This is a genomic window from Allobacillus saliphilus (assembly GCF_018138385.1).
GTDB lineage: Bacteria > Bacillota > Bacilli > Bacillales > Alkalibacillaceae > Allobacillus > Allobacillus saliphilus.
The window spans coordinates 57,672-115,342 of the sequence record NZ_JAGSIE010000010.1; the positions used below are offsets into that span (position 1 = coordinate 57,672).

A 57,671-nucleotide genomic window follows, 5' to 3' on the forward strand; every position below is an offset into this window, starting at 1 on the left:
GACCTGTCAACTTGTCATTTTCATCAACTTTAATCCACGCTAATCCTTTCGCTCCATAGATCTTAACAAATTCAGTTAATTGGTCGATGTCTTTTCGTGAAAATTGGTCAGCCTGATTTTCTACATTCAATGCACTCACTTGACCGCCATTTTCTACCGTTTGTTTAAACACATTAAAATTTGAAGTAGCAGCAAATGCATTAATTTGTTTTAGCTCCATACCGAAGCGTGTATCCGGTTTATCCGAACCATATCGTTCCATTGCTTCTTGATAGCTCATTCGAGGGAATGGGTTGGCGATGTCTTTACCCTTAACCTCTTTCACGACAAAACGAAGCATTTCTTCAGTCATTTTCATGATCTCTTCTTGATTCATGAAGGACGTTTCAATATCAATTTGTGTAAATTCAGGCTGACGGTCCGCACGCAAATCTTCATCACGGAAACAACGGGTAATCTGATAATACTTTTCAAATCCCGATACCATCAGCAACTGCTTAAAGAGCTGTGGTGACTGCGGCAATGCATAGAATTCACCTTCATGAACACGACTAGGAACTAAATAGTCCCTTGCGCCTTCCGGTGTACTTTTCGTTAAGACTGGCGTCTCCATCTCCAAAAAGTTTTGTCGATTTAAATATTGGCGGATAGCCTGAGCGATCTCATGACGTAAAATAAATGTTTCTTGCATGGATTTACGTCTTAAATCTAAGTAACGGTACTTTAACCGAATTTCTTCTGAAACATCGATATGTTCCTCAATCGGAATCGGTAGTCCTTTCGATTTGCTAATAATCGTTAGTTCGTTAGCTACAATTTCAAGTTCTCCTGTTTTCATCGATGGATTGATTGTACCTTCATCTCGGCGCTTCACTAAGCCCGTTACCTCGATGACATATTCACTTCGAATTTTTTCAGCTTGCTCTAAAGCTTCCTTCGATTCAGGGCTAAATACGACTTGTACGATTCCTGAGCGATCACGTAAATCAATAAAAATTAATCCGCCGAGGTCACGGCGTCGTTGAACCCATCCTTTTAATAATACAGTCTGATTCTCTTGGTCCAGCGTGAGCATACCGCTATGTGAACGTTCGAGCATCTTATTTCCCTCCTATATATGTTGCAATCTCGTTGAGTGGAACGGTCGTTTGTTCCCCAGTTGCTAGTTCTTTTACTTGTGCTTTACCTTCATTCATTTCATTTTCACCTAGGATGACGACAAATTTTGCATTTGCCCGCTCAGCAGCCTTAAACTGTGCTTTCATTTTTTTATTCAAATAATCTCGGTCAGCCCGAATACCTTGTTGACGTAATTGATGAGTGAGCTCAGTTGCCGTGAAAGTCACCTCTTCGCCTATCGAAACGATATAACAATCAATTCCTGCATTTGTTTCAAGCGATAGCTTTTCAGCTTCCAGTGCCATGAGTAATCGTTCAATACTTAAGGCAAACCCGATTCCAGATGTTTCAGGACCACCCAGATCTTCAATTAAACCGTTGTAACGGCCTCCACCAGAAAGTGTTGTAATGGAACCGAATCCATCCGCTTCACTCATGATTTCGAAGGCGGTTTGTGTATAATAATCCAACCCTCGCACTAATTTCTCATCTACCGTATAGGAAATCCCCATTGCATCCAAATGTTTTTTGACGGATTCGAAGTAGTTGCTCGAATACTCATTGAGGTAATCCAAAATAGATGGAGCTGTCTTCATCGCTGGGTGATCTTGATCGACTTTACAATCCAGTAAACGAAGTGGGTTCTTCTCTAATCTCACCTGGCAATCTTGGCATAGCTCCTCTTGATGTGGTTGAAAATGATCGATTAATGCTTTTCGATGATTTTGACGACTTTCATAGTCACCTAAACTATTGATGACTAACTTCAGTGATTTCAGTCCAAAAGCTTCGTAGCACTCCATCGCAAACGCTAAAACTTCTGCATCAATTGCAGGATTGTCACTGCCAATCGCTTCTATACCAAACTGAGTGAATTGGCGTGTGCGTCCTTGCTGAGGCCGTTCATATCTGAACATTGGACCAATATAATACAATTTAGTAGGTTGTTCTGGTAAACCATGCATTTTATGTTGTACATAAGATCTTGCTACTGAGGCTGTACCTTCAGGTCGTAGTGTTAAACTTCTACCACCTCTGTCTTCAAATGTGTACATCTCTTTTTGTACGATGTCTGTTGTATCCCCGACACCTCGCTGAAATAGTTCAGTCCGTTCAAACATTGGTGTTCGTATTTCTCTATAATGATATTTTTCAGATAATCTTCTTAACGTATTTTCAATGACTTGCCATTTTTCCGTTGCTTCTGGCAATAGATCTTCCGTACCTCTAGGTATATGGATCAACGTCAATTCCTCCTTCAATTTTATGTAATTCTTTTGAAAATAAAAAAATCCCTATCAATCCACATTTCAATTGATAGGGACGAGTTTACCCGTGTTGCCACCCTGATTAAAGCAACCTAAGAAAGTTGCTTTCACTTCATTTCAATAACGCCTTTAGCGGCCTAAACCTACTTTTATTTCGGTAAGGCACCTCCAGAATGTCTTTCACAAAGGACATATGAGCCTGCTTTCAGCCATTGGCAAACTCTCTCTGGAATATGTGTTTCTTTGCTACTTTTTCCTTCATAGGTATTCATTATTATTCAATTAATTTAAATTATCATAGCTATATTTAATTAGCTTGTCAAGATTTATCGTCTGTATCGATAATTAAGGTGACTGGACCATCGTTGACCAATGATACTTCCATATGTTCACCAAATCTTCCCTCTTCAACTTCTATACCTAATTGTCTAATTTGTTCATTAAAATGCTCATATAATTCGAGTGCTTGGTCAGGCTTAGCTGCTTGCATAAAGTTAGGTCTTCTGCCTTTCCTCGTATCTCCATATAAGGTGAATTGAGAAATTGACAACAGTTTACCTTGAACATCTTTAAGCGATAGGTTCATCTTTTCCTGATCATCTTCAAAAATTCGCAAGTTAACAATTTTTTCTGCTAAATAGTCGGCATCTTTCTTTGTGTCCTTCGTCGATACGCCGAGTAATACGACGAGTCCATCTTGGATGTCTCCAGTTCGCTCTCCATTAACATCGACAGCACCGCTTGTTACTCGTTGAATCACAGCTCGCATTGTTCTTACCCCTTTACCCAACAAAATTCATTAGTGTATTAGCCGCTGAACTGCAAAAACATCTCTAATTTTTTTAATGCGCTCAACAATGCTTCGTAAGTGTTCTAAATTATGAATTAAAATCGTTAGATTAATCGTTGCAATTTTATTTTTATCCGATTTGCCATTCACGTGCGTTATAGATGTATTCGTTTCATTAACAGCTTGTAAAATCTCATTTAAAAATCCGCTTCGATCATAGCCTGTGATTTCTAAATCTACATGATAACTCTGTTGACGCTGGCTATTTCGTTCCCACTCCACATCGATCAATCGCGTTTCATCTTCATTGGAAACGTTTGGGCAATCTGCACGGTGTACTGAAACACCTCTTCCTTTCGTAATAAAACCGACAATTTCATCACCCGGAACGGGATTACAACATTTCGATAGACGAATAAGCAAATTATCGAGACCGCGTACAATCACGCCAGATGTTGAAGCTCTACGTTTTCTCGGAGATACTTCATTTTGAAGGTTTTCAAGCGTCTGTTCAAGATTCACTTGTTTTTCTTTTTGTCGAATTTTTTCTGTCACACGATTGGCAACTTGAAGAGCAGTAACACCTTGATAACCGACGGCTGCATACAAGTCGTCTTCATGTTGAAAATGAAATCTATCTAAAGCCAACTGGATGTTTTCTTCCGTCAGTACCTCTTTTGGTTGGAGATCCATATTTTTAATCTCTTTTTCAACCATTTCTCGGCCACGTTGCACATTTTCTTCTTTTCGTTGTCTTTTGAAAAATTGTTTAATTTTGTTTTTCGCTTGCGTTGTCTGTGTTATTTTCAACCAATCTTCGGAAGGGCCATACGAATGCTTAGATGTCATAATTTCGATAATGTCGCCTGTTTTTAATTGATAATCAAGCGGAACGATTTTTCCGTTCACTTTAGCACCGACCGTTTTGTTACCGACCTCCGTATGGATTCGATAAGCGAAATCTAATGGTACAGAACCACTTGGAAGTTCGATGACATCTCCTTTTGGCGTAAAAATATAGACCATATCAGAGAAGAAATCGAACTTCAATGATTCCATAAATTCTTCTGCGTCTCTCGTTTCGCTTTGCCATTCCAAAATTTCTCGGAACCAGGCTAGTTGTTTCGACATATCTTTCGGGGAATCGTTCTCTGACTTGCCTTCTTTATATGCCCAATGTGCCGCAATTCCATACTCAGCAATCTCGTGCATTTCAGAAGTTCTAATTTGGACTTCCAGCGGATCACCTTCTGGACCGATTACCGTCGTATGAAGCGACTGATATAGATTTGGTTTTGGCATAGCAATATAATCTTTAAATCGTCCAGGCATTGGCTTCCATAACGTATGGATGATACCTAATACAGCATAGCACTCTTTAATATTTCTCACGATGATTCGTACGGCCAATAAATCATAAATTTCGTTAAAGTCTTTCTTTTGAATCGCCATTTTCCGGTAAATACTATATAAGTGTTTTGGTCTACCGGATATTTCAGCTTTTATATTAATGTCATCTAATTGCTCATTAATTTCTCTAATAACCGTATCAATGTATTGCTCGCGTTCACTACGTTTTTGTTTCATCAATTGAACGATTCGATAATATTGTTGAGGGTTCATATATCGAAGAGCAGTATCTTCGAGTTCCCACTTAATAGTTGAAATTCCGAGTCGATGTGCAAGTGGAGCAAAGATTTCTAATGTTTCATTCGCTATTCTTCGCTGCTTTTCTTCTGGTAGAAAGGATAGTGTACGCATGTTATGTAGTCTGTCTGCAAGCTTAATTAAAATCACGCGAATATCCTTTGCCATAGCAATAAACATTTTTCGGTGATTTTCAGCTTGTTGTTCTTCTTTGGATTTATATTTAATTTTCCCTAGTTTCGTAACTCCATCAACTAATTGAGCCACTTCTTCACTGAAAGCTTCTTTTAAATCTTCATAAGATATCTCAGTGTCTTCGATGACATCATGGAGAAACCCACCTGCAATTGTTGCCGGATCCATTCGTAAATCAATTAAAATATCCGCTACTTGAATCGGATGTAAAATATATTCTTGACCGGATTTTCTAATTTGACCTTCATGTGCTTTGGCTGCATATTGATAGGCATGCTGAAGAAAAGCCACGTGTTCTTCATTCATATAATGACTGGCTCTTTCTAACACTTGTTCGATTGTCCGTATACTGTGTTTAGACATATACAACCACCTAGCTGCTTCCTTTTCTTTTTTTCCATTATTCATAAACAAATGACATATGTAAAGAGAAACACATCTTTTTCACGGTTAATCATGCTGTGATCATGCAATTCTTGCATGCATAATCACATTTTTTTCTTTCACTCGAAAATGTTCTTTTTTGAGGAATAAATTAAAAAAAGACTTGGCTGACTCTTCGGAATGAAGAGCCAGCCTGTCAACTTATTCATATGTCATTAATGGTAAGATATCATAGCCTTTTAATTTGTCACGACCATTTAAATAGGCTAGCTCAATTAAAAATGCACAGCCTACAACTTCTCCACCTAATTCTTCGACCAATTGAATCGTTGCATCAACTGTACCACCAGTGGCCAACAGATCATCTACCACTAATACTTTTTGACCCGGTTTAATCGCATCCCTATGAATTGTCAGTACGTCTTTTCCATATTCTAACCCATAATCTACCTTAACAGTTTCTCTAGGAAGCTTTCCTTCTTTTCTGACGGGCGCAAACCCAATTTCAAGTGCGTAAGAAACTGGACAGCCAACAATAAAACCTCTAGCCTCAGGACCGACTACGAGTTCGGCACCTACCTTTTTAGCATACTCGACGATTTCATCTACTGCTGATTTGAATGCTTTGCCATCATCCATCAATGTCGTAATATCTTTAAATTGAATTCCTTCTTTTGGCCAGTCTTCTACGATTGTTATATGTTTTTTATAATCCATGTAAGACTACTCCTTCCTTCCCTTGGCGACCGCGTCTCATGGAAATCCACTCTTTTAGTTCATTGTAGTTTGAGTAATATAGCGTTTTTTCCATTTTAATTCGGTTTAACCGTTGTTGATAAGTGATTGATTCACTTAATTGTTTAGGCTCTATTTGATCAATATAAAAAATGTCACCATCTATTATTTTAACAAAATCTAAATCAAAAAACACTTGGATGATAAAATCTAAATCGTCTTCGCTCATTTTTTTCGCTTCGGCAAGCAAATAACGTTGTTGCTGTTGTATGATTTGATGTTTTTTTATCGTTTTAAATAGGTCTTTGAATACTTCTCTTGATGGAAATCGTTCAAAGTAGGATGACCGTTCAATTTGATAGCATGCATATAGTGTGTGAAAAGAAAGACGTCCCAATACGTTTTCCAATTCCTCTAAACGATTCGGTAAATCATGAATCAATAAGTGCTTATGTTCTTGCAATTGGTTTAATTCATCCACGCTTTCAGCATGAACAGTTAAATACTCTGATTCCTCTGGTTTGTTTTCTGGTTGAAAATAAATAGCTGTTAACTCATCTGGAGAAATGGTCGGCGGTAAAGTAAATCTTTTTCCCCGGAAGTCAAAGAGCTGCCATTCATTGCATCGCAAATCTTTTAACAATACTTGTAGCTTTCGATTCCCATTCCATTCGTTAATTTGTACTTCACCAGCTAGATCAATCTTGCTTCCCATAGATAACCGATCAACGACATCCCCAATTTGGAAACCTACAGCTTCGAGCTGTTTACCACCAGCAATTCCTGTTAACTTTAAATGATTGCTTTTTGCGCCAATTTTACGTAATTCCTTTATTTCGACATTGTTGATTTGAAATACTGGCCGGTTATTATCCATCCCAAATGGCGCTAACATCTCAACTAATTCAGGAAAGTCCATATCGACTTCTTCCCAATTAATCTCTTCTTCTATTTGAAGTGTCGGGTGGAAATCAGCTGGTGTTAACTCACTGGCGGCTTTCCGGTTTAATTCATGCCTCAATTCTTCAATGTCCTCAGTTCGAACAGTCATGCCTGCAGCTTGAGGGTGACCACCAAAATGAACAAATAAATGTTTCAGTTCCATACCATGTTTAAAAATATCAAAAGCTGGAATACTTCGAGCGCTTCCTTTAGCAACTTGCTGTGTATCGTCGATGCTTAACATAAGTGTTGGCCTGTTGTATTTATTAATGATTCGCGAAGCAACTATGCCTAATACGCCAGGATTCCAATCTTTTTTTGCAATGATAAAAACATGGTCATCTAAATAGTTTGCTTCAATCATTTCATTTGCTTCTTCGAATATTTGCTGGACTAGTTTTTGTCTTTCTTTATTGATTTGGTCAATTTCCAATGCCATCTCAGCAGCCAAGACTGCATCATCTTCCAGTAATAAATCGACTGCCAAGCCTGCATCTTGCAATCGCCCGACAGCATTTAAACGCGGACCTATGACAAACCCTATGTTTTCAGTCGTCATATGTCCTTTTAATTTTCCGATATTTTTTAAAGCCATCAATCCAGGCATCTTCGTGTAGGTTAATGCTTTTAACCCCTCTTTGACAATCACTCTGTTTTCACCAATCATCGGTACGAGGTCTGCTACCGTACCGATGGAAGCCAAAGCTAAATAATCATCTTGTAATTCCCCAGTTAATGCGTGTGCCAATTTTAAGGCTACACCTGCACCAGCTAAATGATTAAACGGATAATCTGCCGATAACTTTGGATGAATCATCGCAACGGATTCAGGCAACTCATCTTGTTCTTCGTGGTGGTCTGTAATAATTAAATCCATCCCAAGTTCCCTTGCAAGTTTAGCTTCTTTTGGAGCGGCAATTCCGTTATCGACCGTAATGATCAAACCGACTCCATGAGCTTTTATTGCTTGAAAGGCTAGCTCATTCGGTCCATACCCCTCTGTAAAACGATTTGGGATATAGTAATCTACATCGGCTCCCATCTTTCTTAAAACAGAAACCATAATGGCAGTTGAAGTTACCCCATCTGCATCGTAGTCGCCGTATATCATCACTTTTTCTTGCGTTTGAATTGCTTTATGAATTCGGTTCACAGCAGCATCCATTTCATCAAACAAAAACGGATCGTGCAATTGTTTTTTTGTAGGATAAAGAAAAGACTCTGCCTCTTCTTTACTATGTATCTTTCTCTTTGCCAACATGCGATTGACAATCGGAGATGAATGAATATTTGTTGGTTCATCAATCAGCTGATTATTTACCAACCAATTCATTTTGCTCTCAAGCATAATAAAAACACCCCTAACGAATCTATTATACTAGAGGTCGTTAGGGGTGGCAATAAAGATTAACTCCAATCACTCTTCTGATCACTATTTGAATTTTCTTCGTCTTGTAGATTAACTTCTTGGTCACCTTCATCGCTAATGGCATGATTTCCGTCTGTTAATTCTCCCTGTTGCTTAAGTTCCTCATTCTCTTTTTTCAGCTGTTTCATTTCTCTTTTTAACTGATAAAATTTAGCATACGTTACGCTCGCAACAGCCAAGCAACCGAGTAAAGCAGATAATAGAATAACAAGTATTAAAGGTGCGTCTGTTTGTACGAATAAAAAGTCTACCTGTACTGAGTCAACGTTAATAACAGCAAAAATCGCAATTAGCAAAGCAAATAATAGCGTGAATATAATCCATGTTTGTTGTTTCATCAAAGCCCCTCCTTATCACTTTTTGTATATTGTTCTTTATTTACCCGGTATACCCGGGAGTTATTCTTTTGTCGTAAAGTGTCAGCCGATAAAAAGATCCGAACGAAGTCAATGTTCGTTCGGATCTCTAGCTGTTTAGTTTATACTTGCGGGCCACCAGATGGCTTTTTCTTCTTTTGAACAATTGGATTGGATTCGATACTTCTTCCTCTCCACACTAACCATAGTTGAGCTGCCAAGAACAAGGATGAATACGTTCCCGCAATCAAACCAACGATTAAAGCAAAGGAGAAATAAGTAATGGCTTGAGCACCAAATACAAACAGCATGACAGCTGCAAAGACAACCGTAATCACTGTATTGAAGCTACGAGTCAACGTCTGCATCAAGCTTTTGTTAACCACTTCTGCTAATTGCTTGAATGTCTTCACTCGTTTTTCGAGACTCAAGTTTTCTCTAATCCGATCAAACGTAACGATCGTATCATTGATTGAATAACCTACAATCGTGAGTATCGCTGCAATGATTGTAATGTCGAATTCAAATTGGAAAATGCTGAACAATGCCAAAATGAAAAATGCATCGTGCAATAACGCAATGATTGCGGTTATGGCGAATATCAATTCAAATCGTATCGCGACATAAATGACAATACCAATTGAAGCGATTAAAACGGCATATACAGCATTTTTCGCCAGTTCCTGTCCTACTTGAGGGGAAACGGTACTGACACTCGGTTGGCTTCCATATAGTTCTTCGAAATGATTATTGACGGTTGCAATTTCTTCTTGCGTCAGCACTTTATCAAAGCGAACCATCGCCATTTCTTCGTTATCGCCAGCTAAGACTAGTTGTTTAGGTTCATGTCCAAGTTCTTCAAACTCTGAACGCACCTCTTCAACGGTCAACTGGTTATCTGACATCACTTGAACTCTTGAACCACTTTCAAAATCGACACCTAAGTTCAAACGCATTGTTGTTAAAAATATAGCTCCAACAATCACTAGCAAAATTGATGTACTGAAATAAATCTTGCGGTGTTTTACAAAATCAAATGTCTTACCTAAGAAAGTCGGTTTAACTTCTTCACCTTTATTGATGTCCATAATTTCATTCGGATTGACACCTAACCATTTCGGTTTGTTATTCAATGCTTTGCTTTTAATCCATAGGTTCATTAGTAGTCTTGTACCATAAACCGCTGTAATAAAGCTTAGTAATATACTGATAATTAACATCGTTGCGAAGCCTTTGACCGAACTTGTTCCGAAAATAAATAAAACAATCGCAGCTAAAATTGTAGTAATATTAGCATCCAAAATCGTTGTAAATGAACGTTTATTACCAGCCCTTGCTGCTGATGTAACTGTTTTTCCTGCCCTTAATTCTTCCTTCAACCGTTCATACGTAATAATATTCGCGTCTACAGCCATACCAACACCTAATACGAGGGCTGCAATACCAGGAAGAGTCAATACACCATTAATCAAGTTAAAGACTAATAAAATTAAGTAAATATAAGCACTAAGTGAAATAACAGCAATGACACCTAGGAAACGATAAACAATAATCATAAAAACAAATATTAAAATAACCCCTAGAATTCCAGCAAATACGGTTTTGTCGAAAGCTTGTTCCCCAAACTGAGCGCCGACAGCGACAGAATAAACTTCTGTTAATTCAGCAGGTAATGAACCCGCATTCAACATATCCGCTAAATTTTTAGCTTCCTCAACCGTAAAGGATCCGTCGATTTGAACATTTGTTCCAGGAATCGGCTTACTTACACTTGGTGCTGAAATAAATTTTGGATCTTCCTTCCCATATTCTTCAGCAAAGGAGTCCCCTTCTTGATAATCTAGCCAAATGACAATTAAGTTTTGTGGATAAGGTACCTCTGCTGTTGGCGTACTCGGTAATTGAGATACCTCTCGAGTTAACTCTTCAAAATTAGCATAATCACTATTAGAGAAATTTCTTTTTGTCTCTAATGTGACAATCGGTTGGTTAAACTCGTTGAAATTCTGTTGCGCACTGCCTTCAACAAGCTCTGAACCACCAAAGTAAAACTCATCTTCTACACTTCGAAAAGACAGATTTGCAGTTGTAGAAAGTATTTCTCTCGCCTCGTTTTGATCACTGACTCCGGCAAGTTGAACGCGTATTCGATTTTCTCCCTCGATATCTATTACCGGTTCATTAACACCTAAGATATCCACCCTTTTATATAAGCTTTGTACAACAGCTTCCATCATTTTTTTATTTACTTCTTGGTCATCATCAGTCGGTTCAACTTCATAAAGAATCTCAAATCCACCTTGGAGGTCTAAACCTAGCGGAATATCTTTTGTAATTCCTTGTGTTGTTGTTCCTATTATTCCTCCTAAAAGTAAAACAATTAGAAAGAAGGCAATGATTCTGCCTTTTCTTTTCATATGTAAGACTCCTTCCTTGTTATCGTTGCTCCTATTCATCCATATCGTTAATGAATTTTAACCTTCTTCAGTTGCTACTTCTAGTGAGCCAATCTGGTAGAGCAAGTCATCCGTGTTTTCTTGCTTTTGTGCTTCGACAGTCAAATAGCTCATGTACGTGCTGCCGCTCAAATGCAATATATCTTGTATCGCTTGATGAAGCCTTAACCGTTTTTCTTTTTTCCAGACTTTTGCTAAAAGACATGCCCAGATTTCTTCTTCATTGACGCCGTCATAGCCTAATAATTTTAATTCATCTACTTTACTTTGTAAAACTTCTCTCGTCTCATTCCGCCATTCATCAACATGTCGAGTATAATGATCCAATCGTTCGACGCTCCTGTCTATTTTGAATTGTCATCTATAAAAAGCGATATAAAGACTTGTCATGACTTGTACCTATTCAAGCATATAAATTATTGTACCTAAAAATTATTCATTTGAGAAGGCAGGGCCCATAAGATGTCGAAACAAACATTTATTAAAGGTGCATTAATTTTAATTGTCGCCGGTATGATCAGTCGATTACTTGGCTTTGTCAATCGTATGATTATGGCCAGGTTACTAGGAGAAGAAGGCGTCGGAATCTATATGCTGACGGTTCCGGCATTATTGTTGATGATTACATTATCCCAAGTAGGTATTCCTGTTGCCGTTTCTAAATTAGTCTCTGAAGCGATTGCTATTAATGACCGCAGACGGATTAAAAAAATTTTATATAGTTCATTCACCATCACCGTGAGCCTAAGTATTATACTCACCATATTTTTTTCTATGTTCGTTCCTGTTATTGCAGATAAACTCTTATTAGACCATCGGACATTGCTACCGATGCTTGTTATGAGCCCGATCATCATCATTATCGCTATTTCATCGGTACTACGTGGATACTTTCAAGGTCTTCAAAACATGAAGCCACAAGCGTACGCGCAAGTAATTGAGCAAGTTATTCGTATTGTCCTTGTTGTCATTATGATTAAATTATTGCTACCTCTCGGACTGGCACATGCAGCAGCAGGTGCCATGGGTTCTGCTGTTCTTGGAGAACTTGCTTCATTAGCATATATTTTTTACTGTTTTCAAAAATCGCAGAAGAGAAGACAATTATCCGTGTCACGCTATCCATTTCGTTCATTAAAAAGTACGTATGCAAATATATTTCAAATTGCCTTACCAACAGCTGGAAGTCGGATGGTCGGATCCATTACTTACTTTTTTGAACCCATTCTTGTTTCACAAAGTTTATTTATCGCAGGGTATACAGTATCGCAAAGTACATCACTATATGGACAGTTGACTGGCTTTGTCATGCCTCTTTTATTACTGCCTACGTTTATTACCCATTCACTATCTGTCGCCTTAATCCCTTCCGTTAGTGAATCAAATGCTTTAAAACATCATCGAACCGTTCATTTCCGTATCACTCAAGCACTGCGGCTATCCTTTGTGTCTGGTGGATTGGCAACAATCTTATTTATGTTATTATCAGCAAGTTTACTTCAACTGATTTATGGAACGAATAATGGAGCTGAGTTTTTGAGTTTTATGGCTCCATTTTTTATCTTGTTGTATTTTCAGGCACCTCTTCAAGCTGCCCTTCAAGCGCTAAATTATGCTAAACACGCGATGATCAATAGCTTAATCGGAGCAACGGTTAAATTATCCGTTTTATGGATACTCGCAACAAACCCGAACTTTGGCATTGACGGCGTCATTCTATCTGTTGTCATCGGTATATTGGTCGTCACTTTACTGCATTTTGCTGCATTATATCGATTAATTCAATTCAAACTACCAGTCTCATTGGTCATTCGAATGGGCTTTCTTCTTACCAGTTTATATTTCACTGGCAATTGGATGATTGCAAACTTAAATTTCACATCTAACTTTCAAATGATTTTATTTGTCTCTCTAAGTTTAGGCATATTGTATTTAATCGGTTTAATCATTATGAAGTTAGTGACGATCGAAGAATGGAGACAGCTTTTTCAAAGACATAAAAATTAAATGACAGTTAATAGACTAGGTACTGTTTTGAATGCTGCTAATCATGGGTAGAGCGCAATTGTGAGCTCTACCCTCGTTTTTATTTTTCTATTTGAAGATAGTGCGCAGATTTGATGCTCCATTTGTGATTTGAGCACTTCTATTCAACGATAGCTTACAAATTTACTGCTCCACCATTGATTTGAGTGCTTCTATTCAACGATAGTGACCAGATTTAGTGATCTATCTGTGATTTAGAGCGCTTCTTTTGATCACCCAAAAAAAACACCGACCGAAGTCAGTGCCTGTTCATTCATCTAACCATTATTTCCTTTGAAAATACGCACAGGAGAATTTGACCGTCTCCACACCACATGTGTATGCATTTTCTTTATGCTACCATAGACGTTTCCAATCAATTAGTCATCTGGTTTGTATATTAAACTTAAAAATACCTCACGTATAGATAGATGGATGATAAAATCATCGAGATTATTACAATTAACATTCCGTATGCCATAAATGTAATAAAACGTATTTTTATTTTGTGTGTACTCGCTATTCCAGCAACGACGACATTCGCTGATGCTCCCAATAAAGATCCATTCCCCCCTAAACAAGCACCTAGTGCTAATGCCCACCACATCGAATCAGTAGCGACTATTCCATATTGCTCAAATTCAAACAAGACTGGAATCATTGCAGCGACATAGGGGATATTATCCAAAAATCCAGATAGCAATCCAGCTGACCATAAAATGTACATGGATGACGTCATAGGATCGCCACCTGTAATCTCTAAAAAGCTTTTTGCCATTTTATCGATTAACCCAACTTCCTCTAAGCCACCGACGAGAACAAATAAGCCGATGAAAAAAAACAGAGTCGTCCATTCCATTTTTTCAAATACGGTTTCTGTCATTTTATCTTTTTCCGATAAAAGTAATAGAAGTAAAGCCGAGCAGAAAGCAATCGTCGTCAATTCGATGTGTAAAGGACCGTGAAATGTAAATCCGATAATTGTTAAACTAAGAATTATTAGAGATTGATATAATAATGGCGTTTTTTTCAGTACATCTGATGGGTTGATTTCTCTCGTCGATGTAGCTGATTTCTGTTGTCGTATCTGGTTTCGGAATAGGAGTAATAACACCCCCATGACAACAGTGAAAATGATGAGAATAATAGGCCCTAAATGAATGATAAATGAAATAAAGGTAAATCGTTCTACAGCCTGTCCAATCATAATATTTGGAGGATCACCAATCATCGTCGCTGTTCCACCAACATTCGAAATGATGATGACCATAATTAAGTATGGTATCGCGGGAAGATTTAATTGCTTCGTCATATTGATGATGACAGGAACCAGAAGAAGTACAGTCGTGACATTGTCCAGTAACGCAGATCCGACCGCCGTCATCACACCAATCCACAAAAATAGTGGAACCGGCTTACCATTAACCTTTCGAATCATCCAAAGTGATACAAATTCAAATACACCTGTTTTTTGTGTTATTGATATGAGTACCATCATGGAAAATAATAAAACAATCGTACTCCAATCAACATATGTTGATAGTGCTTCATCTACACTAAAAATATTGAATAAAATAAGGATGGCAGCTCCACACAATGCGACAAGAGCCCGGTTTATTTGATCCCAAAGCAAAAAAATATAACTGATGATGAATACAACTAACGTAATGACTAGCTCCATATTCTTGTCCCCTTTAATCTCTCTTATCAAATAAGTACGTCTTTTTGTATGGAAACATGCATAATTTATAGCAATAGTCTATTACGAGGGGGAACAAAAATGAATAATCGATTACGTGGTGTCTTATATGGTATTGCTACCATACTCGTTCTCATGTTTTTATGTAGTCTAGTCATTGCTATGTTTGTTAAGTTTACGGATTTTTCAAGTTCGACATTAACATGGACAACCTTTGTCGTAAGCATTCTCGTTTTAATGATTGGAGGATTCATCGCTGGGAGGAAAACACTTCATAAAGGATGGCTCACTGGGCTTTTAACTGGAGCTATTTACGTATTCGGCGTCATGTTATATCAATTTTTAGCCTATGACTACTGGCTTGCCGACCGCCAAGCAACGTATTTTCTTATTTTTCTCGTTGCAGCCATTACCGGTAGTATGTTTGGTGTCAATTTTTCAAAAAATGAGAATTAAATATTCCTCTTACCATTTTTTCAAATTACTCATATTGTTTCAATTAAATACAAAGACAAATATAAATAAAAAACTGACCAATAAGCCTTGCTTATTGGTCAGTTTCTACGTTATTAACTATTGGTTTTTACTTCACGAACAGAAGAGCGATCGTATGTAAGTTTGTTTCCATCATTTACTTCAACCACGATCGTTCCCTCGTCTAATGCATGAATGCGGCCATGCATACCACCGATAGTGACGATTTCGTCACCTTTTTGAAGATTGTTTTGCATTTCTCGCACTTGTTTCTGTCTTTTTTGTTGTGGACGAATCAAGATAAACCAAAACAGTACAATGAACAATACAATTGGTAATAATCCTGTCAATGCTTCCATTTATATTCCTCCTTCCTAGAAGTTCTTTGCATTCGGTTTGTTAAAACCATATCGTTCAAAAAACTCTTCTCGAAAATCTCCCAAACGATCTTCAGCAATTGCTTCTCGCACTTGCTCCATCAATTTTACCAAAAAGTACAGGTTATGATAAGTAGTTAATCTTATTCCGAATGTTTCATTTGCTTTAATTAAATGTCGAATGTAAGCCTTTGTGTAATTTCGACATGTGTAACAGTCACAATTCTCATCGATTGGCGTAAAGTCTCGAGCAAACTTAGCATTTCGAACGACTAATCTTCCGTTTGATGTCATGCATGTTCCATTTCTTGCAATTCTGGTCGGCAATACACAATCGAACATATCGATGCCTCGAATTGCTCCATCAATCAATGAATCTGGAGACCCAACCCCCATCAAATACCTCGGTTTCTCATCCGGCAATAAGTGTGTCGTGAAATCCAACACGTTGTTCATAACATCTTTCGGTTCACCAACAGATAATCCACCAATAGCATAACCAGGAAAATCAAGTGACACTAAATCACGCGCACTTTGTTTTCGAAGCTCTTCATATTCCCCACCTTGGACAATACCAAAAAGCCCTTGATCTGCAGGGCGCTGATGAGCCGCTAAGCATCTTTCCGCCCATCGAGAGGTTCTTTCCACCGATTTCTTCATATACTCAAAGCTTGCCGGGTATGGTGGACATTCATCAAATGCCATCATAATATCAGATCCGAGATCATTTTGAATATGCATCGCCTTTTCTGGAGAAAGAAACAGTTTTGCACCGCTTATGTGGTTTCTAAAATGGACACCCTCTTCTTTTATTTCTCGCATGTCCGAAAGACTGAAGACTTGGAATCCACCAGAGTCTGTTAGAATCGGCTTGTCCCAATTCATAAACTGGTGAAGGCCGCCCGCTTCTTTTATAATATCTTCTCCAGGTCGAAGCCATAAATGATACGTATTTGATAATATGATGTTCGCACCGATTTCATTCAATTCTTCCGGGCTCATCGTTTTGACTGTTGCCAATGTACCAACTGGCATAAAAACAGGTGTATCAAAAGAACCGTGGGGTGTATGCACAGTTCCTAAACGTGCGCCTGTTTGCTTACAAACTTTTTTTAACTCGTAGGTGATAGCCATGAACTCTCTCCTTGATATCGAATTTCAAAAATGATTAATAGATAAACATTGCGTCACCGAAGCTGAAGAAGCGATAAGACTTCTCAACTGCTTCTTTGTATGCTTTCAATGTTCGCTCTTGACCTGCAAATGCACTGACTAACATGATCAACGTCGACTTAGGCAAATGAAAGTTCGTGATCATTGCGTCGATCGCTTGGAATGTGTACGGAGGGTATATAAATATATCCGTCCACCCGCTTCTAGCCTCGAACATCCCTCCTGTATCACGAGCGATTGTCTCTAATGTTCTTATTGAAGTCGTTCCAACAGCAATAACGCGATTTCCTTTTGCTTTAATATCATTGAGCGTCGACGCAGTCTGTTCGTCCAACCGATAGAACTCAGCGTGCATCTCATGTTTTTCAATATTATCCGTTTGAACAGGTCGGAATGTCCCTAAACCAACATGTAATGTAACATAAGCGATGTGCACGCCTTTTTGCTCTATTCGTTCAAGTAAATCCTCTGTAAAATGCAACCCTGCAGTTGGCGCCGCTGCTGATCCAACTTCTTTTGCATAAACCGTTTGATAACGATCTTGGTCTTCTAATTGCTCTTTAATGTAAGGCGGTAATGGCATTTCACCAAGCTGGTCAAGAATCTCCATAAATATACCTTCATAATGAAAACGAACGAGTCGCCCGCCATGCTCTTTTTCTTCGAGACACTCAGCTTTTAATATGCCATCACCAAAATGAATCCATGTTCCTGTTTTTACTTTCTTGGCAGGCTTCACGAGTACTTCCCAATCATCTCCATTTACTTGATGAAGTAATAATAACTCCACTTTACCATATGTGTCTGCCTTATAACCCATTAAACGAGCTGGAAGTACTTTTGTGTTATTTAAAACAAGGCAATCACCAGGATTCAAATAATCAATGATATCTGTAAATTGCTGATGATGAAATTGGTCTTTCCCTCTATCGATTGTGAGCAGTCGCGAAGCCGAACGATCCTCAAGTGGTGTTTGTGCAATTAGTTCTTCTGGTAAGTCAAAATCAAATTCGTTTATATCCATGCTTTTCCTACTTTCTATTCATTACCGATTACTTAAATTTACCAAAAAAATAAAAAATAAGTGATAAGATAATACTAATGATAATGGAGGTCATGATTGGTAAATAAACAGTCGTGTTACCTTTTTTGAATACAAAATCACCTGGAAGCTTTCCAATCGCTGTCCAAATGATGCCAATGATTACTAATACAATGCCTATTAGAATTAGAATTTTTCCTAGCCCATCCATTTAACCATTTACCTCCCTATTGAAGTGACGGTAGGCTTCAAATGTGGCTATCCGCCCACGTGGTGTGCGTTGAATGTATCCTTTTTGTAATAAAAAAGGTTCATAAACATCTTCAATAGTTTGAGATTCTTCTCCTATGGTCGCTGCCAATGTTTCTAACCCGACAGGACCGCCTTGAAACTTATCAATAATACCTAATAAGTATTTATGATCAATATGATCCAACCCCGCTGCATCGACTTGTAGCATATTCAATGCTTCTCTCGTGATGTCCACTGTGATTGTATCCATGTCATTCACTTGAGCTATATCACGCACCCGCTTCAGCAAGCGATTGGCAATACGAGGTGTACCACGTGAACGAGAAGCAATTTCATCCGCCGCATCGTCTTCAATCTCCATCTCAAAAATGTCAGCTGTCCGTTTAATGATATGGCTAAGATCTTTCTCTTCATAAAACTCCAAACGGCTCAATACACCGAACCGATCACGTAGCGGGGCAGAAAGTAATCCAGCACGAGTCGTAGCACCTACCAGCGTAAATGGAGGCAAATCTAACCGTACTGAACGTGCACTATCTCCTTGACCGATTACAATATCTAAAAAGAAATCCTCCATCGCCGGATATAGGATTTCTTCAACAGCGCGAGGCAGACGATGAATCTCATCAATGAACAATACATCTCCTGTTTCAAGAGAAGATAAAATTGCTGCAAGATCACCAGCCCTTTCAATCGCTGGACCTGAAGTCGTTCTAAACTGTACACCCATTTCATTGGCAATAATTGAAGCTAATGTCGTTTTACCTAAGCCTGGTGGGCCATATAATAAAACATGATCCAATGGCTCTTCACGCATTTTAGCCGCTTCAATAAATATACTTAAATTTCGTTTTGTTTTTTCTTGTCCTATATATTGCCTCAAAACTTGAGGTCTTAAACTTTGTTCTACCTGAAGATCATCTTCTTGGAGATCTCCAGAAATCATCCGATCATCCATCATTCCACCCACTTACCGTATTAGTAGTTGCAACCCTTTCTTCACGACATCGTCTGTTGATTCAAGGTTTTCAGCCTTAAGTTTTCCCTCAATGGATTTGATTTCTCGGTTGGAATATCCGAGGGCTCTTAATGCCTCAATCGCCTCATCAACATAAGGACTCGTTGCGTGGATCATATGAATTGTTTCTGTTGTTTTCGAATTTTCGCCGTGATAAGTCAGCCACTCTGTCACTTTCCCTTTTAAGTCCAATATCATCTGACGTGCCGTTTTCTTTCCGACGCCCGGAAACTTAGTCAAGAATTTTTCATCCTCTTGCTCAATAGCTTGGGCAAATTCTCTGACAGGCACTTGTCCAATAATTACACTGGCACTTTTAGGTCCGATTCCTGATACTTGAATTAATTTCTTAAACAAGGATTTCTCTTCTTCCTTTTTAAATCCATATAACATATGTAAGTCTTCACGAACATACTGATATGTATAAACCTTTACTTCTTGTCCTAATGACTCTTGAAACTGATAAGGATTGGCACAATATATTTCATAGCCGATTCCTGCCGTCTCAACGACTAAAAAATCTTCTTCAATTTCCTCTAATTTCCCACGAACATAAGCAAACATGAGCTTCTCTCCTATCTTGAACAAATGTTCTATCTCTAGTTTAACACGGAAACCAATCCTTGTGGCTTTATATGAATGATTGAAAAACCAGTCATGATTATCTAAGAACCATAACTGGTGTTACGTTTTATTTCATATTGTGATGCACATCTTGTACATCATCAAGATCTTCAAGCATATCGATTAGCTTGTTCATCTTTTCTTGATGCTCATCTGATACCTCTGCATCTGTGTCAGGAATCATCGTCAATTCAGCAGCTTCCAAAGGATAATTTTCTTCTAATGTCTTTTTACACGACTCAAAATCTTCGACGGCTGTGTACAATTCGAAGACTTCCTCATTGGATTCGATTTCTTCACAGCCAGCTTCAATTGCTTCTAACATAAATTCGTCTTCATCAACCGACACATTTTCTTGTGCGATTACGATATATCCTTTTCGTTGAAACATAAAAGCGACACAACCATTTTCACCTAGGTTGCCATCATTTTTGGAAAAAGCATGTCTGACCTCCGAGGCTGTCCGGTTTCTATTATCCGTCAACACATCAACCATGACTGCAACGCCTCCAGGACCATACCCTTCGTACGTCGTCTCTTCATAATTTTCGCCCTCTACATTTCCTGCTGCTTTCTGAACTGCACGATCGATATTGTCTTTTGGCATGTTATTGGATCGCGCCTTATCAATTGCCAAGCGAAGCGCTGCATTCGTTTCCGTATCTGTTCCACCTTGCTTTGCAGCTACAAAAATCTCCTTCGCCAATTTCATGAAAATCTTTCCCCGTTTTGCATCTTTGGCATTCTTTTTATGTCTAATATTATGCCATTTTGAATGTCCTGCCATAAAACTCCTCTTCCCTTCTCGATTAATCGACTAAATCATATACGCGATATACTCGACCGCTTTCAATTGCATTTCGTTTATGGATTAATTGAAACAATAATTCAGCCACTTCATTTGGGCTTCGTAGCTGCCCTTCTTGCTTGAACTGCTTAAATTTCTCAACATCTTTAAAGTCTTGTGTAGATGAACTGCGAATTTCAGTTTGCATTTCCGTGTCCATGATTCCAGGACTAAAAGCGACGTGTAATTCATCCAGTCCAAGCTCATCAGCCTCAGCAGCCGCAGTCTGTGTAAATAAATTGATCGCAGCCTTCGTTGATCCGTAAACACTCCATCCATACGTACTACGTTCAGCAGCTCCAGAAGTAATATTTACGACTGTAAGCGGCACATCATAAATCGCTTTTTTCAATTCATTAAGAAGAATCATCGGTGCCGCCGTATTTAATGACACATGTTTTGAAATTTCTTCACTATCCATGCGACCGACAGGGCCAATCGGTGAAACCATACCAGCATTATTAATCAACAAGACCTCATCTAGTGATTCTGCTTCAATAATTTGTGTAATTTTTTTTGAAACCGAAATTACGGATTCAGGATCACTCAAATCCGCCGCAAAATGAGTATGCGTTAATTTTTGTGCTGAGGCTTCTTGTTGCAATGAAGATAGCTCAGGCTTTCTAGCTACCGTAATGAGATGATAACCCTTTTTCAGTGCAAGTCGTGCAGTTTCATCACCCAATCCTCTTGAAGCACCTGTAACAATAGCGAATTTCATGTCGTTTCTCCTCCCTTTTTGTATTTATTTTAGAAAAAATCAATCAAACGTTTGATGAACTAATCATTCTATCCTCGAATCATAGTAATCAGGATCGACATCCACAATTATATCAGAACGACCTGTGATTTTTTCAACAATATCTTTGACACGTTTGACTGTTTCCTTTGGTTCAGAACGGTTTTCTAAATTAATCGCAATGTAAATTTTATCTTCTGTAATAGCCAGGCCTGCCTGCCGAACTTCTTCTAATTGCATCAATTCGTAATAAATTTGGCGTTCGGTTTTATTTCCAGGTCCTTCTGAATCACTTGTGTTCTCGTTCGAATTATCCATTGTTCGTTCTAAATTTTTTTGCTCATAATATTCAGTGGGGTTCGAATATAAATTATAACGGATTAACTCCTCATCTGTCACCTCTTCGTCCTTTTGAAACGCACCATCTGCTTGCTTATCCTTTTCTGGATTGACCCAAGTACAACCAGTCGCAATAATAGCTATCAGGATGAATAAAAGAATTTTTTTGACCATTTAAAAACACCTCCTTTTGTTAGTTTGAGAAAGGAGGTGTTAACCATACATTTTATGAGGTGAAAATTGATGGAAAAACACTCAGCTTACTTAAAAAGAATAAACGTAACCCATACACGGATTATAATATACCATAGGTTGCTGTTGTGCAGGATAGTACGTGTCATGAAGAAATGTCATATCTGTATACAGCGGTTGAGTAATCGGTGAATACTCTTCTAGGTTCTTATAAGGATAGTCATGGCTTTCCATTGACTGGTAACCCCATACATGTTCATCTTCTTGAATGTTCGGAAGATAGTCTGCAGCTCTTTCAGGAGGTTCCAAGCGAGACAACTGATCTTTCATTAACTCTTGGCTCTCAACGAGACCTTCTGTAGGGTTATTATGTTTGGGTGCTTCGTCAGGTGTAGGCTCTTCTGGTTGCTTGTCACGCTGGATGGGAACTCTCAATTTCATTCCTTGCATCAATTCATATGGATCTGCAATTTGTTTGTTCATACGGACAACTTCTTGAAAGGAAAGATCATATTTCTCTGCGATCGACTTGATTGTTTCACCTCTTCGTACAATATGAATTCTCATCATAAATGACTCCTTTCGTATCAATCTATACATAGTTTATGCAAGATGACAAAAAAATTGAGTCAATCGCCTGGAATTCATTGAATGTGTCAGACATAAAAAACTGTACCCCTAGAAAGGTAGGTACAGTTTTTTCATTACTCAACAAACTCAAATTCAAAATCGAGTAAGCGTACGGTATCTCCATCTTCTGCCCCTCTTTTACGAAGTGCTTCATCGATTCCTAAGTGACGCATCTGTCGAGCAAACCGGCGAACGGATTCATCTCGGTTAAAGTCAGTCATTTTAAACAATCGTTCAATTTGAGGGCCTGATAACACATAAGCGCCGTCCGGATCCCTAGTTATACGGAAGCTTTCATCGTCTTTTTCATGACGATAGATGACACGTTCATCTTGAAGATCTTCTTGTTCCGTTTCAAATGTATTTTTCGGAATTTGTTCTAACGTATCCGCAATTGCATATAGAAGTTCGCTTAACCCTGACTTCGTCAAAGCTGAAATTGGGAATATTTTCTGTGATGTGTCGAAATGCTCTTTAAATTGTTCAAGCTGTTCTTCGGCTCCAGGCATGTCCATTTTGTTTGCAACAATGAGTTGAGTACGTTCCATCAGACGTTCATCATATTGCTCAAGCTCTTGATTAATCGTCTGATAATCTTCATAAGGATCTCTTCCTTCAGCTGCGGACATATCGACCACATGAACGATTAATCGTGTGCGCTCGATGTGTCGTAAAAATTGATGTCCTAATCCAACACCTTCATGTGCACCTTCAATCAATCCTGGTAAATCCGCTATCACGAAACTTCGATCATCTTCCGTACGGACCATACCTAGATTAGGATTGAGCGTCGTAAAATGATAATCGGCAATCTTAGGCTTTGCAGCGCTGACGACAGATAATAATGTCGATTTCCCAACACTTGGGAAGCCAACTAATCCAACATCTGCTAAAACTTTTAGTTCGAGTTGTACATACAACTCTTCACCTGGCTCACCATTTTCAGCAATCTCAGGTGCACGGTTCCTTGCATTACTAAAGTGGATATTTCCACGTCCACCACGTCCGGCTTTTGCAATGACTGCTCGTTGCTTATGTTCAATTAAATCCGCAATGACTTTCCCGGTATCTGCATTCTTCACGGTAGTCCCTGGGGGTACAGGAACGACGAGCGGATCAGCGTTTTTGCCGTGCATACTTTTGTTCATTCCATTTTCTCCGCGAGTTGCTTTAAAATGTTTTTGATAACGAAAGTCCATTAATGTATTCAAACCTTCATCTACTTCAAAAATGACATCACCGCCACGGCCACCGTCACCCCCGGCTGGACCACCCATTGGTTCATATTTTTCTCGTCGAAAAGCAACAATTCCATTACCACCATCGCCTGCTTTAACGAAGACTTGCACTTGATCTACAAACATTCTCTCACCTACTTATAACGATATTGAAAAATAATTTCTTGCAAATCATTTTCCTCTTCGTTTTCTGAATCATTCTGTTTATCTTTTTCCACATTTGTAACAATATAATCAATTTGAATTTCTGGTTGATACGACAGTTGAATCGATAATGAAGTATCTTCTTGGGCGAGTTTTTCGACTTTATCGATCACCGTTTGAACATCTTGACACATCTCTTGGTCATAATTTCGAAGGGACTGCGACTTACCAATTGTTTGATATTGTAATCTAATCTCTGGGTGTTGTATTTTCCACAATAGAATTAAACTGACATACGCTGGTGCATCTAATGATTGTAACACTCTTTCTGCATTTAGTTCACCAATGAAGCGATTTAATTTTTCAATTGATGCCTCTTTCATATTCATACTTTGATATCCGTGAATTACTTGCAGTTCATTCAATAGCTTATGGCGATAAAGCTTCATTATCTTTAAAAAAGATTCCGTATCCATTGTAATCACCCATTTGCGATTTTTCTCTATTTTAACATAAATAAGAAAAAACCTTCTCGCTCGTCGAAGTAATCGCCTGTTTGCACATATAGTAACAAATTCTATTAGACCAAAAAAACTGGTCCAAAAGGTTATCTTTTGAACCAGTTCTTTATGTGTATGATTAAGCTTCTTGAACTTCTGGATGAACACTGACTTTCTTACGGTCACGTCCATAACGTTCGAATTTAACAACACCGTCAATTTTAGCAAAAAGCGTGTCATCACCACCGCGACCAACGTTATCGCCTGGGTAGATTTTCGTACCGCGTTGACGATAAAGAATGGATCCGCCAGTTACAAATTGACCGTCTGCACGTTTCGCACCAAGACGTTTGGATTCTGAATCACGACCGTTTTTAGTACTACCGGCACCTTTTTTCTGTGCGAAGAACTGAAGATCTAAACGTAGCATGTGAAAGCACCTCCTTATTGAGTAGATAACTTTATATATTCACCGTAATCATTTTCAATCGTTTGAATAGACACAATCATACCTTCAAGCAACGTTTGGGCTTTAGTAAATGATTCATCATCCATCTGTGATGATAATGTCATTTTTAAATAGCCACCTTTTTCACCTTGCTCAATTTCAGGTTCGACATTACACAATGAAATAATTGAATTAATTGCTCCGAACGATACAGCAGAAGCTGCTGCACAGACCAAATCGTGCCCATACGGACCGCTATTGGCATGTCCGGATAATTCAAAGGAAATAATTTCATTTTGATCGTTTCGTTCAACGATAACTTCTACCATCGAATTCTTCCTTACAGACTAATGTTTTTGATAGTAACTTTTGTGTAAGGTTGACGATGACCTTGTTTACGCTTGTAATTTTTCTTTGGCTTATATTTGAAAACAGTGATTTTACGTCCTTTACCCTGTTTCTCAACAGTTCCAGTAACGCTAGCACCATCTACGAATGGAGCGCCCACTTTTGTTTCATCTCCACCAACGAAAAGTACTTTGTCAAAAGTAACTTCATCACCAGCTTCACCGACTACTTTTTCCAAGTAGACCGTTTGGCCTTCTTCAACTTTAACTTGTTTACCACCAGTTTCGATAATTGCGTACATTCTTGCACCTCCTCGTTTACTTAGACTCGCCATAAAGGTACTCATTCAAGATGAGTTTAAAAACCTTTTCTGCGCGGTTGCAGCAAATTGGTGCGACAATTTGCATAACAATAAAACATTACCATACACTAAATCAGTTTGTCAATCGGTTTTCCTTCTGCTTGAAGTTTTTCTAACAACCAATTGACATCCCCTATTTTAAATAATTTGAATGGACTTTGTAAAGAGGAATCTGCATGAATGACTAAAGAAAACGTAAATTGATGATTCTGATGTAACTTTCGTATAGCTTCCTTCACATAGACGAGGTTATCTGGTTCGACGGCAACTTCTATACAATCTACTCTTTCAGCCTGATAAGCTAATAATTCATCTTCTAACTGATGAACGATAAATTGTTCTGAATGCTGAATTGTCGGGTTTTCAACTTGGAAATAGTCATAAATACTCTCACCTGCTCGCTTCGCCGTCAATTCCATCAATCCAAGCTTCGTCATGCCGGCTACTTGAATCGGTAAGTTCCATTGTTGAATGGTATCTTTAAGAAGCGTCTCAACAGACTTACGATTTTCCTTTTGTTTCAAGTTGATAAAATCAATTAATATAATCCCAGAAATTTTTCGGAAATTTACTTCTTTTAAAGCCGCAATCGCTGCCTCTTTGTTAACCTGATGAAAAAACCTCTCACTCACCTGATGACTTCGTGAATGAGCAGTGTTTACATCGATAACCGTCATAGCTTCTGTACGATCAATCACCAATTCTGCTCCACTATCCAATTTCACTTTTCGAGCAGTGAACTTTTCACTAAACTGAGTCCATGTAAAAGGTCGATGTCGATAAAAATGTGCATCAAACTGAATGCGTTCGCTTACTTCACAAAACTTTTTGCGTAACAATCTAGCATAGTTAACATCATCACATACTATTTTATCTATAAATTCAATTTCGTTTTGTAAATATTCGTCCCAAGAATTCTTTTGCCGAACGATAATCCCCAATTTCTGTTTCACTTGTTGTTGAAGCTGTTTCCACTTAGATTTTAGATCATTAAGTGATTCAACGAGTTGCTCGTCGGTCAAATGCTGTGCTGCTGTTCGAACGAGAACACCTTCATATTCGCTTAAATGTTCTTTAAGTAACGTGTCGATATCGCCTGCTTTTTGCTTTGGCATTTTTGAAGAAATTTTTAATGTCGATTCATTTGGAAAAAATACAATATAGTCATTTGATAGTTCAAGTTGACTGCTAACTGTCATTCGTTTTGTATTGGTCGCCGTTTTTTCGACCTGTAACAATAGACGCTTTCCTTTATAAATAGACTGGGATTGTTTATTTAATGGCATATAAGCCCTCGCGTTTCCAAGGTCGATAAAAGCGGCTTGAATACGAGGATCAATATCTTGAACAACACCACTCACTAAATCACCTATACGATAGGCTGATGCTGTTTGAAAGAAAAACTGAGTGACATTTCCATTCGCCAACTCCAAACAATATTGTTTGGCTGTCTTGACCTGTAAATAAACCGTTCGCATGTACTTGTCCACCAATCATGTTTTTGGGGGCACCGCCGAAAATAACAAAGATAGATAATCGTCTTCTGATAATAAGCCTTGATTTTCAATCTGGATGAAATGATAGTGGTTTTTCCTGAATCGCTTCATCATTTCTTGAAGCGAAGTTTGTATTGGAAACTCCAATTTATGAATTTTGTTGCGATTAACTGTTGGATACATGTACCTCGCAAGCATATGCTTCATCAAGTAAAGATAATGACGTTTATACGTAAGCCAATTATCTAGCCATAGGATTGTAGATAAGACAATTAGTGGCGGACTAACCCATCCATTTAGTAGCAGTATACCATTTGCAATGACAATCATAAATATCGAGAAGCTTGTCGACAAAAGTATTGAACGATGAAATGGTATCCAATGACTGAGCATAAAAAATAGAAATCTTCCTCCATCGAGAGGGAGAATTGGCATTAAATTAAATAGAAGAAGGATTGTATTCATCCAAATGAATTGATCGAGATAATAGTCTGGGACCGAAGTAAATGATAGGAGATGAATGACACCAAAAACCCAAATGTGTTGGACCGGCCCAGCGATAGTGACCCACAACTCTTCATGCGTTGGACGGTTATAAAAATCCTTTGTTTCCATGACGCCTCCAAATGGCCAAATGACTAACCGAGTCACTTCCCATTGAAAATATTTTGCGACAGCTAAATGCCCACATTCATGAATGAATATGAGCATAAACAAAGCAGCCATCTCGATAAATAAACCGAAAAAGTAGCTGAGCAATAATAAGATTAACAATAATGGATGAACTTGAATGACTGATAATACAGAATGAATGGTTTTAATATTCATCCTTGCCCTCTAAAATTTCTTGTAATGGATTCAAGTACTCGGTTCCATCTTGGATTGCAAAATACAATGCTGATGTACCTAGCTCATCTGGTTTCACAGTTCCAATCGGTTGATTCGCGGGGATCGTTTGATAGTGAAATACCTCTATTTCATCCAATTGACCATAGATTGATTTTCGACCATCTTCGTGTTGCAACACAATCGTTCGTCCTGTATCTGGTTTGTTCCCTGCGAATAATACAGTTCCTTTTTCTAATGCATATACAGACTCTTCTGCAGAAACTTCAATATGTATACCTTTTCCTTCAGATGTGATACGTTCTTCGTCCAGTCCTGAAACAGGTATAGATAAGATGTTGCCAGATAGTTCATTCGGTTCAGCTTGATCAAATCCCAAGGAAACAAACGTACCTCCGAAATGAGTCTCATACCAGGAATGCATCGTGGCGAATGGTAAATCTTCCGTTAATGCATAATGAACTGTTTCTTTTGATTGTTTAATGATTGGTAATTCCGAGTTGTAGACGAGAAATGTAAGAAAGAAGATAAATACGGATAATAAAAACTTCGGAAACCAAGTTGATTTCAGTTGGATTGTTCCCGGATTGCTCGAATTGGATAGCCCATTTGGCTGATTTCCATATCGCTCATCATCACTTAACAACGGAGAATGATTGATACTAATTTTCGTTCCTGTTTTCATGTTCTTTCGATGAACGATATTTTTTCTTATTTCGTCTAATTTTTTGCTCATAATCATCCGTCCTTTTTTCTTTTGTACTAGCCTATTCGGACGGGCTATCAATTATGATTATGTTCATATGTAATCGTTCATAAAGTTATAAGTGGTTCGAAGGCAAATGTCAGGGAGGCTGGGACAAAATCCTTAAGGTTGCTTCAGATAAGAGCATTTTAATTTAGTGATGTAAAAATACTCGCATGTAAAAGGCCAAGTGAGTGTTTCGGAGATTTATATGGGAAGAACTAACGGCTTCTCGATTACTTTTCAAGTTATGAATCACTTTGTTTGCGTATCGAGACGGCTTCTCGATTACTTTTCGAGGTGCGAACCACTTCGTTTGCGTATCGAGACGACTTCTCGATTACTTTTCAAGGTGTGAATCATTTTGTTTGTGTATCGAGAAGGCTTCTCGACAGCGGGTGCAGCCATCTCCGTATAAACAAAAACTCCTTCACACAAATATAGTGAAGGAGATAAGTATATCAATTTAGCTTTTCATTCCAAATATCTTTTTAACTTTGGACATAAATCCTTTTTCTTCGTCGAATGACATCAACGGAACAGATTCACCTAAAATTCTCCGAGCTATATTACGATAGCTAATCGATGCTTTCGTGTTTGGTTGGAAAGCAACAGGCTCACCATGGTGTGAAGCTTTGATTACATCTTCATCGTCTAAAATAACACCAAGTAAATCGATGGAAAGCGTTGAAACAATGTCATCTACACTTAACATATCACCACTATCAATCATGTGCTTTCGAATACGGTTAATAATCAAATGAGGATCATTCAATCCTTCTTTTTCCAACAGACCGACTATACGATCCGCATCTCGCACACTTGATTTCTCTGGCGTCGTTACGACGATTGCTTTGTCAGCTCCTGCCACTGCGTTAGAAAAGCCTTGTTCAATTCCTGCCGGACAATCGATTAATATGTAATCGTAATCAGGCTTTAATTGCTCAATCAAGTCTTTCATGGCTTCAGCAGTAATATCATTTTTATCATTGGTTTGTGCTGCCGGCAACAAGTGCATACAATCGAACCGTTTGTCTTTCACCAATGCCGTTTGCAGTTTACAATTTCCATCGATCACATCAACGATATTGAAAATGATTCTATTTTCCAACCCTAATACTACATCCAAATTACGTAAGCCGATATCTGTATCAACCAGACATACCTTTTGATCTTTTAGTGCTAACGCAGTTCCAATATTTGCAGTGGTCGTCGATTTTCCGACACCACCTTTTCCGGAAGTAATTACGATTGCTTCACCCATTCTCGATACCCCTTTCCAATCGATCGATGAGATTTCGTCGTACCTTTGGCAAGTAGTTCACTTTCTCTACTTCTATCATATCATTTTCGAGATTAATATAAGCAAACTCGCGATTCGAGCCTTCGACATCATAATCTGGAGACCGACTGATTTTATTGGCAATCCTTAGTTGACTTGGATTCATATAGGAAGCTACGATGACGCATTCCTTATTACCATTGGTACCTGCATGAGCGATTCCTCTTAGTTTCCCAAAAACATAAACATTTCCGGTGGCCATCACCAACCCACCAGGATTAATATCCCCAAGAATTAGAGCGTCACCTTCTACCTGATGAACTTGTCCAGAACGAACGTTTCGAATCGCAGGTCTGACAGACATATTATTGATCTGTTTCGTCACTTCATCACTTGTCAGCACATATGATTGAAATTCCTTAACACGATAGCTACTACTTTTTTCTATTATTTCTCGAATATCTTTTTTCTGTTCTGCTCGCAAGTAACGATATTGACTATGTAAAATCAATTCGGTACGGTCTTCTTTATTACTGTTCTCAAGCTTTTTGTTCAGCTCATTCAACAGTTGTTCAAATGAACATTCGTCATTCAAATAAACCGTTATGCCTTCCTGCGTTCCTTTCATCAGAACAACTTGTTTACTATCATTCAAAGAGGATCGCCCTCCAATCTTTTATCTCTCAATCTATTTTACCAAAGAATCATCGTTTCGGCTGTTCTTTCCATTTCGTTAATTTTTTTGAGAAATACGGAAAAATCAATAAGAAAAACAATAGATTCATTAAGACCGTCGGCGTTAACCGTTCCATCAAGTATTCTTTAACCGGTAAATCAATGACACCAATTAAAAAATAGGTTCCATAGATTAAAAATTCACATACAATTAATGCGTAAAACACTAGAAGTAAAGTAACTAAAAAATTAACATGTAATAACTTCTTAAACAAGTGAACGCCATATAAGGAAACTCCATAAGCAAATAAATATACGCCTAATAAGTCTGTATAAACTAATTCAGAAATAAAAGCAAATATAGCGCCATAAAAAATTCCCGCATAACTATGTTCTTTATCGTAATACAGAGTAATAATGACCGAGAAGACTAGAACCCAGTGAGGTATGAAATATAATTCCAATAAAATGTTATTCGGCAAAAGCTCCGTTGCAATACTTTCTGCAATCAATAAAACAAAAAGAATGAGAGGAAGGAATAAACCTTTCATATTATTCTTCCTCCTCATCGATTACTGGAGAATGTAAGTCTCGATCTACTACCATCAAGTGATTGATATCATATAAATTAGCGGCCGGTTTGACATAAGCGATTTTAGTCAACCCGTATTGGTCCATTTCAACACGTTCGACAGTACCTATTAATAATCCTTTCGGAAAAACACCACCTAAGCCTGAGCTTACAATGGTTTGGCCTTCTTCAATATCATCTTCATTTTCTAAATCACGGAAAATTAAAGATTCAGTTTCTTCGTCATATCCTTCAATTAATCCAAAAATCGGCTTTTCTTGGTCAACCTCAACACTGATTCGATTTTGTTCATCAAAACCACTTAGTAATTGAACAGTAGATGTTAACTGAGACACTTCAATAACTTTTCCGACCATACCTTCACCATTTGTCACGGCCATATTTCGCTTAATCCCATGTTGCTGCCCCTTGTTAATAGTGACATGATCAAACCATCTTTCAGGACTGCGTGCAATTACTGTTGCTTTCACCTGGCTATAGTCGCTTAACGACTCTTCCATATCAGCTAACGCTTGTAAATCTTTATTCTCTCTTTTTAAATCGTTTAATTGAAAAGCTTGAGCTTTGAATGATTGTAATTCCTTTTTCAAAAGCTCATTCTGTTCATATACATCCTGCACATCGTCGATATCTTCAATTATATCCATCACGAAGTTAATCGGTGTATAAATGATATTCTGAAAGAAACCGACTGTATCCAAAACAAAATCGCTAACCATGTTTGTATTGGACTCCGTCCGCATCGAGTATCCAATCAATGCGACAATAATGATTAAACCTGTTAATAAGACAATTAATTTTCTTTTTCGAAAAAACGAAGGCATAGAACTAGCACCTACTTAACTTAATGTGTTTCGTTTTGCGACATGTGGAGAGCGTTTAAAATATTCAATGTGTTCCAAAGCTTTCCCTGTACCAATTACAACAGAATCCAACGGTTTATCAGCAATGAATACAGGCATATTTGTTTGTTCACTAATCACTTCATCGATTTTATTCAGTAATGCTCCGCCTCCGGTTAACACAATTCCATAATCCATGATGTCAGCGGCTAACTCTGGTGGAGCTTTCTCTAATGTTTGCTTTATTAACTCGACAATTGCATCGACAGTTTCTTGGATCGCATAAGCAGCCTCGTCATTCCCAATTGTAACTGTTTTTGGCAAACCAGAAATGAGGTCTCTACCTCGTACATCCATTTCTTCATTATTATCTAATTTCTTCGCAGATGCAAGTTCTGTCTTTAACATCTCGGCTGTCGATTCACCAATTAATAAACTATATTTTTTTCTAATATATTGAATGATTTGTTCATCCATTTCATCGCCGGCTGTTCGAATCGATGCACTCGTAACCGTCCCACCCAAAGAGATGATTGCTACTTCTGTCGTGCCACCACCGATATCAACAATTAAACTTCCGGTTGGCTCCCATACTGGTAAACCTGCACCAATAGCTGCTGCAAAAGGTTCTGATATTGGCAGTGCGTGTTTCGCACCTGCTTGCCTCGTGGCATCTAAAACTGCACGCTCTTCAACCATCGTGATTCCCGAAGGTACACAGACGATAACGTTTGGCTTTCTTGAGAAGAAGGTAGGTTTTCCTTGTGCTTTATGGATATAATATTTCATCATCTCAGCTGTTGTATCGTAATCAGCTATGACCCCATCCTTCATCGGGCGAATGACTGATAATCTCCCAGGTGTTCGACCAATCATTTGTTTTGCTTCATTTCCAACTGCAATAACTTCATTTGTATAATTATCTTGGGCGATCATTGAGGATTCGCGCAAAATAATTCCTTTTCCTTTTAAATAAACCAATGTATTGGCCGTACCTAAGTCAACTCCAAAATCTCTCGTAAAAATCGATGTTGCCATCTTGATCGTCCTTTCTTCATCCCTTTTTATTAAAAGGGTACGTTCCGCTCGTATCAAACATGAATAAGCGCCTCAACAAAATGATCATTTGCTGGTAGGCGCTTAGCTATCCATTTTGTATTTATATTATACGCAATTCTAGTGAAAATAGATAGGTTAATGAGACTCATATTTCCTTGTTTTTATTGTCAATTAAATGAAAATTTTCGTACTGAAAGGGAAATAATAGAAAGGAAGGTAAGATATTGTGAAGTTCTATAAAAACAGAAAAGCATTCTTGAAAAAAAGCTTGGACAAATGACCTTTAATTAAGGAGAAATTCGAATAACTATTCATAAATGTACGAATCAGTTCGAATTATTTATTAGCGTAGGAAAAACACGAAGACTCCTGCGGGATGAGAAGCCTAGGTGAGACCCCGCAGTACGCAGTACGAGGAGGCTCAGCAGCGCCCGCGGAAAGCGTAGTGTTTTTCCGAAGCGATGGACGACGATTCAAATATATTGTTCGGATTAGAGAGTTAATTTTTAGTTATGTCTCAGCTCATTCGTGAAAAGGATCATACATATCCTTTTTCTTTCAATGAGACATATTTACGATCACCAATCACCAAATGATCAAGGATTTCAATACCTACTAATTTCCCTGCTTCACATAATCGCTTGGTCACTTGAATATCTTCCTGAGATGGTGCGGGATTTCCAGAAGGATGGTTATGCGCGCAGATAATTGAAGCAGCAGAACGACGAACTGCTTCTCGAAAAACCTCACGTGGATGAACAATCGAAGCATTCAAGCTTCCGATAAAGATGGTTTGTCTGTGGATAACGGTGTTCTTCGTGTCCAAATATAAGCATACAAAATGTTCTTGCTTTAAGTGCCTCAGTTCGTCCATGATATAATTGGCTCCATCTTCTGGACTCCGAATGACATATCGATCAGTCACTCTAAAGTTATGAATTCTTCGCCCCAGTTCTAAAGCGGCTAGCAAGTTAATCGCTTTCGCTTCTCCAATTCCTTTGATGGTAGTTAATTCATTAATCGTTGCATCCTTCAATAAATAAATTCCTTCAAAATGCTTTAATACTCGAATAGCTAATGACATGGCCGAATTTCCTCGTGTTCCACTACCGATTAATATTGTCATTAATTCTTGATTAGACAACGCTTCAGGTCCAGCTTTCATCAAACGCTCTCGAGGTCGATCATCTTTTGGTACATCTTTGATTAATAACGATTCGGTTTCCAAAACATTCGCTCCTTTCAAGATTACGCTTATCATTGTATCTCGCGTTTATTGAAAATACAAAACGCGAAAAAGCAACGAATGCATTGGAATGGATCAGTTATTATCACTTTTTAACACAAACCGACGTGTTTAAGGAAGATAAGTTCATTAAGGAAGTTCCGCGAGAAAGAACGACAAGCATAATTGCATTGTCTTTTCAGTCATAAAGTCATCACCGGATTCATTCGTTAACTGAGATAGCTGCTCAACAAAAGGGCTCGTCTTAAATCGATCGGGCATTTGTTGTATCCATTGACGAAAATCCTCTTTAGAAAAGCTACCAACCAATGTTTCTCCTTTTTCCAACCATGATTGTTCATCATCAGACACTTGTGTTTCAACAGCAGCTAATTGCCAATCCTTCACAAGAAAGTCTTCTAATCTTACTAGTCCCTTGTTTTCAAGCCAATCGATCGATTTTGATTCTTGCTCACTTGATGTGATATAACCTCCAACGACATAATATTGACCTTCCTTTTCTACATAAAATACTGGAACACCAAAAGTTTGTTGAATTGAAGCTATATGCTCCTTCGCATTGTCTGTTGACGAAAAAATACCGTATTGAATCAGTTGAAATTGCTGTCCGTCCATAGTGAAATTTGAATTTCCTTCTGCTTCATCTGAATTATCGTCATCCGTTACGTTCGAAACAGGTTGTCCACCTGATTCTGCAGGGTCATCAGCGGTATAATCTGAAAAGAAATACATTAAACCTGCCCCAAATACAAGTCCAAGCACAATGGCAAATAAAATAGGTTTTAACCATTTCGATAATTCCACATTTTGAAAAGAAGGCTTTTTCTTTTGCTTTGGGGTGAGAAAATGTTCAAGATCATGTTTTCTTTGATGATCATCATAATCATCAGATTTTGTTATAGCTACTCTTACTTTTCTTTCTTCTTCCATGCTCTCTACCACCTTTGTTACTAGTGATTCTCATCCTAGCACAAACCTATGAAAAAATAAGTGGAATTTTGTCTATTGAATAGCAAAGATTTTCGACATCATTATTAACTATTTAACTCTGTTTAATTAAGGTGTGTGTTTTCATGGTGTTTTAGTAGAAGAACAAAGACACCGTCTGATGATTAACGATTTTAATCACCACACGGTTGTTTTATATGATTATTTTTTTCTATACAATTGAAGCAACTTTGTTTTTCCCACTTCGTTTCGCACCAACATACATCGCGCGATCTGCCTGACGGATTAATTCATTCGGAGAATCACAGTGATCTGGATAAGTAGCAATACCTAAGCTTGCTGTTACAGCGATCGCTACCGGTATACCATCCTCAATATGTTTCATTAACACAAAAGGTTTAGAAGAGATGAGGTAGCGAATTTCTTCAGCTAATTCACGAATCTTCTCATGTTTCATCCCCTTGACCAGAATTGTGAATTCTTCACCGCCATACCTAGCAACAATTCCTCTATCACTAATGAAGTCTTCTAATCGCCTAGCGAGCTCTACCAACACTTCGTTACCCGCTTCATGCCCATATGTATCATTTACGGATTTAAAGGAATCCAAATCAATAATGATAATGGAGAGGTTTTCATCTATCTCTTTGGCTTGCAAATCAAGCGCATATTGCTCAATATGATCCGTTAAATAACGATAATTGTATAAATTCGTCAATTGATCGTGCAAACTTTTTCGTCTTTCTCGTTCATAGTGTCTCGCATTCTCCATCGCGACGGACAAAAAGTTTGCTAGAATTTTCATAAGCATTAAATGATAGTCCTGATAAGCACGTCGACTTCGGTCACCAATGACCAACACACCCACTACTTGTTCATTTCGAATGATCGGTACACCCAATACACTCTGAACGTCATTCGGTAAGCTATTCTGAGTGAATTGGTCTAATTGGGCACGTGTATTAAACATGATTGCCTTTTTTTGCCCATGGACCTTCCCAATAAATCCACTGTTAATCGCCATAACTTCATCTGGATGCTTAACTGTCTGTTGATCCTTAACAAACCGAATCAGAGTCAACGTTTGACTGGCATTTGAAACATCGTAAATGTAAATGAAACTTGCTGGAAGTAGTTTGCACACTTCTTCAACAAATGAGTCTAACACATTCTTAACGTTTAATTTCTTCGATAATTCTTGTCCAATATCACTCGTTCTTCGTAGATAATGATTCACTCGACGCCCATTGTAATAAAGGCTAATAGCGATAGATAAGAGAATGAACGGAATTCCAACGAAATAGATCGCAGCTATTTTGAGATCGATATAAAGTAAATAAAGGACTAGACCTAACGGAAAGACAATTAAGGTTAAAAAAACATCCGCGAATAGTGACTTTCCTATTTTCATGTGTCTTTGTTCATAAAAGAATATATTTAAAATAACTAATACAATTTGATTTAATACCAATCCTGTTACGATATAACCGACTAATGCAATACTTTCAGTAGTCGTATTTAACTCAAGCACCCCGTGTTCGCCACCGAGCCAATAATAGACAGCTGCTGAACCGATTGACGTAATTAACATCATCAGTGAGTTACTAGCAATACGAAATGTTTCGTCTTTACTGATGCGAAGCTTATAGATCAATGTCAATATAGCTAGCTGAGTCAAAATAATTTCTGCAAATAAACCAAAATATAAAAAGGCAGCAAAACTAATTCCATTTGCGACAAAAATGGAAATTGTACCGACTTGTATAGGAAAATAGGAAACTGCACACATAATTAATGCGAATGATACTAAATCAGCCCATTCCCCAGTATATGATGGCTCAAATGTCGTATATACATAAAAAATGGAAGTTGGAAATACAACCAACCATATAAGCCATATTACAAGCTGTTTTTTCTTTGACATGGAGGCTTCCCTTCTCCCTACTTATGTTGTAAAACGTAAGCTCTCACTTGAGAAACAAAGTAAAGCGAACCCGTTACGATAAGTATATTGTCGTTCGATTCATTTTCAATGAATTGCTCAATTACTGTTTGCCAATCTTTTATTACACGTGTGTGACTTTTCTGGAAATTTTGATATAGTTCATTGTACTCATAGCTTGTTGAAAAGTCAAACGGTGTTAACGTAATTTTGGGAAAGTTTTGTTTAAGGTAATTAACCATTTCATCGATTGGTTTATTTTTTATGACAGATAATAAAATGGTGACTTTATCCGGTGGCCACTGACTCTTAATAGCGGAAACCATTTGAGTCATTGCCTCGTAATTATGCGCGCCGTCTAGAATAATTTTTGGTTGATCATGGACGACCTCTAGGCGGCCCGGCCATTGTGATTGAAATAGGCCTTTTTTAATTTCCTCATCGATTAGCTTGAATTTTTCTTTATTACTGATTAACATTAGCGCAAATAAAGCAAGTGTAGCGTTTTCAATTTGATGATTCCCTTTCATGCTTAGCTCCAGATTATGCAAACACTTATCTTCAGATAAAAAGTCAAATGACTCTCCCCAACCAGAATAATTATTTACTTGGTAATTATAATCGTTTCTTAATTGATAGAGTGGAGCGTTTTTTCGCTTTGCTTTCGATTCGATTACATCAAGAGCTTCTCGTTGATAGACATTCGTCACAATCGGTATTTCTTGTTTGATGATGCCTGCCTTTTCATAAGAAATCTCCTCAATTGTGTCCCCGAGTATATTTGTATGATCCATACCTATGGATGTAATTAATGAAAGAATAGGCGTAATAACATTCGTAGAATCCAATCGTCCACCGAGTCCAACCTCCATAATACCAAAATCAACATTTTCTTTTTTAAAGTGCATTAAAGAGATAACGGTAATAATTTCAAATTCTGTTGGTGCGCCTAATTCTGTATCACTTAATTGTTCACAGATTGGCTTCACTTGTTCGACATAGCTCGCTAGTTGCTTTTGATCAATCGGATAACCATTAATCGAAATACGCTCTTCAAATCTTTCAATGTAAGGTGAAGTAAAAGTTCCTACTTTAAAACCATGACGTTGAAGTAAATTGCGCAAATAGGTCACAGTAGAACCTTTACCATTCGTTCCACCAACATGAATAAGCTTCAACTCTTTCTCAGGATGTTCTAAACGTTCTAATAACTGGTGAACTCGATCCAACCCAGGTCTAATTCCGAACTTTAATTGCTGATGAATCCATTCGATTGCTTCGTTTCCATTCACTTTGTTCATCCTTTTGATATTTTTATGTATTTAAAATAACATAAACTGCCTACATTGTGTCAGGCAGTTTATGTTGAAATGTAAATTATTTAAGTTTTTCTAGTTCCTGAATTCGCTCTTCGACTAGCTGGCGTTTTTCCAAGTAATCTTTTTCCTTCTCTCTTTCTTGTTGTACAAGCTTTTCAGGTGCTTTTTGAACAAATTTCTCATTGGATAATTTCTTCTGAACCAAATCAACTTCAGATTGCCATTTTTTAAGCTCTTTATGCAATCGACTTAATTCTTCTTCTAAATTTACTAAGCCTTCAAGCGGGAAGAATAATTCAGCCCCACTAACAACAGCTGTTTTGGATTGTTCAGGTGCTTGAACCTCTGTACTGATTTGCAGTTCTTTAGGATTACAGAACTTCTCTAAATAATGTCGATTATCCTCCAACTCGCTCACGATTGTATCATCGCTCGCTTTAACTAGAATACGGATTTCCTTCGACATCGGCGTATTAACCTCAGCTCGAACATTTCTGACAGCACGAATCATTGCTACAAGTCGTTCCATACGCTTCGCACTTTCTTGGTCAATGTGCGCTTTATTCACAGTTGGCCATGGTGCTACTGTGATCGATTCACCTTTATGCGGAATGTGTTGCCAAATTTCTTCAGTGATAAATGGCATAAATGGATGAAGTAACTTCATAATGGCATCCAACGTATGGATGAGGACTGATTTTGTTGTGATCTTTTGTTTTTCATCATCACCATACAATGGTAGCTTTGCCATCTCAATATACCAGTCACAAAAGTCGTCCCAAATAAAGTTGTATAAATATCTTCCTGCTTCGCCAAAGTCATATTTATCAATATTTCTAGTTACTTGTTCAATCGTTTCATTCAAACGAGTTAAAATCCATTTGTCTGCAACTGATTTCTCCCCAGAAAAATCAATGTCATCATACGTGAAATCTTCTAAATTCATAATGACAAATCTGGATGCATTCCAAATTTTATTAGCGAAGTTCCAAGTAGACTCAACTTTTTCCCAGTGAAAACGCAAGTCTTGACCTGGTGAAGATCCTGTCGATAAGAAGTAACGTAATGAATCAGCACCATACTTTTCGATAACATCCATCGGATCGACACCGTTTCCTAGTGACTTACTCATTTTTCTACCTTCTGCATCACGAACCAACCCATGAATTAACACGTCTTTAAATGGGCGACGGTCTGTGAAATGTTTTGATTGGAATATCATTCGGGATACCCAGAAAAAGATAATGTCATATCCGGTAACAAGTGCACTAGTAGGAAAATACCGATTAAAATCTTCACTTGACTCATCTGGCCAACCCATCGTTGAGAAAGGCCATAAAGCTGAAGAGAACCATGTATCCAATACGTCATTATCTTGTTCCCAATTCTCTAAGTCTTTTGGAGCTTCTCGACCGACATATAGCTCGCCTGTTTCTTTATGATACCAAGCTGGAATTCGATGTCCCCACCATAATTGACGTGAGATACACCAATCTCGAATGTTTTCCATCCAATGGAGATACGTCTGTTCAAAACGCTCTGGAACAAAATTGACTTTATCTTCAGTTTGTTGTAACTTGACTGCCTCCTCAGCAAGAGGACCCATTTTAACAAACCACTGTGTTGACAAATAAGGCTCCACGACAGCGCCGCTTCGTTCGGAGTGTCCTACGGAGTGCATGTGATCTTCTATATTGAAAAGAACACCTTCTTCTTGAAGATCCTTCACGAGTTGTTTTCGGCATTCGAAACGATCCATACCTTCATACTTACCCGCGTTCGCATTCATCTGGCCGCCCTCATCCATTACAAGGACTCTTTCAAGGTTATGACGGTTTCCAATTTCAAAGTCATTTGGATCATGTGCTGGTGTGATCTTAACAGCACCAGAACCGAATTCCATATCAACATAATCATCACCGATGATTTCAATTTCTCGACCAACAATCGGTAGAATGACTTTTTTACCAATCAAATGATTGTAACGCTCGTCATCTGGGTGAACAGCAACAGCCGTATCACCTAACATCGTCTCTGGACGAGTTGTCGCAATCTCAATATATCCATCTTCATCTTTTAAAGGATATCTCATATGGTAGAATGCACCTTGTACCTCTTGGTAAATAACTTCGATATCCGATAATGCTGTTTTTGTGCTTGGATCCCAGTTAATAATATATTGTCCACGATAGATTAGGCCTTGTTCGTATAGGCTAACAAAAACTTCTTTAACAGCATTGGACAATCCTTCATCAAGCGTAAAACGTTCTTTTGAGTAATCCAGTCCTAATCCGAGTTTTTCCCATTGGCTTCTGATAAAACTCGCATACTCTTCTTTCCAATCCCATGCTTGCTCAAGAAATTTTTCCCGTCCTAGATCATATCTACTTTTGCCTTCTTCTTTTAACTTGGCTTCGACTTTCGCCTGAGTTGCAATTCCTGCATGGTCCATACCAGGTAACCATAAAACGTCATACCCTTGCATACGCTTATATCGAGTTAAAATGTCTTGCAATGTCGTATCCCAAGCGTGACCTAAATGGAGTCTTCCTGTAACGTTTGGCGGTGGGATCACAATTGTATACGGTTCTTTGTTGTCATTCTCTTCTGCTTCAAAAAACTTTCCTTCCATCCAAAATTGGTAACGACCTTTTTCTATCTTTTCTGGATGGTATTTCGGTGCCATTGATGTGTATTTTTGTTCTTCCATTCCAACATCCTCCTTATTAATTGTGATAAAAATATAAAAAAATCTTTCCATCCTTATAAAAAGGACGAAAAGATTTGAATTTCGCGGTACCACCTTTATTCACAGCATATGTCACTGTGCATCTCACCTGTTAACGGTTTTCCCGTCTTCTTCTACTGTTCATTTCAAAGAAGCTGCCAATTCAGAGCGACCTTCCAAGTTTTCAATCCGAGGAAACTTTCAGCAAATTGTTTCCCTCTCTGTCGGTATTCCACCTGTACTCTTCTCCTACGGGCATTTACGTTTATTTGTTTAACATTATTATATACAACGAGTGAATCAAAATCAATGAATTAATACACAGTGTTACCGCATTTTTCATATTCTATACAAAAGGAGGTCATCCGAGTGGGTAAATACTATCGCTACAGGGTTCCCTATGGGGTTCGTAAGGTTATTATTATCGTTGAATTTTCCATCTTTCCAATCGTCTGTTACCAAGTGTTACGTACTATATTTTTACCTACAACATTGGATGTATTTCTATGTTGTATTTTTATCGGAGTCTTCATTATGTTTCGGTCAAAATGGATCTAATTCTTTTTTTCTACTTGGGGAACATATATCATATCGCCCTCTTCAAGCATACTAGAGTCTTCTAAGTCATTCATTCGCTCTAATTTAGAAGTCGGTAAGTTATAAGTTTCGGCAATCGATTCAAGTGTTTCATTTTTTTGGACAAAACGAACAGTCAGTTGTGAAGAAGTAGGCTCGTCGTTTCGAAAAAATTTGGACAAGTAACTTAGTCCGCTAGCTTCTTTTTTCTCATCTGCCTCCGCTTTAACTTCTTTTTCTTCTTCTGCAATAGGCTCTTTCACGTCATACTCATCGTCTTCTTTCATATGCTTTTCACTCGTATCCGCAGCTTCTTTTTTATACAAGGATTTTTTATTTTTTTTGCTTTCTACTTTATCTTCATGTTTTTCTTCTAACTCATCTTTAGTCGATTCTTTTTTATCGAAGAACTCAGCAAATGATTGTGACTTATCTTTTTTTAAGAAGTCCCTGCCTTTCTGTTCTTCTGGAGAACCATCTTCGTGAAAAACCTCTTTGATAGGTTCTTCTGACGGTTGAGCTGTATGTTGTTCCTCAGATTGTTCTGTCGATGCATTAGTCAATGACTCATCATGAAAAGGCGGATGTTCTTGTTGTTCTTGAAAAGTAGGGAACTCTTTTAATTCGAAATCAGATGGCGCTGATTGTTCAGGATAGGCATCATTTGCTTCCCGTTCTGCAATTCCATCTATTCGAATACTTGATTGAATATTTAATGTTTGTGGTTCTGGTAACTCATAATCAAAGTAATCAACTTTAACTTCCACATGATGATCCCTTTCTACACGATCGACTGGAACCGTAATATCCACAGGAATGGGGTACTGAAAAGTCATAAATCCATTATCCAACATCCGTACTTGCTGCACGACGTTATCTTCCTCTTCATCTACAATATAAAGTGGTTCTTTTTTTGGAAAGGTTTGATAATCACCTGAAACAACTAGTACACCCCTTAGTTGAATGTAATTTTCCTCTTGGATGACATCCACCTCGGGATCGATTGAAATACTATAAAGATCATCCACCTCTTCGCCTTGCCGGAAGCTAATTTTTTCATAAATTTTAAATGCATATGGTTCCTTTTTGTTGGTCATAAGCATCCTCCCTATATCCTTTTTTTCAAATCCTGTGTGATTTGATATTCGCTTGATAGTTAACAGAGCCTTTCTCTAATCTATATGATTCTTTTTCTATAAAATGAAAACTTCATGAAAGAAAACATCTTCGAGAGTAATTTTCTATTTAAGCACGCGCTCAGGAATTGTGAATTTTTAAATTGAGGCAAAGACGAATGTTTGAAGAACAATGAAGTAAGTGGACAGGAAGTAGAATCAAAATACGCGGACGTTAGTTAAGTAAATGCATGTGTAGCGAATGCGATGTTCGACTGCTGACTGTTGAAGTTGGGTTGCTGACTGTTGAAGTTGGGTTGCTGACTGCTGAAGTTTGGACTATGACTGCTGAAATTGGAATGCTGCCCTAAGTCTAAAGTGAAAAATAAAATCCAAACGATTTATTTACATCTAAATCGTTTGGATTTTTATTTCTTCTATAAACGTTTACTTATTATATTTTTTAAATGCATTGCGGGCTGCTTCAACTGTCTGATCAATTTCATCCATTGTATGTTCAGTTGATAAAAACATTCCTTCAAATTGTGAAGGTGGTAAGAATATACCTTGTTCAGCCATTTCACGATAATACGTAGCAAACCATTCGAGATCAGATGTTTGCGCTCTTTCAAAATTAGTCACTTCTTTATCGGTAAAGAAGAAGCCAAGCATAGAACCTGCACGATTTACTTGTAATGGAACACCAAATTCTTTAGCCGCTTCCTGGAATCCTTGAACTAGGCGATCGGCTTTTTCATTAATCGCTTCATAGGACTCTTCTGTCAGCTGGCTTAACGTTGCAATTCCTGCAGCCATCGCAAGTGGGTTACCGGATAATGTACCTGCTTGATAAATATCGCCTTCTGGAGCGATTCGTTGCATGATCTCTTTTTTACCTCCGTAAGCACCAACAGGCAGTCCGCCACCAATAACTTTTCCGAGACAAGTTAAATCTGGTGTGACACCGAAATGACCTTGTGCACAGTTATAACCAACACGGAAACCTGTCATGACTTCATCAAAAATGAGTAATGTGCCATGATCTTCGGTTATTTTGCGTAAGTTTTGTAAGAAGTCATTTACAGGTGGAACGACTCCCATATTCCCAGAAACTGGCTCAACAATAACTGCTGCCAAATCATCGCCGTACTGTTCAAAAACATAGCGTACACTTTCCATATCGTTGTATGGTACTGTTATCGTGTTTTGAGCAATAGACTCAGGTACTCCTGGACTATCCGGCAATCCTAAAGTCGCTACTCCGGACCCTGCTTTAATCAATAATGAATCGCCGTGACCGTGATAGTTCCCTTCGAATTTTAAAATTTTGTCTCGTCCTGTATATCCACGAGCTAATCGAAGTGCACTCATTGTAGCTTCCGTACCTGAATTGACCATTCGAACTTTTTCAATGGAAGGCACGCGCTCAATAACCATCTTTGCTAATTCATTTTCATATTTAACGTTTGTACCGAAGCTAGTTCCTTTTTCCATTACCTCTTTTAACTTAGAGACAACTGCATCGTGAGCATGACCAACAATTAATGGTCCCCAACTAAGCACGTAATCAATATACTCATTCCCGTCTACATCGTAAATACGAGAACCCTTTCCTTTTTCCGTATAAATAGGTGTCATATCAACTGATTTGAAAGAACGAACAGGTGAATTGACTCCCCCTGGTAGCAAATGTTTTGCTTCTTCAAATAACTTTTGTGATTTTTCATATCGGTTCATTATTAAAAGACCTCCTTAGGATTCACTTAACCATTTTGCGATATCTTTTGCAAAATAAGTAATAATCAAATCCGCGCCTGCCCGCTTCATTGAAGTGATTTTTTCCATGACAATCGCTTTTTCATCGACCCAGCCATTTTGTGCTGCTGCTTTGATCAAGGAATATTCACCACTTACATTGTAAGCTACGACAGGTAATGTATACCGATCCTTGACCTCTCTTACGATATCTAGATAGCTCAAAGCTGGTTTGACGATGAGAAAGTCTGCCCCTTCTTCAACATCAGTATCTGCTTCTCGTAACGCTTCAATTCGGTTAGCTGGATCCATTTGATAGGTTTTTCGGTCACCAAATTGTGGTGTACTATCAGCCGCTTCACGAAATGGTCCATAAAAAGCAGATGCGTATTTTACTGCATAAGACATAATCGGGATATTTTCAAAGCCTGCTTCATCTAATCCTTCACGAATTTCCTTAACGAAACCGTCCATCATGTTTGACGGGGCAATGATATCGGCTCCTGCTTGAGCTTGAGATACAGCAGTTTGTACGTGCAATGGTAATGATGCATCATTGTCTACATATCCATCATGAATAACGCCGCAATGCCCATGTGATGTATATTCACACAAACAAGTATCTGCAACGACAAGAATTTCTGGGTATTCCTGTTTGATTAAACGGGTTGCTTGCTGGATTACGCCTTCATTGTCGTATGCTTGTGTCCCAACTTCATCTTTTTCTTTTGGTAAACCAAATAAAAGTACAGCTTGAATTCCTAATGCTTTAATCTCTTTCATTTCTTCTGTTAAACGGTCTAGTGATACTTGATACACACCTGGCATCGAAGATACTTCATTTCGCTGTCCGTTCTCTTCCAAAATAAACAACGGATAAATTAGATCTTCTTTACTCAGATGTGTCTCTCTTACTAAATCTCGCATAGCCGGTGTTCTTCTGAGTCTTCTATGTCGGTCAAATGTATTACTCATTTTGATTCCTCCTCAAGCACTTGCTTCACGCGTTTTGATAATCCGCGAAGTGTATACTTTTCTGGTACATATGTTTTCGTAAAGCCTGTTTGCAATGCTTTTTCTTGAGTCGTCGCACCGATACAAAAGCATGACTTCTCGTATATTTCTTTTGGCGTTTGTTCTAATAATGTAAAAAAGGCATGAATGGATGATGGGGAAGTGAAAACATAGTAATCAAACGGCTGCTCTTCATACAGCTCGTTTAACTGCTTCTGTGCTGAATAATTAATCACCGTTCGATATACATACATATTTTCAAAAGAAAATTGTTGCCGTTCGAACTTTTCATCAATTATTGTTCTCGACAATTCCCCTTTAATCAATAACACTTTCTTCGGTATGTCAACTTCAAGAAACTCTTCTCCCATATGTTCCGCATCGAATGTACTTGGGATGAAGTGCACTGTTAAACCCTTTTTTTCAATTTCAGCTGCAGTACCTGTACCGACTGCAGCTATTTTTTTATCTGATAAATCAATCGAGCCATAACCTAACCAGGTAATTGTTTCATAAAAAAATCGTACGCCTTTTGCACTCGTGAAAAATAGCCAATCATATTCATTCAAACGGTTCAAAAATTGTACATTTTCTTCTCTCTTCCATAATTCCGTTTCAATTACAGGGACAGAGAAAATTTCACACGGCTCATTTTTCAATGGTTCGGTGAATTTTGCGGCCTGCTTGGAGTCTCTCGAGAGAAAAACCCGTACATTTGAGGGTGTTGCACTCATTACGATTCATCCATTTCCGCTTTTGCTTTTGCAACTAATTCAAGCGCGCCTTGCTCGATTAAGTCTTCAGCTGCTAGTCGACCAGCTTCAATTGGATCCTTCGCCCTTCTTGTTGTTTGAATCACAGTTTTTCCATCAGAGGAAGCAACTAATCCACGAATCTCAACCTCATCATTTTCAAGCGTTGCGTAACCCGCGATTGGAACTTGGCAACTTCCTTCTAGCATATTAAGTAATTTACGTTCAGCTTTTACGGTGATTTCGGTATACTCGTCATTAATTTGCTGGATCAGTTCACGTAATTCAGTATCATCTTCACGACACTCTAACGCTAATGCTCCTTGACCAATAGCAGGTAAGCACACATCTGATTCTAAAAATTCCGTTACGATGCTAGGGTCCCAACCGACACGCTTTAACCCAGCCGCTGCTAATAAAATGGCATCATAATCTTCCTCTTGCAACTTACGTAGGCGTGTCTCAATGTTTCCTCTAATCCACTTAATTTCTAAATCAGGTCGATATGCTAGTAGCTGTGCGCCTCTCCGTAAACTACTCGTTCCGATAATTGCTCCTTCTGGTAAATCATCTAACTTTACATGGTCTTTTGCAATATACGCATCTCGATAGTCTTCACGCTCAGGGATACATCCGATCATTAAACCTTCTGGCATATCAGATGGCATATCTTTCATACTATGAACAGCTAGGTCGATTTCATGGTCGTACATAGCTTTTTCAATCTCTTTTACAAATAGACCTTTCCCGCCGACTTTAGATAGCGTAACACTCTGAATTCGATCTCCTGTCGTGACAATTTTTTTTATATCAAACGTATAGTCATTTGTTTTTTTCTTCAGTTCATTAATAACCCACTCGGTTTGAGTGATGGCTAGATTACTTCTTCTTGACCCGACGACAATATTTCTCATTTTAACGTCCTCCTAGAATTACTTTCTATAACTAATAGTAGTAAAGTTACATTCATTTGTAAAAGATAATCCCATGATTCAATTTTCTTTTCATTCACTACAAAATCATTTGTGAGCAGAGATAAAAAACAACCAGAAGACTAAGACTGCCTTCTGGTTGTTTCATAATCGTTAGTCTATACTCGCTGAAGATATCATTGGGTTTATTGAATTGCTTTGATCAAGCCAGCAATCGGTAGGGATTGACTAACTGTTTTATGGCTATGGTGTTTCTTATTTTGAAACTCTAATTCTTCTTGGACTTCTTCTTCGATACCAAAGATCTTTACAAATAATTTCAGCATATCTTCGGCTTCTTCGTCACCAGCCATCTCTTTTGCTTGAAGAATGGGCTCTTTTAACATTTGATTAATGATACTCTTCGTATGCTTGTTCAATACTTTTCGTTCACGGTCAGTCAGATCTGGCATTTTTCGTTCAATAGATGCCATAGTCGCCTCTTGAATCGAAAGAGCTTTATTACGCAAAGCTGAAATTACCGGAACGACTCCCAGCGTTTGTATCCATTCATCGAATTCATCCAACTCTTTATCAATCATTCGTTCAATTGCATGCGCAGCATTTTGTCTTTCTGCCAAGTTCTTATTAATAACTCCTTGCAGATCATCGATATCATATACAATCACACCGTCCAAATCACTTATTGACGGGTCGATGTTACGCGGTACGGAAATATCAATTAAGAATAAAGGTTTTCCATTTCGACGACTTACCAATGGTGCTAACTGTTCTTTCGTAATAATGAAGGAATCAGTAGATGCAGAAGTAATCAGAATATCTGCTTCTTGCATCACTTCATCTAATTCGTCCATAGACTTAGCGACACCTTCAAACTTATCAGCAACTTCTTTTGCTTTTTCATACGTTCTATTAATAACGGTAATTTGGCGAATTCCTGAACCATGAAGATTCTTCACTGCAAGTTCACCCATTTTACCCGCACCTAATATAGCAACGTGTTGCTCTTTTAGGTCATTAAAGATCTGTTTTCCTAATTCTACAGCAGCATAACTAATAGAAACTGCATTTTCACCGATCGCTGTTTCACGATGTGCACGCTTTGCCACCGTCACTGCTTGTTTGAATAATTGGTTGAAAATCAAACCTGAAGATTCAACTTCTTGAGCAACCTGAAAAGCTTTTCGAACTTGCCCGAGAATTTGTGTTTCTCCTAATACCATGGAGTCGAGTCCTGCTGTCACCTTCATTAGATGACGAACTGCATCGTCCTCTTCTTTAATTTCAATATATTTTTTAACATAATCAAGCTCTAATGAGAATTGGTTAGCTAAGAACCGTTTTACATAATAACGCCCTGTGTGTAATTGATCCGCTACGACGTATAACTCGGTACGGTTACAAGTGGAAACAATTACATTCTCAAGAATACTTTTTTCTTGATTTAACTCGAGCATTGTTTCACTTAAGTTTTCATCTGAAAAAGCCAGTTTTTCACGGATTTCAACTGGGGCTGTTCGGTAGTTGACACTCAACACAATAAAATGCATCTTTCTTTCACCCCTCATTTATCGTACAATCATCAATGAATTCAGTATAACAAAAATGTTTCGCTCAATTGCTTACTACTTTGAACGAATTATGAAACTTATATTATATTAGAATGATTTTAATTCCATATAGTAGCCTATCATAACCAATGAGGAACAGCAAGAAAACCGTTTAGGGAGTGACTTTTCATGAAACAATCCAAAACTTTTATTGGCGTTTTATTAATCGGATTTGGACTATTTTTTGTCTTACAACAGTATTCTATACCAATTCTTTCCCGATTTGACACTTGGCCTACCATTTTAATCATTTTAGGAATTGCATTTCTTGCCCAAGGATATTTGAATAAACAACCAGAATCCATTTTACCTGGTGGTATTCTTACCGGGCTAGGCATTCACTTTCATGCGCTTCAACATTGGTCTAGTTGGATTGATCACTGGGGCATGTATACGTTGATTGTCGGATTTTCCTTTTTGCTTCGTGCCCATAAAACGAATCAAGGAGTAATGGCTGGCCTTGTATTGGTAATTATTTCATTAATCGGCATTTCCTCGATTACGCTACCGAGATGGTTTGGTTGGGTTGATTACATTTTCGTGCAAATCGAACAATTTTGGCCATTCTTACTGATTGGACTTGGTGCTTTCTTTTTATTCAAAAAATAAAGATGAGATGGTTCTAGCTTAAAAAATTATATGTACAAGTAGCCAACTTCATACAGTGTAGTTATGCTTTATTCCAATTATCACGTTCGTAATTGGAATGTGTCAAAAAAATTCCCGGACTAGTATTCTAGTCCGGGTTATGACTTCATGATTGTATATAGGATGTTACGTATCTCCACGCTTCTTCTTTTCCTTCAGCAGTTTCAGCAGAAAATCCAACTAAATGATCCTCTGACTCCAATTCAAGAACATCCTTAATGATTTTTAAATGCTTCGCTTTTTTTGATTTTGATAGTTTATCGATTTTCGTAGCCACGACGATAACAGGTATTTCATAATGCTTAAGAAAATCATACATGACTTGGTCATCCTTCGTCGGTTCGTGTCTGGAATCAATCAATAGAACAGTTGCTTTGAGTGATTCACGAGTTACAAAGTATTCCTCCATCATTTTTCCCCAAGCTTCTCTTTCTTTTTTTGAAACCTTTGCATAGCCATAACCAGGTACATCGACAAAGTAAAATGATTCATTCAATTGATAAAAATTCAACGTTTGTGTTTTTCCTGGTTTCGATGATGTACGAGCTAATGCTTTCCGGTTAATCATTTTATTGATAAAGGATGATTTACCGACGTTGGATCGGCCAGCCAGAGCAATCTCTGGCAAGCCACCTTCTGGATATTGCTTTGCACTAACTGCGCTTATAATTAATTCTGCTTGATTTATTTTCATTCGATTTTACTCCTTTAAAAGGGCGTGCTCCAACACTTCATCCAAGTGAGAAACAGTGATAAATGTTAAGTCATCCCGAATACTTTCTGGAATATCTTCAAGATCTTTTTCATTTTCTTGAGGAATCAAAATGGTCGTCAACCCAGCTCGATGAGCACTAAGCGATTTTTCCTTCAACCCTCCAATAGGTAGCACACGACCTCGGAGTGTAATTTCCCCAGTCATTCCTACCTCTTTCCGAACTGGACGATTTGTAAAGGCTGAAACGAGTGCGGTTGCGATTGTAATTCCTGCTGATGGACCATCTTTAGGTGTTGCGCCTTCTGGAACGTGGATATGAATATCATACGTTTCATAAAAGTCAGCTTCTAACCCAAGTTCATCCGCTTTCGCACGAACGTAACTGAGAGCAGCTTGTGCCGACTCTTTCATGACGTCTCCCAGTTTACCGGTTAAAGTCAATTTGCCTGTACCTTTTGCAAGGGACACTTCAATGGATAATGTGTCACCTCCGAATTGTGTATACGCTAAACCTGTTGCCGCGCCGACCTGGTGTTCATCTTCACGCTGACCGTAACGGAAACGCGGTTTTCCTAAAAATTCTTCCAGTTGCTTCTCCGTCACTACAACACGTTTCTTTTCACCGGACACAATTTGTTTCGCTGCTTTTCTGCAGAGTGAAGCAAATTGTCTTTCTAATCCACGCACTCCAGCTTCCCGAGTGTACTGACGAATTAATTTTAAAATCGCTTCGTCTCGAAATTGAACCTGGCCTTTTGTCAGCCCGTTCTCTTTAATTTGTTTCGGAATAAGATGCTGCTTGGATATATGGAGTTTCTCTACTTCGGTATAACCAGCAATTGTAATAATCTCCATTCGATCACGAAGAGGTTCAGGAATCGTCGCTAGCTGATTCGCTGTAGCGAGAAACATCGTTTTCGATAAATCATATGGCTCTTCAATATAATGATCACTGAATGAGTGATTTTGTTCAGGGTCAAGAACTTCTAACATGGCTGAGGACGGGTCTCCTCTAAAGTCATTGGACATTTTATCAATTTCATCCAATAAAAATACAGGATTGATTGTCTCAGCTTTCTTCATGCCCCGAATAATTCTTCCTGGCATTGCCCCAACGTAAGTTCTACGATGACCACGAATTTCAGCTTCATCTCTCACTCCACCGAGAGATGCACGGACATACTTTCGATTGATGGATCTGGCAATTGACTTAGCTAATGATGTTTTCCCAACACCTGGTGGTCCAACTAAACATAAAATCGGCCCACTTAGTTTATCGGTTAGTTTTTGAACGGATAAATATTCTAGAACACGTTCCTTCACTTTCTCCAAGCCGTAATGGTCAGCATCTAATATCTTTTGTGCTTTAGGAATATCAATGTTATCTTCCGTTTCCTCTGTCCAAGGTAAACTTACTAACCATTCAATATAATTTCTAATAACCGAGCTTTCGGCTGAGCTTTGAGGAACTTTTTCGTATCGATCTAATTCTTTATTGGCAACTTCTGTAATTCGCTCAGGCATATTCGCTTCGTCTATTTTTTGACGAAGCTGGTCAATTTCTCCACCTTTACCGTCTTGTTCTCCCAATTCTTTTTGAATTGCTTTTAATTGTTCACGGAGATAATACTCTTTTTGCGTTTGTTCCATTGACTTACGCACACGCTGACCAATCTTTTTCTCCATCGTAAGAACTTCTTTTTCGTTGTGAATTAGTTGCAGCAAGTAATCTAGGCGGTCAGGTATATATACATACTCTAAAATATTTTGTTTATGGTGCAAACGAAGTGGTAGGTGTGATGTAATTAAATCCGCAAGATTTCCTGGATCTTCAATATCTTTTACCGTATCGAATGTTTCCTGATTCAACTTTTTCGATATTTTTGTATATTCCTCAAATTGACTGATCAACATACGAAGCATTGCTTGCTCCTCAACACGATCACCATGTTCTTCTTCAAGTGTCGTATATTCTGCTTTGAAGTATGGTTTTGTTTGGTTAAAGGAAAGAATCTTCGCACGTTCGACTCCCTCAACTAAAATTCGTCGTGTACCATTTGGAAGCTTAACCATCTGTTTAATCGTTGCAACTGTGCCTGTCTGATAAATATCTTCCGGTGAAGGATCATCTGCATCTGTGTTTTTTTGCGTCGCCAATAAAAATTGACTGTCTTCTACCATCGCATCTTCCAGTGCAGCAATTGATTTTTCTCTACCGACATCTAAATGCATCACCATTGTTGGATAAATGATGATCCCTCTTAACGGGAGTAGTGGTATCTCTTTTACGTTATTTTCTTTCATTAATTGTACCTCCAAGTTGTGGTCCGATGTTCTTTCGTTAGAAAACCACTTTGATCTTTTTTATGATACATACCTAATAAATATTATGTACGACAAACGAAATCATATCGTAAGGGTTTGAACGAATTATATTTATAAAAAAAGTTAAAAAAGGTACTCTCCTCATGTCGATGAGAGTACCTTTTCAACTAAAGATTCTATCAAATTAAGCACTTTCTCTAGGTGTCATGTCTTGCTCAACGACAGATCCGTCTTTCAGTACGAGTTTTGGTTTACCATTGCTCTCTTCAACGGTCTCCTTCGTAATAATACATTTTTCAATATCGTCACGAGAAGGAAGGTCAAACATCACATCAAGCATAAGTGCTTCTAAAATTGATCTCAGACCACGTGCACCTGTTTTTCTTTCAATCGCTTCATTAGCAATTGCTTTTAATGCGCCTTCTTCGATTTCAAGCTCGACATTATCAATGTCAAATAACTTCTCATACTGCTTCGTCAAAGCGTTCTTCGGTGCAGTTAAAATTTCGACTAATGCATCTTGATCGAGTGGTTCCAAGCTTCCGATAACAGGCAAGCGTCCGATAAACTCTGGTATTAAACCAAAGCGGAGCAAGTCTTCAGGAAGAACTTTAGAAAGTAATTCTGATTCTGTCATCTCTGGCTTTTTCGCTTCTGTACCAAAGCCGATGACACGCTCACCAAGACGACGTTTTACAATTTGATCAACACCATCAAACGCACCGCCTACGATAAACAAGATGTTCGTCGTATCAATTTGAATAAATTCTTGATGTGGGTGCTTACGACCACCTTGAGGAGGTACACTCGCTGTTGTTCCTTCTAAAATTTTCAGTAACGCTTGCTGTACACCTTCACCAGATACGTCACGTGTAATGGATGGATTTTCAGACTTACGGGCAACTTTATCAATTTCATCAATATAAATGATGCCTTTTTCTGCTTTCTCCACATCATAGTCAGCTGCCTGAATTAATTTTAATAAGATATTTTCAACATCTTCACCAACATAACCCGCTTCAGTTAGTGATGTAGCATCTGCTATTGTGAATGGTACATTTAAAATTCTCGCTAATGTTTGCGCTAGTAATGTTTTACCACTACCCGTCGGTCCGAGTAACAAAATATTACTTTTCGCAAGTTCTACATCGTCGTTCTTAATGTTGGAATTAATTCGTTTATAATGGTTATAAACAGCCACAGACAACGATTTCTTTGCTTTATCCTGACCGATTACATAATCATCAAGGATGTCACAAATTTCCTTCGGTTTAGGAATTTCTTTCAAATCTTCTTCTTCAACCGTTCCTAATTCTTCTTCTACAATTTCAGTGCATAAATCAATACATTCATCACATATATAAACGCCTGGTCCAGCTACAAGCTTTCGCACTTGATCTTGTGTTTTACCACAAAACGAACACTTTAATTGTCCTTTTTCTTCACTGAATTTAAACATTATTTCACCCCAAAATCAGTATTAATAATCTATTTGAACTTCTTACGTTGTAAGTTGCATTAACCGTATTTCCCATTATGTACTGCTAAAGAAAAATAGTCAAAAGATAAACTTTACTTCTATTCGTATGCAATAAAACAAGAATGTTTCCTTTTAACTCACCATGGTTTCGTCGATATTTCAGAATTTAAGCTCTTCGGGTGAGGCCTTAAGTTACTTTTAACTCAGTTAGCTTACTCTTTCACGGTTCCTTACATTATGAATAGCCAGTCTATTATAGCTTACCTTAAAACAAGTGCCCTTAAACTCATATCTATGATGTTCATTCATTATGTAAAAACGGAGCACGTAAAGAAACTTACGTGCCCCTTTAGTTTGGGTATTAATTATTCATTTGATTGCTCTTCTTCTTTAGTTGCTTCTTCTTTAGGCTCTACAAGTTTCGCATTTTCAAGAAGGAAATCAATTGCTTTTTGAAGTTTTAGATCACCTTTCAATGCGTCTGTATTTCCACCAAGCATTTGTCTCAATTGATCAACTTCCATTTGATATTGAGATGCCATATCTTCGAGTTGCTTATCAACATCTTCTTCTGTTGCTTCAAGCTGTTCCGTTTCTGCGATTGCTTCTAACGTCAAGCTTGTTTGTACACGTTTACGAGCATCTTCTTTCATTTGCTCTTTTAGATCATCCTCTGTTTGACCAGAGAATTGAGTGTACATTTCCATTGTCATACCTTGCATTTGTAGACGTTGTTCGAATTCTTGTACCATGCGGTCAAGCTCATTATCAACCATGGCTTGAGGAATATCAATTTCTGAGTTCTCAGAAGCTTTATTGATTAATGTTTCACGCTTCTGATTTTCAATTTCGTTTTCTTCTTCGTCAATTAAACGTTGCTTCGTCTTTTCTTTCAATTCATCAAGTGTTTCAACATCATCATCAACGTCTTTAGCGAATTCATCATCTAACTCAGGTACTTCTTTGTACTTGATGTCATGGATGTTCACTTTGAATGTAGCTTCTTTACCAGCTAGTTCTTCAGCTTGATAATCTTCTGGGAAAGTAACTTTAATTTCAGTTTCTTCTCCTGCAGATTTTCCAACAAGCTGTTCTTCGAAACCTGGAATGAAGGATTGAGATCCTACTTCAAGTGAGTGGTTTTCTGCAGAACCGCCTTCGAATTTTTCACCATCAAGGTAACCTTCAAAATCAATAACAACTGTGTCGCCTTCTTCAACTTGTCCTTCTTCTTTGACAACAAGCTCAGCTTGTTTTTCTTGAAGAGTCTTCAATTCGTCATTGACATCTTCATCCGTTACAGAAGCTTTTTTATCTTCTACTTCAAGACCTTTGTATTCGCCAAGCTTCACTTCAGGCTTCACGGTAACTGTTGCTGTAAAGATGAATGGTTTACCTTTTTCAATTTGCTCGATATCCACTTCAGGCTGATCAACTGGTGTAATTTCCACTTCATCAATAGCTTCACTGTAAGCTTCAGGTAGAATGATATCAACTGCATCTTGATATAAAGATTCAACACCGAAACGTTGTTCAAAGATTGGACGAGGTACCTTTCCTTTACGGAATCCTGGAACCTGTACATCTTTAGATACTTTTTTGAAAGCTTGGTCCAACGCTGAGTCGAATTTTTTCTCATCGACTTCAACCGTCAAGACGCCTTCATTTCCTTCTTTCTTTTCCCATTTTGCTGACATTATAATTCCCTCCAACATCTATTCATTCATTTTAAAACAATAGATTTTTTTCATGCATTTCACGATTCTATCATATGCAACCATTATATTATAACATAGAAATTTTTCGGTTCAACACCAACGCGTTCAACGGTTTTAATCATCAATTTGTGAAAAATAAACCTTTTCATAACGCTCGATTTTCTCCATCCATTCCTTTTGGTCTTTTGTCATTTCATTTTGTTGCGAAGAAGTTTCATCTAACGTCAAATATTGTCTTGCCAATGCAAGAACAGCATCTGCTACATCTGTTGCCTGCTCTAAATTTGGTGTGAACGGAAACAAAATATATAAATAACGATACAAAATCTGCTTCATAAAAGAAAATAGAGTCGGATCTTCCTGCTCAACGCCTTCCAGTGCATATAGAACCTTTACGGCAAACTTCGTATCCAAAACATCATCGATGAGGGTAGGGTTTACTACCATATATTTTTCAAACTTTTCAATTTCAAGGTTCTCATTAACTTCTTCATCCATACACCATTGAAGTAGGCCTGTTTTAATTACTGGATTTAATTTCGTATCAACAAAGTACGGCTTAATAAGACCTAAGTACGGTCTTACAGCAAAGGTTCGATGATAGGACAACAACTTCCATTGTTCTTTAAAATGACCATTTTCCAAAGAATCAATGAAATGATCCATATCTTTTTCTTTCTCTTCAGCTCCAGTTGTGGTTAAGAATTCATCACATTGATCATAAAGCAATTGAAAGTGTGCCTTGTATTCTGGAGGTAAATTCGTATCATTTTCGAGTTGATATAATGTATCCATTACTTCCGAATATTGATTCGAATGAAACAAAATATTTAAATAGATATGTATGTATTGATAATAATTCGCTTCATCTTCCTTCATTAATTTCCGACATAAACCTATTGCTTGTTCATTTTGTCCCAACTCACTAAGTGAAATGATTTTAGCAATCAATATTTCTTTGGAAGCTGCGTTAAAGCTTTCTAACTTATGTATTAAAAGTAATGCTTCTTCATAATTTTTATTCTCAATTGCAAGTCTACTTTGCTCTTCCAAGTCCTTTTTCCAACCTGGAAACATTACAACCTCTTGTTTTTCATTCATAATCACCCATCCAATCTTATCTTGGTACGTATCTCATTACCCCTTTCCTAAAAAGGAGAAACTTCAAAATTAGAATATATGTAAAAAATTAATGCATATTTAAAAATCCCGCCTCCTAGTTATATCGGTTTATGATCCGGTCAACTGAAGCTCCATACACCTCACCGAACAAATTTAAATGAACGAGCAGATAGTAAAGTTGGTAAATTTCTTTCATATCGTTGTAATTAGAATCAATTGGGTAAACATCGTTATACGCTTTGTAAAACGCTTCACTGAATCCGCCAAATAATTCTGTGAAGGCTAACTCAAATAATCGATGTCCAAAAAGAAACGATGGATCAATTAAATAAGGGATGCCATTTGGGCCCACTAACCAATTCCCACCCCAAAGATCTCCGTGTAAATACGAGGCATCT

General features: G+C 38.0%; 53 protein-coding genes and 3 other annotated features (2 of these 56 cut by a window edge). Of the genes, 3 read left to right on the forward strand and 50 right to left on the reverse strand.

The window, feature by feature from the left end:
• From aspS to KC820_RS04430, 9 genes are all read right to left on the reverse strand, one after another.
• Positions 1–1,099: the 5' portion of an aspartate--tRNA ligase gene (gene aspS, locus KC820_RS04390; protein ID WP_212368499.1), read on the reverse strand. The gene continues 674 nt to the left of window position 1, outside the view; only the first 1,099 of its 1,773 coding nucleotides appear in the window; it begins with the start codon at positions 1,097–1,099; its stop codon lies off the left edge, out of view.
• A gap of 1 nt (position 1,100) precedes the next feature.
• Positions 1,101–2,360: a histidine--tRNA ligase gene (gene hisS, locus KC820_RS04395; protein WP_212368658.1), complete on the reverse strand. Its 1,260-nt coding sequence runs from the start codon at positions 2,358–2,360 to the stop codon at positions 1,101–1,103.
• A gap of 75 nt (positions 2,361–2,435) precedes the next feature.
• Positions 2,436–2,658: a binding site (T-box leader), on the reverse strand.
• A 48-nt stretch (positions 2,659–2,706) separates the two neighbouring features.
• Positions 2,707–3,156 carry a D-aminoacyl-tRNA deacylase gene (gene dtd, locus KC820_RS04400; RefSeq protein WP_212368501.1) on the reverse strand — a complete coding sequence of 150 codons (450 nt, stop codon included), beginning with the start codon at positions 3,154–3,156 and terminating at the stop codon, positions 2,707–2,709.
• A 30-nt stretch (positions 3,157–3,186) separates the two neighbouring features.
• Complete coding sequence (locus KC820_RS04405) at positions 3,187–5,382, reverse strand: RelA/SpoT family protein (protein ID WP_212368504.1); 2,196 nt, start codon at positions 5,380–5,382, stop codon at positions 3,187–3,189.
• Between the two features lie 222 nt (positions 5,383–5,604).
• Positions 5,605–6,120 (reverse strand): adenine phosphoribosyltransferase, encoded by a 516-nt coding sequence (locus tag KC820_RS04410; RefSeq protein ID WP_212368507.1) that lies wholly within the window; start codon positions 6,118–6,120, stop codon positions 5,605–5,607.
• Positions 6,110–8,428, reverse strand: coding sequence for a single-stranded-DNA-specific exonuclease RecJ (gene recJ / locus KC820_RS04415; RefSeq protein ID WP_212368510.1), 2,319 nt, complete (start codon positions 8,426–8,428; stop codon positions 6,110–6,112). The genes KC820_RS04410 and recJ overlap by 11 nt, the downstream gene beginning before the upstream one ends.
• Before the next feature lie 59 nt (positions 8,429–8,487).
• Positions 8,488–8,847, reverse strand: a complete 360-nt coding sequence (locus KC820_RS04420) for a LapA family protein (RefSeq protein ID WP_212368512.1) — start codon at positions 8,845–8,847, stop codon at positions 8,488–8,490.
• A gap of 140 nt (positions 8,848–8,987) precedes the next feature.
• A complete protein-coding gene (gene secDF / locus KC820_RS04425) occupies positions 8,988–11,282 on the reverse strand; it encodes a protein translocase subunit SecDF (protein ID WP_212368514.1) in 2,295 nt (764 codons plus the stop codon).
• 57 nt (positions 11,283–11,339) lie between these two features.
• Positions 11,340–11,648, reverse strand: coding sequence for a post-transcriptional regulator (locus tag KC820_RS04430; RefSeq protein WP_212368516.1), 309 nt, complete (start codon positions 11,646–11,648; stop codon positions 11,340–11,342).
• Between the two features lie 135 nt (positions 11,649–11,783).
• Here KC820_RS04430 and spoVB point away from each other — a divergent pair, with 135 nt between their 5' ends.
• Complete coding sequence (gene spoVB / locus KC820_RS04435) at positions 11,784–13,328, forward strand: stage V sporulation protein B (RefSeq protein ID WP_212368517.1); 1,545 nt, start codon at positions 11,784–11,786, stop codon at positions 13,326–13,328.
• Between the two features lie 424 nt (positions 13,329–13,752).
• Here the strand turns inward: spoVB and KC820_RS04440 are convergent, their stop codons facing one another.
• Positions 13,753–15,027 carry an ArsB/NhaD family transporter gene (locus KC820_RS04440; protein ID WP_212368519.1) on the reverse strand — a complete coding sequence of 425 codons (1,275 nt, stop codon included), beginning with the start codon at positions 15,025–15,027 and terminating at the stop codon, positions 13,753–13,755.
• Positions 15,028–15,126: 99 nt separating this feature from the next.
• On the opposite strand from KC820_RS04440, the gene KC820_RS04445 reads away from it, so the two are divergent.
• Complete coding sequence (locus KC820_RS04445) at positions 15,127–15,501, forward strand: TIGR04086 family membrane protein (RefSeq protein ID WP_212368522.1); 375 nt, start codon at positions 15,127–15,129, stop codon at positions 15,499–15,501.
• 113 nt (positions 15,502–15,614) lie between these two features.
• On the opposite strand, the gene yajC is transcribed toward KC820_RS04445, so the two are convergent.
• From yajC to hemA, 34 genes are all read right to left on the reverse strand, one after another.
• Positions 15,615–15,878, reverse strand: coding sequence for a preprotein translocase subunit YajC (gene yajC, locus KC820_RS04450; protein WP_212368525.1), 264 nt, complete (start codon positions 15,876–15,878; stop codon positions 15,615–15,617).
• A 15-nt stretch (positions 15,879–15,893) separates the two neighbouring features.
• Positions 15,894–17,030 carry a tRNA guanosine(34) transglycosylase Tgt gene (gene tgt, locus KC820_RS04455; RefSeq protein WP_212368528.1) on the reverse strand — a complete coding sequence of 379 codons (1,137 nt, stop codon included), beginning with the start codon at positions 17,028–17,030 and terminating at the stop codon, positions 15,894–15,896.
• Positions 17,031–17,064: 34 nt separating this feature from the next.
• On the reverse strand, positions 17,065–18,093 hold the full coding sequence (gene queA, locus KC820_RS04460; protein ID WP_212368532.1) for a tRNA preQ1(34) S-adenosylmethionine ribosyltransferase-isomerase QueA: 1,029 nt from the start codon (positions 18,091–18,093) through the stop codon (positions 17,065–17,067).
• A 28-nt stretch (positions 18,094–18,121) separates the two neighbouring features.
• On the reverse strand, positions 18,122–18,322 hold the full coding sequence (locus KC820_RS04465) for a DUF2905 domain-containing protein (protein ID WP_212368534.1): 201 nt from the start codon (positions 18,320–18,322) through the stop codon (positions 18,122–18,124).
• On the reverse strand, positions 18,323–19,321 hold the full coding sequence (gene ruvB, locus KC820_RS04470) for a Holliday junction branch migration DNA helicase RuvB (protein WP_212368535.1): 999 nt from the start codon (positions 19,319–19,321) through the stop codon (positions 18,323–18,325).
• A 12-nt stretch (positions 19,322–19,333) separates the two neighbouring features.
• Positions 19,334–19,945: a Holliday junction branch migration protein RuvA gene (ruvA, locus tag KC820_RS04475; RefSeq protein WP_212368537.1), complete on the reverse strand. Its 612-nt coding sequence runs from the start codon at positions 19,943–19,945 to the stop codon at positions 19,334–19,336.
• A gap of 127 nt (positions 19,946–20,072) precedes the next feature.
• Positions 20,073–20,792, reverse strand: a complete 720-nt coding sequence (locus KC820_RS04480; protein ID WP_212368539.1) for a YebC/PmpR family DNA-binding transcriptional regulator — start codon at positions 20,790–20,792, stop codon at positions 20,073–20,075.
• A 22-nt stretch (positions 20,793–20,814) separates the two neighbouring features.
• Positions 20,815–21,573, reverse strand: coding sequence for an SDR family NAD(P)-dependent oxidoreductase (locus KC820_RS04485; RefSeq protein ID WP_212368541.1), 759 nt, complete (start codon positions 21,571–21,573; stop codon positions 20,815–20,817).
• 63 nt (positions 21,574–21,636) lie between these two features.
• Positions 21,637–22,104: a YhcN/YlaJ family sporulation lipoprotein gene (locus KC820_RS04490; RefSeq protein ID WP_212368543.1), complete on the reverse strand. Its 468-nt coding sequence runs from the start codon at positions 22,102–22,104 to the stop codon at positions 21,637–21,639.
• A 90-nt stretch (positions 22,105–22,194) separates the two neighbouring features.
• The gene (locus tag KC820_RS04495) at positions 22,195–22,689 is read right to left on the reverse strand and encodes a LysM peptidoglycan-binding domain-containing protein (RefSeq protein ID WP_212368545.1); all 495 of its coding nucleotides are present in this window, start codon (positions 22,687–22,689) and stop codon (positions 22,195–22,197) included.
• 137 nt (positions 22,690–22,826) lie between these two features.
• Positions 22,827–24,116, reverse strand: a complete 1,290-nt coding sequence (gene obgE, locus KC820_RS04500) for a GTPase ObgE (RefSeq protein WP_212368547.1) — start codon at positions 24,114–24,116, stop codon at positions 22,827–22,829.
• Between the two features lie 8 nt (positions 24,117–24,124).
• Entirely contained in the window at positions 24,125–24,610 is a 486-nt protein-coding gene (locus KC820_RS04505; protein WP_212368550.1) for a Spo0B domain-containing protein, read from the reverse strand.
• Between the two features lie 163 nt (positions 24,611–24,773).
• The gene (gene rpmA, locus KC820_RS04510) at positions 24,774–25,064 is read right to left on the reverse strand and encodes a 50S ribosomal protein L27 (protein ID WP_144087585.1); all 291 of its coding nucleotides are present in this window, start codon (positions 25,062–25,064) and stop codon (positions 24,774–24,776) included.
• Between the two features lie 14 nt (positions 25,065–25,078).
• Entirely contained in the window at positions 25,079–25,411 is a 333-nt protein-coding gene (locus tag KC820_RS04515; protein WP_212368553.1) for a ribosomal-processing cysteine protease Prp, read from the reverse strand.
• Positions 25,412–25,422: 11 nt separating this feature from the next.
• The gene (rplU, locus tag KC820_RS04520) at positions 25,423–25,731 is read right to left on the reverse strand and encodes a 50S ribosomal protein L21 (protein ID WP_144087587.1); all 309 of its coding nucleotides are present in this window, start codon (positions 25,729–25,731) and stop codon (positions 25,423–25,425) included.
• Positions 25,732–25,743: 12 nt separating this feature from the next.
• Positions 25,744–25,820 (reverse strand) — a sequence feature (ribosomal protein L21 leader region).
• 39 nt (positions 25,821–25,859) lie between these two features.
• Entirely contained in the window at positions 25,860–27,269 is a 1,410-nt protein-coding gene (locus tag KC820_RS04525) for a ribonuclease E/G (protein ID WP_212368556.1), read from the reverse strand.
• Positions 27,270–27,284: 15 nt separating this feature from the next.
• The gene (locus tag KC820_RS04530; RefSeq protein ID WP_212368559.1) at positions 27,285–28,115 is read right to left on the reverse strand and encodes a site-2 protease family protein; all 831 of its coding nucleotides are present in this window, start codon (positions 28,113–28,115) and stop codon (positions 27,285–27,287) included.
• Positions 28,105–28,818, reverse strand: a complete 714-nt coding sequence (locus KC820_RS04535; protein WP_212368562.1) for a M23 family metallopeptidase — start codon at positions 28,816–28,818, stop codon at positions 28,105–28,107. Before KC820_RS04535 ends, KC820_RS04530 begins: the two co-directional genes overlap by 11 nt.
• 526 nt (positions 28,819–29,344) lie before the next feature.
• Positions 29,345–30,142 (reverse strand): septum site-determining protein MinD, encoded by a 798-nt coding sequence (gene minD, locus KC820_RS04540; RefSeq protein WP_144087591.1) that lies wholly within the window; start codon positions 30,140–30,142, stop codon positions 29,345–29,347.
• Positions 30,135–30,815: a septum site-determining protein MinC gene (gene minC, locus KC820_RS04545; RefSeq protein WP_212368565.1), complete on the reverse strand. Its 681-nt coding sequence runs from the start codon at positions 30,813–30,815 to the stop codon at positions 30,135–30,137. Before minC ends, minD begins: the two co-directional genes overlap by 8 nt.
• Positions 30,816–30,864: 49 nt before the next feature.
• Entirely contained in the window at positions 30,865–31,386 is a 522-nt protein-coding gene (gene mreD, locus KC820_RS04550) for a rod shape-determining protein MreD (RefSeq protein ID WP_212368568.1), read from the reverse strand.
• A gap of 1 nt (position 31,387) precedes the next feature.
• Positions 31,388–32,251: a rod shape-determining protein MreC gene (gene mreC, locus KC820_RS04555; RefSeq protein WP_212368571.1), complete on the reverse strand. Its 864-nt coding sequence runs from the start codon at positions 32,249–32,251 to the stop codon at positions 31,388–31,390.
• 15 nt (positions 32,252–32,266) lie between these two features.
• Complete coding sequence (locus KC820_RS04560; RefSeq protein ID WP_212368574.1) at positions 32,267–33,307, reverse strand: rod shape-determining protein; 1,041 nt, start codon at positions 33,305–33,307, stop codon at positions 32,267–32,269.
• A 559-nt stretch (positions 33,308–33,866) separates the two neighbouring features.
• A complete protein-coding gene (radC, locus tag KC820_RS04565; RefSeq protein WP_212368577.1) occupies positions 33,867–34,589 on the reverse strand; it encodes a RadC family protein in 723 nt (240 codons plus the stop codon).
• A gap of 114 nt (positions 34,590–34,703) precedes the next feature.
• Positions 34,704–35,504 (reverse strand): hypothetical protein, encoded by an 801-nt coding sequence (locus KC820_RS04570; protein WP_212368580.1) that lies wholly within the window; start codon positions 35,502–35,504, stop codon positions 34,704–34,706.
• A gap of 229 nt (positions 35,505–35,733) precedes the next feature.
• Positions 35,734–37,446 carry a sensor domain-containing diguanylate cyclase gene (locus KC820_RS04575; RefSeq protein ID WP_212368583.1) on the reverse strand — a complete coding sequence of 571 codons (1,713 nt, stop codon included), beginning with the start codon at positions 37,444–37,446 and terminating at the stop codon, positions 35,734–35,736.
• Between the two features lie 17 nt (positions 37,447–37,463).
• Positions 37,464–38,756 carry a bifunctional folylpolyglutamate synthase/dihydrofolate synthase gene (locus tag KC820_RS04580; RefSeq protein ID WP_212368587.1) on the reverse strand — a complete coding sequence of 431 codons (1,293 nt, stop codon included), beginning with the start codon at positions 38,754–38,756 and terminating at the stop codon, positions 37,464–37,466.
• 85 nt (positions 38,757–38,841) lie between these two features.
• Positions 38,842–41,493, reverse strand: coding sequence for a valine--tRNA ligase (locus KC820_RS04585; RefSeq protein ID WP_212368590.1), 2,652 nt, complete (start codon positions 41,491–41,493; stop codon positions 38,842–38,844).
• Positions 41,494–41,550: 57 nt separating this feature from the next.
• Positions 41,551–41,774, reverse strand: a binding site (T-box leader).
• 291 nt (positions 41,775–42,065) lie between these two features.
• Positions 42,066–43,184 (reverse strand): LysM peptidoglycan-binding domain-containing protein, encoded by a 1,119-nt coding sequence (locus KC820_RS04590; RefSeq protein WP_212368593.1) that lies wholly within the window; start codon positions 43,182–43,184, stop codon positions 42,066–42,068.
• 465 nt (positions 43,185–43,649) lie between these two features.
• Positions 43,650–44,939 (reverse strand): glutamate-1-semialdehyde 2,1-aminomutase, encoded by a 1,290-nt coding sequence (hemL, locus tag KC820_RS04595; protein WP_212368596.1) that lies wholly within the window; start codon positions 44,937–44,939, stop codon positions 43,650–43,652.
• 15 nt (positions 44,940–44,954) lie between these two features.
• Entirely contained in the window at positions 44,955–45,932 is a 978-nt protein-coding gene (gene hemB, locus KC820_RS04600; RefSeq protein ID WP_212368598.1) for a porphobilinogen synthase, read from the reverse strand.
• Positions 45,929–46,705: a uroporphyrinogen-III synthase gene (locus tag KC820_RS04605; RefSeq protein ID WP_212368601.1), complete on the reverse strand. Its 777-nt coding sequence runs from the start codon at positions 46,703–46,705 to the stop codon at positions 45,929–45,931. The genes hemB and KC820_RS04605 overlap by 4 nt, the downstream gene beginning before the upstream one ends.
• A complete protein-coding gene (gene hemC / locus KC820_RS04610; RefSeq protein WP_144087607.1) occupies positions 46,705–47,637 on the reverse strand; it encodes a hydroxymethylbilane synthase in 933 nt (310 codons plus the stop codon). The genes KC820_RS04605 and hemC overlap by 1 nt, the downstream gene beginning before the upstream one ends.
• 203 nt (positions 47,638–47,840) lie before the next feature.
• Positions 47,841–49,205, reverse strand: coding sequence for a glutamyl-tRNA reductase (gene hemA / locus KC820_RS04615; protein ID WP_212368604.1), 1,365 nt, complete (start codon positions 49,203–49,205; stop codon positions 47,841–47,843).
• Positions 49,206–49,394: 189 nt separating this feature from the next.
• Between hemA and KC820_RS04620 the strand changes: the two genes are divergently transcribed.
• On the forward strand, positions 49,395–49,874 hold the full coding sequence (locus KC820_RS04620; protein ID WP_212368607.1) for a LiaI-LiaF-like domain-containing protein: 480 nt from the start codon (positions 49,395–49,397) through the stop codon (positions 49,872–49,874).
• A gap of 145 nt (positions 49,875–50,019) precedes the next feature.
• On the opposite strand, the gene yihA is transcribed toward KC820_RS04620, so the two are convergent.
• The 6 genes from yihA to KC820_RS04650 form a co-directional block, all read right to left on the reverse strand.
• On the reverse strand, positions 50,020–50,607 hold the full coding sequence (yihA, locus tag KC820_RS04625; protein ID WP_212368609.1) for a ribosome biogenesis GTP-binding protein YihA/YsxC: 588 nt from the start codon (positions 50,605–50,607) through the stop codon (positions 50,020–50,022).
• 6 nt (positions 50,608–50,613) lie between these two features.
• Positions 50,614–52,932: an endopeptidase La gene (lon, locus tag KC820_RS04630; RefSeq protein ID WP_212368611.1), complete on the reverse strand. Its 2,319-nt coding sequence runs from the start codon at positions 52,930–52,932 to the stop codon at positions 50,614–50,616.
• A gap of 205 nt (positions 52,933–53,137) precedes the next feature.
• The gene (clpX, locus tag KC820_RS04635; protein WP_144088013.1) at positions 53,138–54,412 is read right to left on the reverse strand and encodes an ATP-dependent protease ATP-binding subunit ClpX; all 1,275 of its coding nucleotides are present in this window, start codon (positions 54,410–54,412) and stop codon (positions 53,138–53,140) included.
• A gap of 386 nt (positions 54,413–54,798) precedes the next feature.
• Complete coding sequence (gene tig, locus KC820_RS04640; protein WP_212368613.1) at positions 54,799–56,130, reverse strand: trigger factor; 1,332 nt, start codon at positions 56,128–56,130, stop codon at positions 54,799–54,801.
• A 135-nt stretch (positions 56,131–56,265) separates the two neighbouring features.
• The gene (locus KC820_RS04645; protein ID WP_212368614.1) at positions 56,266–57,252 is read right to left on the reverse strand and encodes a hypothetical protein; all 987 of its coding nucleotides are present in this window, start codon (positions 57,250–57,252) and stop codon (positions 56,266–56,268) included.
• Positions 57,253–57,367: 115 nt separating this feature from the next.
• Positions 57,368–57,671, reverse strand: the 3' end of a protein-coding gene (locus KC820_RS04650) for a fructosamine kinase family protein (protein WP_212368615.1). 554 nt of this gene lie beyond the right edge of the window; the window shows 304 of its 858 coding nt (coding positions 555–858); its start codon lies off the right edge, out of view; its stop codon occupies positions 57,368–57,370.

Excerpts from the sequence above, each read along its gene's own strand:
- KC820_RS04530 (WP_212368559.1), bottom strand. The coding sequence starts at position 28,115 with ATGAATATTAAAACCATTCATTCTGTATTATCAGTCATTCAAGTTCAT.
- KC820_RS04605 (WP_212368601.1), bottom strand. The coding sequence starts at position 46,705 with ATGAGTGCAACACCCTCAAATGTACGGGTTTTTCTCTCGAGAGACTCC.
- minD (WP_144087591.1), bottom strand. The coding sequence starts at position 30,142 with ATGGGTGAAGCAATCGTAATTACTTCCGGAAAAGGTGGTGTCGGAAAA.
- mreD (WP_212368568.1), bottom strand. The coding sequence starts at position 31,386 with ATGAAAGGTTTATTCCTTCCTCTCATTCTTTTTGTTTTATTGATTGCA.
- hemB (WP_212368598.1), bottom strand. The coding sequence starts at position 45,932 with ATGAGTAATACATTTGACCGACATAGAAGACTCAGAAGAACACCGGCT.
- yajC (WP_212368525.1), bottom strand. The coding sequence starts at position 15,878 with ATGGAAGCATTGACAGGATTATTACCAATTGTATTGTTCATTGTACTG.
- queA (WP_212368532.1), bottom strand. The coding sequence starts at position 18,093 with ATGGATATAAACGAATTTGATTTTGACTTACCAGAAGAACTAATTGCA.
- tgt (WP_212368528.1), bottom strand. The coding sequence starts at position 17,030 with ATGGCTATCACCTACGAGTTAAAAAAAGTTTGTAAGCAAACAGGCGCA.
- radC (WP_212368577.1), bottom strand. The coding sequence starts at position 34,589 with ATGATAAGCGTAATCTTGAAAGGAGCGAATGTTTTGGAAACCGAATCG.
- KC820_RS04515 (WP_212368553.1), bottom strand. The coding sequence starts at position 25,411 with ATGGTAGAAGTTATCGTTGAACGAAACGATCAAAATGAAATTATTTCC.
- secDF (WP_212368514.1), bottom strand. The coding sequence starts at position 11,282 with ATGAAAAGAAAAGGCAGAATCATTGCCTTCTTTCTAATTGTTTTACTT.
- hemL (WP_212368596.1), bottom strand. The coding sequence starts at position 44,939 with ATGAACCGATATGAAAAATCACAAAAGTTATTTGAAGAAGCAAAACAT.
- KC820_RS04445 (WP_212368522.1), top strand. The coding sequence starts at position 15,127 with ATGAATAATCGATTACGTGGTGTCTTATATGGTATTGCTACCATACTC.
- mreC (WP_212368571.1), bottom strand. The coding sequence starts at position 32,251 with ATGCCTTCGTTTTTTCGAAAAAGAAAATTAATTGTCTTATTAACAGGT.
- KC820_RS04560 (WP_212368574.1), bottom strand. The coding sequence starts at position 33,307 with ATGGCAACATCGATTTTTACGAGAGATTTTGGAGTTGACTTAGGTACG.
- KC820_RS04405 (WP_212368504.1), bottom strand. The coding sequence starts at position 5,382 with ATGTCTAAACACAGTATACGGACAATCGAACAAGTGTTAGAAAGAGCC.
- yihA (WP_212368609.1), bottom strand. The coding sequence starts at position 50,607 with ATGAAAATAAATCAAGCAGAATTAATTATAAGCGCAGTTAGTGCAAAG.
- KC820_RS04495 (WP_212368545.1), bottom strand. The coding sequence starts at position 22,689 with ATGAGAATTCATATTGTACGAAGAGGTGAAACAATCAAGTCGATCGCA.
- KC820_RS04585 (WP_212368590.1), bottom strand. The coding sequence starts at position 41,493 with ATGGAAGAACAAAAATACACATCAATGGCACCGAAATACCATCCAGAA.
- clpX (WP_144088013.1), bottom strand. The coding sequence starts at position 54,412 with ATGTTTAAATTCAGTGAAGAAAAAGGACAATTAAAGTGTTCGTTTTGT.
- KC820_RS04440 (WP_212368519.1), bottom strand. The coding sequence starts at position 15,027 with ATGGAGCTAGTCATTACGTTAGTTGTATTCATCATCAGTTATATTTTT.
- KC820_RS04645 (WP_212368614.1), bottom strand. The coding sequence starts at position 57,252 with ATGAATGAAAAACAAGAGGTTGTAATGTTTCCAGGTTGGAAAAAGGAC.
- KC820_RS04410 (WP_212368507.1), bottom strand. The coding sequence starts at position 6,120 with ATGGATTATAAAAAACATATAACAATCGTAGAAGACTGGCCAAAAGAA.
- hemC (WP_144087607.1), bottom strand. The coding sequence starts at position 47,637 with ATGAGAAATATTGTCGTCGGGTCAAGAAGAAGTAATCTAGCCATCACT.
- KC820_RS04590 (WP_212368593.1), bottom strand. The coding sequence starts at position 43,184 with ATGACCAACAAAAAGGAACCATATGCATTTAAAATTTATGAAAAAATT.
- obgE (WP_212368547.1), bottom strand. The coding sequence starts at position 24,116 with ATGTTTGTAGATCAAGTGCAAGTCTTCGTTAAAGCAGGCGATGGTGGT.
- spoVB (WP_212368517.1), top strand. The coding sequence starts at position 11,784 with ATGTCGAAACAAACATTTATTAAAGGTGCATTAATTTTAATTGTCGCC.
- rpmA (WP_144087585.1), bottom strand. The coding sequence starts at position 25,064 with ATGCTACGTTTAGATCTTCAGTTCTTCGCACAGAAAAAAGGTGCCGGT.
- ruvA (WP_212368537.1), bottom strand. The coding sequence starts at position 19,945 with ATGTTTGCTTATGTTCGTGGGAAATTAGAGGAAATTGAAGAAGATTTT.
- KC820_RS04480 (WP_212368539.1), bottom strand. The coding sequence starts at position 20,792 with ATGGCAGGACATTCAAAATGGCATAATATTAGACATAAAAAGAATGCC.
- ruvB (WP_212368535.1), bottom strand. The coding sequence starts at position 19,321 with ATGGATGATCGGATGATTTCTGGAGATCTCCAAGAAGATGATCTTCAG.
- KC820_RS04525 (WP_212368556.1), bottom strand. The coding sequence starts at position 27,269 with ATGCGAACGGTTTATTTACAGGTCAAGACAGCCAAACAATATTGTTTG.
- KC820_RS04570 (WP_212368580.1), bottom strand. The coding sequence starts at position 35,504 with ATGGAAGAAGAAAGAAAAGTAAGAGTAGCTATAACAAAATCTGATGAT.
- hemA (WP_212368604.1), bottom strand. The coding sequence starts at position 49,205 with ATGCATTTTATTGTGTTGAGTGTCAACTACCGAACAGCCCCAGTTGAA.
- KC820_RS04575 (WP_212368583.1), bottom strand. The coding sequence starts at position 37,446 with ATGTCAAAGAAAAAACAGCTTGTAATATGGCTTATATGGTTGGTTGTA.
- KC820_RS04485 (WP_212368541.1), bottom strand. The coding sequence starts at position 21,573 with ATGAAATTCGCTATTGTTACAGGTGCTTCAAGAGGATTGGGTGATGAA.
- KC820_RS04420 (WP_212368512.1), bottom strand. The coding sequence starts at position 8,847 with ATGAAACAACAAACATGGATTATATTCACGCTATTATTTGCTTTGCTA.
- KC820_RS04465 (WP_212368534.1), bottom strand. The coding sequence starts at position 18,322 with ATGGATGGGCTAGGAAAAATTCTAATTCTAATAGGCATTGTATTAGTA.
- KC820_RS04505 (WP_212368550.1), bottom strand. The coding sequence starts at position 24,610 with ATGGATACGGAATCTTTTTTAAAGATAATGAAGCTTTATCGCCATAAG.
- dtd (WP_212368501.1), bottom strand. The coding sequence starts at position 3,156 with ATGCGAGCTGTGATTCAACGAGTAACAAGCGGTGCTGTCGATGTTAAT.
- lon (WP_212368611.1), bottom strand. The coding sequence starts at position 52,932 with ATGAAAGAAAATAACGTAAAAGAGATACCACTACTCCCGTTAAGAGGG.
- recJ (WP_212368510.1), bottom strand. The coding sequence starts at position 8,428 with ATGCTTGAGAGCAAAATGAATTGGTTGGTAAATAATCAGCTGATTGAT.
- KC820_RS04620 (WP_212368607.1), top strand. The coding sequence starts at position 49,395 with ATGAAACAATCCAAAACTTTTATTGGCGTTTTATTAATCGGATTTGGA.
- rplU (WP_144087587.1), bottom strand. The coding sequence starts at position 25,731 with ATGTACGCAATTATCGAAACTGGTGGTAAACAAGTTAAAGTTGAAGAA.
- KC820_RS04490 (WP_212368543.1), bottom strand. The coding sequence starts at position 22,104 with ATGGTCAAAAAAATTCTTTTATTCATCCTGATAGCTATTATTGCGACT.
- KC820_RS04535 (WP_212368562.1), bottom strand. The coding sequence starts at position 28,818 with ATGAAAACAGGAACGAAAATTAGTATCAATCATTCTCCGTTGTTAAGT.
- tig (WP_212368613.1), bottom strand. The coding sequence starts at position 56,130 with ATGTCAGCAAAATGGGAAAAGAAAGAAGGAAATGAAGGCGTCTTGACG.